The sequence below is a fragment of the Geothrix paludis genome (assembly GCF_022808815.1).
Taxonomy (GTDB): Bacteria; Acidobacteriota; Holophagae; order Holophagales; family Holophagaceae; genus Geothrix; species Geothrix paludis.
On the sequence record NZ_JAKZLC010000004.1, the window covers coordinates 337832 to 392910 of the forward strand.

A 55079-nucleotide genomic window follows, 5' to 3' on the forward strand; every position below is an offset into this window, starting at 1 on the left:
GCGACAGCTCCCCCTCGGACGACGGCACCACCACCACCGCCGGCAAGTCCCTCCACACCAGCTACTCCATCAACAGCAACCGGGCTTTCTACCTCAACGCCACCACCTACCTGGCCGGTGACGCCGGTCCCGAGGCCCCCATGCCCGTGGTGGGCATCACCTCCCCCGCCGGCAACGTGACGATCACGGCCGGCGGCTCCGTCAGCTTCCAGGGCAGCGCCACCATCTCGGACGGCAGCGCGCTGACCTACAGCTGGTCCTTCGGCGACGGGGGCACCGCCGCCGTGCTGGGGCCCGTCAGCCACACCTATGCGTCGGCGGGCACCTACACCGCCACCTTCACGGCCACCAGCAACCAGGGCAAGTCCGCCTCCGCCAGCCGCACCATCACGGTGACCCCGGCCTCCTACGCCATCACGGCCAGCGCCGGGACCGGCGGCACCATCAGCCCCACGGGCACCGTCACCGTGGCCTCCGGCGGCAGCCAGACCTTCACCATCAGCCCCTCCGCGGGCTACGTCATCAGCAGCGTCACGGTGGACGGCGTGAACCAGGGCGCCCTGGGTTCCTACACCTTCAGCAACGTCACGGCCGCCCACACCATCGCCGCCGCCTTCGCCGCCAGCGCCGGCAGCAGCCTGAAGGAGACCTTCGACACCGGCACCAAGACCGCCTATGCCGTGGGGAGCGTCACCCTCTCCACCGGCTCCTGGACCCTGGATGACGCCCTCCTGGGCAACACCACCTCGGACCCGAAGGTGGGCGCCCAGAGCGTGCGCACCCGCAACAGCGGCAAGGTGACGATGAACTTCAACTTCGCCACGGGCGCCAAGACCGTCTCCGTGAAACACGCCAAGTACGGCACCGACGCCAGCTCGACGTGGGGCCTCTGGTACTCCACCAACAGCGGCTCCACCTGGATCCAGGCCGGAAGCAGCGTGACCACCACCTCCACCACCCTGGCCACGGCCAGCTTCACCGTGAACGTCACGGGCGCCATCCGCTTCCAGATCCGCAAGACCGACGGATCCGCCAACCGGGTGAACTTCGACGACTTCCTGATCGTCGGCTACTGATCCACCCGCGTTCCAGGAACCCCGGGCCCCGGCCCGGGGTTTTTCGTTATGCTTCGCCCATGAAGAGCCATCGGAAGGTCCTCACCCTCCACTTGCCCGGCCGCACCGGCTTCGTGAACATCACGGCCGAAGTGGCCGCCGCGGTCCGGGAAAGCGGCGTGCGGGAGGGCCTCTGCCTGGTGAACTCCATGCACATCACCTCCAGCGTCTTCATCAACGACGAGGAGTCTGGCCTCAAGCAGGACTACCTCCGCTGGCTGGAGAAGCTGGCCCCCTTCAACGCCGGCAGCGACCCCGCGACCGGAGGCTACCTCCACAACCGCACGGGCGAGGACAACGGCGACGCCCACCACAAGCGGCAGATCATGGGCCGCGAGGTGGTGGTGGCCATCACCGGCGGCCAGCTCGACTTCGGCACCTGGGAGCAGATCTTCTACGGCGAGTTCGACGGCCGCCGGGACAAGCGCATCCTCATCAAGATCATCGGGGAGTGACCATGATCAGCCGCGACCTCGCCTCCCTCCCCAGGCGCGATGCCTACCGCATCCTCTCCAGCCTGGTGATCCCCCGCCCCATCGCCTGGATCACGACGGTGGACGAGGCGGGCCGGGTGAACCTGGCTCCCTTCAGCAGCTTCATGGGCATCTTTGGGCCGCCCATGCTGGCCTTCACCGTGAGCCGCCGCCGGGACGGCTCCCTGAAGGACACCCAGCGCAACCTGAAGGCGAACGGCCAGGCGGTGGTCCACCTGGCGGACCTGCCCCTGCTGGGGCCCCTCCACGCCAGCGGTGCCGAGGTGGAACCGGACATCAGCGAGGTGGCTCGCCTGGGTCTGGCCACGGAGACCTCCCTCCTGGTGGCCCCGCCCCGCCTGAGGGATGCCCCGGTCGCCCTGGAGTGCCGGCTGAACCGGGAGCTGGACCTGGGGCCCACCACCACCCTGGTTCTGCTGGACGTGGTGATGGCCCACGCCGCGGAGCGCATCTGGAATGCCGAGCACGACTGCGCCGACGCCAGCCTCTGGACGCCCGTCGTCCGGCTGGCCTCCGTGGTGGGGCCCAACTACGGCGCCCTGGGGGAGACCTTCAGCCTCGGCCCCTCCGAGCTGCCCTGATCAGGCCTCGTCCGGCTCCACGAACAGGTGCTGGATCTGGGGGAAGCGCTGGTGGAGGTCCCGCTCCAGGGCATTGATGGCCGCCACCAGGGCCGCCCCGCTGGGCTGGTCGTGGAACTTCACCTTCAGGGCCACCATGAGCCGGTCGCTGCCCACCACGACGGCCACGAGGCCCAGCACCTGGTCCACGGCGGGCGCTTCCTCCACGGCGCTGCGGAGGGCGGCGCGCAGGGCCAGGGGCGGCGCCTCGTTCATGAGCAGGCTCGCCACCTCGACGCCCACGAAGAGGGCCACGGCGATGAGGAGGAGCCCGATGGCCACGCTGCCGACGCCGTCCCACACGCCATTGCCCGTGGTCATCGTGAGCAGCACGGCCGCCAGGGCGATCACCAGGCCCACGAGGGCCGCGATGTCCTCCGCCATCACCACCACGAGCTCCGTGCGGCTGGACTGGCGCAGGTAGCGGACCATGGACCGACCGCGGCGTTCCGGTTCGGCCGCGCGGAGGGCGCCGCGCAGGGAGGCACCCTCCAGGAGGATGGCGAAGACCAGCAGGGCCACGGCCCAGCCCAGGTGGTGGGGCTGCTCGGGATGGCGGATCTTGTGGATCCCCTCCACCAGGGAATAGAGGCCGCCCACGCTGAAGAGCAGCAGGGCCACCAGGAAGCTGGCCACGAAGGCCGCCTGGCCATGGCCCAGGGGATGCTTCGGCCCCGCGGGCCGGGTGCCTTGGCGCAATCCGATGAAGAGCAGCACCTGGTTCGCGCAGTCGGCGGTCGAGTGGATGGCTTCGGTGAGGAGGCTGGAGCTGCCGGTCAGCAGGAACACGCCGAACTTGGAGACGGCGATGCCTCCGTTGGCCGCGAGGGCCAGGGCGATGGCGCGGGTGGATCCGGTGGACATGGATCCAGCATAGGGCCGGACCAGGAGGCACGGTTCAGAAGGCCCGGATATCCAGCTCCCGCAGGAGGTCGCCCAGGAGGTAGAGGGAGCCTGTCACCAGGCGGGGAGCTTCCGCGGGCCCCCGCAGCCTCTCCGCCGCTTCCCGCAGGTCGAGCATGGGGGCCTCGAGACCCCAGGCCTCCCGGAGGGCCTCGGCCTTCGCGTAGCGGGGCGCCTCCCCCTGGAGGAAGGTGACGGACAGGGGGCGCATGCGCTTCATCTCCCGGGCGACACCGGCCAGGTCCTTGTCGCCCATGGCGCCGAAGAAGAGGTGGGGGCGCACGCCGCAGGCCAGGGCATGGTCCGCCAGGACCCGGGCGCCATCCGGGTTGTGGGCGCCGTCCATCCACACGCCCTGGAGCCCCGGCGGGGCCCAGAGCCGGCCGGGCCAGCGGGTGGCCGCCACACCTTCCCAGAGCCGGTCCTCGGGCACGGGAAAACCCAGTCCGCGCAGCTGATGGATCGCCTCGAAGGCCGTGGCCAGGTTGTCCAGCTGGTGCAGGCCCGCCAGTCCCACCCGTTGGCCCGTCACGCGGGAGTGGTCCCAGCGGATGTCCGCCGGGCCCAGGCGCGTGGCCGGGCAGAGCACCGGCTCGCAGGGCAGCAGGGGGCGGATCCACGCCGGATCCAAGGTCGGCCCCAGCACCAGGGGCCGGCCGTCCCGGGCCGTGCAGAGCTTCTCCCGGGCGATGGCCTCTCGCGTGTCCCCCAGGTACTGCTGATGATCCAGGCTCACGCTGGTGAGGACCGTGAGGATGGGATTCGTGGCGTTGGTGGCGTCCCAGCGCCCACCCATACCCACCTCCAGGATCGCCACCTCCACGCCGGTCATGCGGAAGGCGGAGAGGGCCGCCGTGATCATCAATTCAAAGTAGGTGGCGTTCACGCCGGTGCGGGCCTCGGAATCGAAGGCCTCGCCCAGCAGCAGCTCCAGGGCCCCTTCGCCGATGGGCTCCCCATCCACCCAGATCCGCTCGGTGACGTCCACCAGGTGGGGCGAGGTGGTCCACCCCACCACGAAGCCCGCGGCCTTCAGCATGTGGGCGAGGAAGGCCCCGGTGCTGCCCTTGCCGTTGGTGCCGGCGATGAGGATGACGGGGAAGTTCGCGTCGGGGCGGCCCAGCCCGTCGAGCAGGGCGTGGATGTTCTCCAGGCCGCACTTGATCCCCATGTGGCCGCGCGCCTGGAGGCGCGGGATGAAGACGAGTTCGAGACCTTCGCGCATCAGTCCCTGGGCGAGGGCGTCATCCAGGCCAGGCATGCGGCGATGAAGTCCTTGAGGTGGTCGCGCGTGACGACCTTGTCCACCATGCCGTGGGTCTGGAGGAACTCCGAGCGCTGGAAGCCTTCCGGCAGGCTCTGCTTGATGGTCTGCTCGATGACGCGGGGCCCGGCGAACCCGATGAGGGCCTTGGGCTCGGCGATGTTCAGGTCGCCCAGCATGGCGTAGCTGGCGCTCACGCCGCCGGTGGTGGGATCCGTCAGGATGCTCAGGTAAGGCAGGCCCGCCTTGTCCAGCTTGGCCAGGGCCGCACTGACCTTGGCCATCTGCATCAGCGACAGGGTGCCCTCCTGCATGCGGGCCCCACCGCTGCAGCTGACGATGAGGTAGGGGCACTGCTTCGCCAGGGCCCGCTCGGCGCCCAGGCGCAGCTTCTCGCCCACCACGCTGCCCATGCTGGCGGCCAGGAAGTCGAAGTTCATGATGGCCGTCACCACGGGCTGGCCGGACAGGGTGCCCTCCACCACCACTACGGCATCCTCGGTCTCACCTGCCTGCTCCAACTTCTTCAGCTGGTCCTTGTAGCTCTTGGTGGAGACGAACCCGAGGGGATCGCCGCTCTTCAGGTCACTGAACAGCGTGGTCCAGCCTTCGTCCAGGAGGTTCTCGAGCCGCTCCGCCACGCCGATGCGGAAGTGGTAGCCGCACTTAGGACAGACGTTATGGGTGTTGACCAGCTCCTTGCGGTAGATCAGCTCCTTGCAGGCCTCGCACTTGATCCAGAGGCCTTCGGGCACCCGGACGGTCTTTTCTTCGACGGCGGTCTTCTGCTGACGCTTCTTCACGAACCAGGACATGACGACTCCTACCGGCCCTTGACCGGACCTTGCTTGAGGGCCTCGAAGAGCCGATCCAGCTCGGCTTCGCTGCCGTAGTGCATGACCAGGGTGCCCGTCTTGCCCTTGGCCTTGATCTCGATGCGGGTGCCCCAGGACTGGGTCAGCTCCTCCGCGGCGGCCTTGATGAACAGCTCCTGGGGATGCTTCTTCTTCCCCCCCTTGGCCTTGGCCTGCTTCTGGAGCTGCTGGATGCGGGCCTCCAGGGCGCGGACGCTGAGCTGCTGCGCCACCACCTCGTGGGCGAGTTGCTCCTGCATCCGGGGATCGGGCACGCCCAGCAGCACCTTGGCGTGCCCGGTGCTGAGGCGGCCGTGGGCCACATCCGCCTTCAGCTCGGCGGGCAGCCGCAGCAGGCGCAGGGTGTTGGCCACCTGGGGACGGGACTTGCCCACGCGGTCGGCCACCTGCTCCTGGGTGAGGCGCAGGTGCTCGCCCAGCTGCCAGTAGGCCGTGGCCTCCTCGATGGGGTTCAGCTCCTGGCGCTGGATGTTCTCCACCAGGGCGAACTCCAGGAGACGGTCGTCCGGGACCTCCTTGATGACCACCGGGGCCATGGCGAGCCCGGCCAGGCGCGCGGCCCGCCACCGGCGCTCGCCGGCGATGATCTCGAACTGCTCGCCCACCTTGCGCACGACGATGGGCTGGACCATGCCGTGCTGCTTGAGGCTCTCCGCCAACTCGGCCAGGGCCGCCTCGTCGAAGTGCGTGCGGGGCTGGGCCCGGTTGGGCACCAGCTTGCCCAGGGGCAGCTCCCGCTGGTTGGCATCCTCGGGGGCCATCTGGCTCATGAGCGAGGTCAGTCCGCGGCCCAGGGCCGGACGCTTCAGCTGGGTCATCAGGCTTCCCTCCTCGCGGGCATCTCCAGTCCCAACCACTCCTTGGCGAGGTTGAGGTAGGCCTGGGCACCCTTGGAGCGCAGGTCATAGAAGGCCACGGGCTTGCCGTGGCTGGGCGCCTCGGCGAGCCGGATGTTGCGGGGGATCACGGTTTCGAACACCTTGCCCGGGAAGGCATGGCGGACTTCGCTCGCCACGGCGGCACCCAGGTTGGTGCGCTCCTCGGCCATGGTGAGCAGGATGCCGCCCAGCTGCAGGTTGGGGTTCGGGCCCGCCTGGATGCGGCGAAGCGTCTCCGTCAGCTCCGCGAGCCCGTCCAGCGCGAAGAACTCGCAGGGCATGGGCACGATGACCTCGTCCGCGGCGCTGAGGGCATTGAGGGTGATCATGCCGAGGCTGGGGGGCGGATCGATCAGGATGTAGTCGAAGCGGTCCATGAGCGGGGCCAGGCCCTGCTTCAGCACCTGGAGCTGGGGCAGCTCGAAGAGCTCGAACTCCAGCTGCGCGAGGTCCTTGCCCGCGGGGATGACCTGCATCATCGGGACTTCGGTGCTCAGCACCAGGGCCTCGGCGGGCGCGCCCTTCATCAGCGCGTAGGCGCCGGCCCGATGGTCGGGCTTCGGGAAGCCGAGCCCCGTGGTGCTGTGGCCCTGGGGATCGAAATCCACCAGCAGCACCATCTTCTCCATCATGGCGAGGGACGCGGCGAGGTTGATGGCCGTGGTGGTCTTGCCCACCCCGCCCTTCTGGTTCGCGAGAGCCACCACCCGGGCGCGCATCAGGCGGCCCTCATCGTCGCGCAGGCGCTGGTCAAACCACGCATCTCGGCATCCCCTCGGGTGTGGAACACGCCAGTCTAGCAGGTCGGGTTCCACGGCCAAGAGAGCCCAGAAGAGCCTTGGGGGTTCAAGGGTGGAGCGAGGGATCGGGCTGCACGTGCCCCAGCCGCCGCACCGGGCCGGAAAGCCACAAGTCCCGCCAGCCACCACCTGCCTCGGGAAGGAAGGTCACGGTGACGTCCTCTCCGCTGGCCGTGCGCAGCCGCCAGGCGTGAGGTCCGCCGTCGCGCGCCAGCCAGACCGCGGCGACGGCGCACCCGGTCCCGCAGCAGAGGGTCTCCCCTTCGACGCCGCGTTCCCAGGAACGGATCCTCGCTTCGCCGGGGGCGATCACCTCGACCACGTTCACATTCGTGCCGCCGGGCAGCCCGGCATGGTGGCGCAGCGGTGGGGCGTAGTCGCGAAGGTCCAGGGCCGCGACCGAGGGCACCTCGAGCACCAGCTGGGGATTGCCGATCCAGCCGAAGCCCGCGGGATGGGGCGTCGGCATGGGGACCTCGCGAAGCGCGAAGCCCTCGCCCTCGGGCATGCGGATGCCGACACCCTCCTCGCGACCCTGCCGGAGGAGGATGCGCTCGCCGCTGGAGATGGCTTCGACCAGGGGCCCATCCGGGGCCCCAGGAACCGCCAGGGCCGCCCTGCTACCATTGGAACAAAAGGACTTGGATCCGTCGGTATCCCAGTGCTCCAGAACCCAGGGACCCGTTCCGGGCCTTTGCATCAAAAAAAGGCCATCTAAACCGAACCCCGCCCCCCGTGGACAAAGGATTTTGGTCCAATCCGAGCCGCTGTAACCTTTAGCCTCCTCTTCCCAGAGGTAGCCAAAGACGTTGCCGGCCGCGGAGGCGAGGAAGAGGTCCAACCTACTTCCCGCGGTTTCCGAAGGTGTAGACCGTCTCGCCGGGGCGCGCGTAGCCCTGGCGCCGCGCCAGGGCCTCCATCAGCTCGGGGTCCTTCGCGGCGAGACGCTGGACCTCCTCGAGCAGCTCGCGGTTGCGCTTGTTGAGCTCCAGCAGCCGGGTGCGGGTCGCCGCCAGCTCGGCCTCCTGCTTCCGCAGCTCAGGCAGCCCCCCCTGGGAGAAGAGCAGCGCCATGAGGGACAGGAAGGCCGAGGCCCCGAACACGCCCCACAGGGTGGAGGACTTCAGGAGCCAGTTGGCGTTCATGGAGCCTCCTAGATGGCGTCCCTAGAGGCGGGACCCGAAGGCCTCCCGGCCGGCATAGCGGGCCGCGGCCCCCAGCTCCCATTCGATCTGGAGCAGGCGGTTGTACTTGGCGATCCGGTCCGTGCGGCAGGGGGCGCCGGTCTTGATCTGGCCTGCCCCCGTGGCCACCGCCAGGTCGGCGATGAAGCTGTCTTCGGTCTCGCCGCTGCGATGGCTGATGACCGCCCGGTAGCCGGCCTTGTGGGCCATGTCCACGGCCCGGAGGGTCTCGGTGACGGTGCCGATCTGGTTCAGCTTGATCAGGATGGCGTTGGCCACACCCTCCTGGATGCCCTTGGCCAGGATGGCCGGGTTGGTCACGAAGAGGTCGTCGCCCACGAGCTGGGTCTTGGCGCCCATGGCCTCGGTCTGGAGCTTCCAGCCCTTCCAGTCGCCCTCGGCGAAGCCGTCTTCGACGGAGATGACGGGATGCCGGGACACCAGGCCCTGGTAATAGTCCACCAACTGGGCGGCAGTCTTCTTGGCGCCGTCCAGGGCGTAGGCCTTGCCGTCATGGAATTCGCTGGCCGCACAGTCCAGGCCCAGGAAGACATCCTTGCCGAGCTTGTAGCCGGCCTTCTTCACGGCTTCCCCGATGAGCTCCAGGGCCTCCTCGTTGGAACCGAGGTTCGGGGCGAACCCGCCCTCGTCCCCCACGCCGGTGGACAGCTTGCGGGCCTTCAGGACCCCCTTCAGGCTGTGGTAGACCTCGGCGCCCCAGCGGAGGGCCTCCCGGAAGGTCGGCGCCCCCACGGGCAGCACCATGAACTCCTGGATGTCCACGTTGTTGTCGGCGTGGGCACCCCCATTGAGGATGTTCATCATGGGCACGGGAAGCAGGCGGGCCGAGGCACCGCCGAGGTAGCGATAGAGGGGCAGGCGGGAGGCCTTGGCCGCGGCGTCCGCCATGGCCATGGAGACGCCCAGGATGGCGTTCGCGCCCAGACGGGCCTTGTTCTCGGTCCCATCCAGGTCACACATCAGCTCGTCGAGCTCGGCCTGCTGGAAGGGATCCATGCCCTGGAGGGCCTGGGCCAGTTCCACATTGATGGCGTCCACCGCCCCGAGCACACCCTTGCCCAGGTAGCGCTTCTTGTCGCCGTCGCGGCGCTCGAGCGCCTCCCGGCTGCCAGTGGAGGCACCGGAGGGGACGAGGGCCTGTCCCACCGTCCCGTCGGAGAGCTCCACCCGGGCGAGAACCGTGGGGTTCCCCCGGCTGTCGAGGACTTCGAGGGCAGAGACCCGTTCGATGGTAATCATGTCGTCACCCGGCTCAGAGAGGCGCGCTGGCGCGCCTCTCTGATGTTAGCCAGGTTGCGCAGATGGATTCGGTGGAATCCGTCTACTTCTTCGCGGCCTTCTTCGGCGCGGCCTTCTTCACGGTCTTCTTGGCGGCCGGCTTCTTGGCGGCGGCCTTCTTCGGCGCGGCCTTCTTCACGGCCTTCTTGACGACCTTCTTGGCAGCGGCCTTCTTCGGCGCGGCCTTCTTGGCAGCGGCCTTCTTCGGCGCGGCCTTCTTGGCAGCGGCCTTCTTCGGCGCGGCCTTCTTGGCAGCGGCCTTCTTCGGCGCGGCCTTCTTGGCGGCAGCCTTCTTCGGCGCGGCCTTCTTGGCGGCGGCCTTCTTCGGCGCGGCCTTCTTCACGGTCTTCTTGGCGGCCGGCTTCTTGGCGGCGGCCTTCTTCGGCGCGGCCTTCTTGGCGGCCGGCTTCTTGGCGGCGGCCTTCTTCTTCGGCGCAGCCTTCTTCGCAGCCGGCTTCTTGGCGGCGGGCTTCGCAGCCGCGGGGGCGGCGGGGGTGGCGACCATGTTGGTCAGTTCGGCCATGGGTGGCTCCTTTACGCCCTTTTGGGCGAGGTTGGAAGGGGTCGTGCGGGAAGATGGCTTGTCAGTGGCACCTTTCGTGCCAGATGGGGTCGCGTCTTTCCGCTGGGAGGATATGCGTTCCTTGGCTGCGGCAGCAGCCGCGGGGGGATGCGCCGCATCGGCGGCAGAGCCGGTCTTGCCTTTGGGCTTCGCGGCTTTTTTCGGGGGCTCCACGCCTGCCAGGATCTGCGCCAGGCGCTTGCCGGGATAATAGTCATCAAGGAGGGCATCGCCGATCAGCAGCCCATGGACGCCCAGGGCCTCCATCTGCTTGATCTGATCCAGCCGGTGGATGCCTCCCTCGACCAGCTTCAGGCAGCTCTTGGGGATCTTCTTGACCAGGGACACCGCCTGGTCCCAGGAAGGCTCCCAGGTATCGAGGTTGCGGCCCACGGCGCAGATGATGTCGGCCCCGGCCTCCACGGCCCGTTGGAGCTCGGCCTCGGAGGTCACCTCGACCACCACGTCGAGCCCCTTGCTGGTGGCGAACTTCAGCAGCGTCTCGAGCCGTTCCTGGCCCAGGAGGGCGGGCATGAGGAAGATCGCGTCCGCGCCGAGGATCTTGCTCTCCTCGACCTGGTACTCCTCGAAGATGAAGTCCCGGCGGATCAGGGGCAGCTTCACCTGGGCCCTGACCTCGGACAGGTGCTTGTCGTCGCCGTGATAGAGGAACTTGTCCGTGGCGACCGAGAGGACCCTGGCGCCGTTTTCGGCGAGACTCTTGGCGTGGGTGGAGGCCTTGTAAGAATCCCGGACCTGACCCCGGCCGGGATCCCCCCCGGCAACTTCACCCAAGATCGTGATTCCAGGCTGGCTGAGTTCTTCCTTCAGGGAGTGGTGGCCCTTGTAGGCATCTTTCACCGCCACAGGACCCCTCTGCTTTTTGATTTCTACGTCGAGGGCCTTGAAGATGGCGACTTTCTTTAGCATTTCCCACGCTCCAAATCTCAGATACCTCGCTGCTGGCCCTATGGGGAAGATGATCGGTCGTTTTTCCTCTGATTCAACATCAAACCAGTGATTCGGATGAGGTCAACAGAGAAATCAAAAAAATCTTCATTTTTTTTGACGCTACCTCCCCGCCCACCCCCCATTCGTTTCCGCCCTCCCGGACCCCCTCTCGGACGATCTCCGAGTCCGCTACGGGAGTCATCATGCACGCATCACACGCACCGCCGGCTGCGATGTGGATCCTCTGAAACCCGCGCCGTCAGCCGCGATCCATGCGCCGTCGCATCGCGCACTTTCGTCACCCGGCGATCCCAGAGAACCCTCTCCGGAGAGCTCCGGAACCCGGGGGGTTCGTGTCCCTCATCCGGGTCCGCGCCTGCTACGCTTCAACTCGCGCTTTCCGCCCCGGGCCCTGTGCAAGCGGCATTCGCGGTCCCGCCGGAAGCGACGAGAGGCCCCCATGACGATCCACGTGCTCGACCATCCGCTGGTGCATCACAAGCTCTCCCTCATTCGCGACCGGAAGACCCCCGGCATCCTCTTCCGTTCGCTCATCGAGGAAGTGGGGCTGATCCTCGCGACCGAATCGACCCGCGGCCTCCCCGTGGAGTCGATGGTGGTGGAGACCCCGCTCGAGCGCACGAGCACGCTGCGACTGAAGTCCCTGGATCCCGTGCTGGTGCCCGTCCTGCGCGCAGGCCTCGGCCTCCTCCCCTCCTTCCTCAAGCTGCTGCCGACGGCGAAGGTGGGGCACCTGGGACTCTACCGGGACCACGATTCCCTCGTGCCCGTTCCGTACTACCGGAACTTCCCCCCCCTGCTTGAGGACCGTCCCGTCTTCGTGCTGGACCCCATGCTCGCCACCGGGGGCAGCGCTTCCGAAGCCGTGCGGCAGCTCAAGGGCGCGGGCGCAGTGAACCTCTCCCTCGTCGCGCTGCTCGCGGCGCCTGAAGGCTTGGATCGCTTGATCGCGGACCACCCGGATCTCACCATCGTCGTCGCCGCCGTGGATCGCCAGCTCAACGAGAAGGGCTACATCCTTCCCGGCCTCGGCGACGCAGGGGACCGGCTGTTCGGAACCGCCTAGGCCCCTCGGACACGCACGGGCCCATCAGCCCTTTTCGCGTCCGAGCATGGAGCGCAGGCGCCCCATGAGCCCACCCTCGCTCCGGGCGGCGTCGGAGCCTTCCTGGTCGCCGCAATCGGAAGGCACCGCTACCGAAGGATCGAGTTCGAGGGCCCGGCGGAAACAGCCCTGCGCGTTGGCGCGGAATCCCTTCCGGTGGTAGAGCTCGCCCATGAGGGCCCAGGGTTCCGCCGCTCTGGGACGGATGCGCGAAGCCACCTGGAGCGCCTCGACCGCCCGGGTGGACCAGGCGGGATTGGTCAGCCTCAACCGGCCGAGCAGCAGCCAGGCTTCATAGGCGGCCGGGGAATCGCCGTCCAGCTTGATGGACTGCTCGAGGGCCCGGATGGCCTCGCTGGTGCGGTTCTGCATCACGTACGACTTGGCCTTCACCAGGAGGTGGTGGGCCCGATCCGTCGAGGGGAGCGACTCCTCATCCATCTTGGAAGGAAGCAAGGGGAGCACCGACGGCGTGGGTTCATTGAAGGCCCGCTCTACGGTCTCAGGCGGTGGCGGGGGCAGGGAGCGCGGCGTGTGGGCCCGGGGTGGAGGGAAGTCCTCCTCCTCGAGCAGCAGGATCGGCTCCGGCGGCGCTTCGGGTTCCAGGACTGGAATGGACTCGAACACGGGCTCGGGAGGTTCCGGGAATTCGGGCGCAGGGGCGGGTGGGGCGGATTCGCGGGGAAGCAGCGGCAGGTCCCCCCGGACCAGGTTCAGGCCGCCCAGGGCCCAGAGGGTGGCCACCAGCCGGGCCGACTCTCCCGGCGAAAGCCCCGAGAGGGAGCTGATGGTCTCGTAGCCGAGCGGCTCCGAACCCAGCAGCGACAAGGCATAGGCCAAGGTCGGCGTGAGGGACAGGTCGCTGAGGGACTCCAGGAGATCCGCCCTCGCCTCCCACCGCCAATCCGGTTCGCTCTGGAACATCTCCACCAGCTCGAGGTCAACCTTGGCGCTCTGGAAGGTGTCCCACACGAGCCGCCGATGATCCAGCCAGAACTGGAGATCCCCGCTCAGGTTGTCCTCGAGCACGCCGGGCATCCAGGCCATCTTCAGGATGGGGTGCTCCATGGCGTGGAGCAGGACCGATCCCAGCAGCTCGTGCAGGCGCTTGTCCCGCTCGGCGACCGTCATGAGCCCGCTCTGCACCACGCGATCGCCCATGCGGGAGCCTTCCCCGTCGGCCAGCAGCTCCTTGAGCGCGGCCATGTCCAGCACGCCGCGGCGGATGAGGAAGTTCCCGAACTGCTCCCCGACGGCGTCGCTCCGCAGGTAGACGAGGTCCCCTCCCCGCCAGTACAGCCGGCGCGTGCCGTCGTTCTGCTCGAGCACAAGCTCCCCTTCGGCCCGCTGCTGGTGCAGCGAGCCCATGAGGGCTGGCAGGAAGTAGCGGAGACGGACTTCGGGCACCGGAGGCTCCGGAGGGTGGATTCTAGTTTGCATGTTCCCTGCCTGGATGCCAGCCCAAACGGGACTTCCGGATGCCGAATTATCCCAAGTCCTTGGACCTGCGCGGGACAGGACCTATGCTGTCCCTCCATCCTCATCCCATCCGGGGGGACCTTCCCATGTTCGAGAAGCTCGGGAAATTCGAGATCAAGCGCGTTCTCGGCAACGGCGCCATGGGCGAGGTCTACCTCGGCGTCGACCCCTCCATCGGCCGCGAGGTGGCCATCAAGACCATCCTTCCCTCCGCGGCCCAGGGCGGCGAAGCCAAGGAGCGCTTCGCCCGCGAGGCCCGCGCCGCCGGCGTGCTGAACCACCCGAACCTCGTCACCATCTACGAGTTCGGCGAGGACCAGGGCGTGCTCTACATCGCCATGGAGTTCGTCAAGGGCCACGACCTGGACGAGCTGCTGCGGGACCAGTCGCTCACCCGCTCCGAGGCCCTGGAGGTGCTGGCCCAGGTCTGCGACGGCCTGGGCTTCGCCCACCGGCAGCACATCGTCCACCGCGACATCAAGCCCACCAACGTCCGCGTCCAGCGCGACGGGCGGCGCCTCCACGCCAAGGTCATGGACTTCGGCGTGGCCAAGATCAGCAACTCGGACATGACGGCCACGGGCATGGTCATGGGCACGGTGAGCTACATGGCGCCGGAGTACATCCGGACCGGCAAGCCCGATCCCCGCAGCGACCTCTTCGCCGTGGGCGTCATGCTCTACGAGTGCCTGAGCGGACGGAAGCCCTTCGCCGGAGACACCACGCCCACGGTCCTCTATAAGATCGTCAACGAGGCGCCCGAGCCCCTCGAGGTGGAGATGCTGCGGGGCATCAGCCCCGCCATCCGCTCGGTGCTGGACCGCTCCCTGGCGAAGGATCCGGACGCGCGGTTCCAGACGGCCGAAGATCTTGCCAAGGCCCTGCGCGCCGCGAAGGATCCCTCATGGACGGGCCAGCTGGAGGAGGCGACCGCCCTTCTCCAGGCCGCCGCCCCCACCGCGCCTGTGGTGCCGCCGGCACCCGCCCCGACGCTAACCCCGGCGCCCACCCTGACACCCGCTTCTTCGGCGCCCACGATGCAGGCCCCGGCCGCGCTGCGTCCGCCGGTGGCGGCCCCGCCCCCGACCCGCCCGACGGGAGGCAAGCCGGCCTTCTGGATCGGCCTCGCGGCCCTCGTTCTGGCGGGCGCCGGTGGTGCGGGCTGGTGGGCCCTCCATCGGAGCGCCGCTCCTGCGCCCGCGCTCTCCACGGAAACCCGGGAAGTGGCGCCTCCTCTGTCCGCCGAAGCGCCCACCTCCGCCGGCGCCGGTGCTTCGGCTCCCGCAGGTGCGAAACCCGAGCCTGCGTCTTCCCGCGCCTCCCAGATGGCGGAGCCGGCGCAACCGCTCGCCCAGGATCCCGCGCCCACCGAGTCGAATGCGGGCAAAGCCAGGACCGGCGAGCCCCGGGCCGCATCCCGATCCATCGACCAGCCCGAGCTCTATCAGCCTGAAAAGCTCGACAAGCTGCAGACCCACGAGCGCCTGAACCTCGGCAACGTGTCCATGAGCGAGGCCATCCAGCTGGCAGACAGCCAGCCCAACAAGGCCATCCACGGATTCCGGCAGGCCATCAAGGCCGATCCGACCAACGTGAACGCCCATGCCTGGCTGGCCACCGTGCTCTACGATCAGGGCCGCCATGCCGAGTTCGTCCAAGAGCTGCGCGAGGCGCGGCGCCAGGGAATCCTCGGCCAGATGGCCGCCCGGAACGTCCGCTTCCGGGCCGTCCTCAACCAGGCCCGCTTCAACCGGAAGCTCCCTTCGGATCTGGCGGACTGACCATGGCGAAACGCGCCGAAGAACGGGCCGCCCTGGAGGCCGCGCTGGGCTACCGGTTCGCGGATCCCGCCCTGCTCCAGGAGGCGCTGACCCACACCTCCGCCGCCCGGGGCCGGGACAACCAGCGGCTGGAGTTCCTGGGCGATGCCCTCCTGAATTTCTGCGTGGCGCTGCTGCTCCATCGGGAGCGGCCGGACTGGCAGGAAGGCCCCATGAGCAAGTTCCGGGGCGTGCTGGTGTGCACGGATTCGCTGCACCGGTGGGCGCTGGATCTGGGCCTGGATCGCGCCTTGAGCGCCGCGCACCCCCGGAAGGCCCCGCCCATGGGCCCCAAGCCCCTGGCCGATGCACTGGAGGCCCTGCTGGCGGCCGTCTACCTGGACGCCCTGGCTTCGGGAAGGGACGGGCAGGCCGCCGCCTTGGCCCTGGCGGAAGGCCGATTCCTGGAGCCCATCCGCCAGGCCCATCCGGATGCATGGTCCCGCCTGGACCCCAAGACTTCCCTCCAGGAGACTGCCGCCAGGCTAGGATTGCCCACCCCCGCATACACCCTGGTCTCCCAGTCCGGTCCCGGTCACGCCCCGCTCTTCACCGTGCGGGTGGCCGTGGGCGATCACAGCGCCGACGCCAAGGGGCCCTCCCGCAAGCGGGCCGAAAGCGACGCCGCCCGCCACCTCCTGGATCTGCTGACGGGATCCTCACAGGCGTAACCCTTGCGTTACACTCACATCTACCGGTCTACCGGGGTGTCCGCTTGAAGATCTACCCAACCTTGAACCTCCAGCATGGCCGCGTCATCCCCACCACGGGGCAGGGCGAGCCTTCGGCGGAGGCTCCGCTGGATCTCGCCGCTCGGCTGCTCGACGAGGGCGCCACGCGCATGGCGCTGGTGGACGTGGATGCCGCCATGGGTAAGGGCAACAACCGCGAGCTCATCGCCCAGATCCTCCAGCGCTGCCATGCCCGGGGGCGGAAGGTCTGCATCCAGGTGGCCGGCGGCATCCGCAGCTCGGACCAGGCCCAGTTCTTCATCGATCACGGCGCGGTTTGGCTGGTGGCGGGCACGATCCTCCACAAGTCCTCGCTCGTGTCGGAACAGCTCATGGCCCGCTTCCAGCCCTTCCTCACCGCGGCCATCGACGCCCGGGGCGGCAGGGTGCATCGCTCGGGCTGGGTGGACACGGCCAACCTCAGCGCCCTTGACCTCGCCCTGCGTGCCAAGGCCTATGGCTTCAAACGGCTGCTCTTCGTGGACATCCCCGAAGTGCCCGGCGCCGATCCCGACTTCGAGACCGCCACGGCGCTGGCCACCGCCACCGGCCTGCCGCTGGTCATGGGCGGCAGCATCACCTCCCTCCGGCATCTGGACGCCGCGCCCACGCACCTCGGCCTCAAGGGGGCCCTGGTCGACGCCCTCCTCTTCCGCGAAGATCCCGGACTCCTGGCTCTCCTCCAAGCCGCCTGCGCCTGACCGGAGGAATCGTGACGGAACCGAAAGGCGCGTTCCTCGCCAGCCTAACGGAACCGGAACGGATCCACTTCCGCCACCTGGCCCTGGTGCGCCCGCAGCTGCCGTCGGAAAGCCAGATCCTCATGCTGGAGGGCCTGGCCCGGTCCCTGGACTCGCCGCGCCTGCTGACCCTCATGGCCCGCACGCCCCACTGGCTGGCCCACTGGCCCATCCTCCTGGGGCTGGCGGAGAACGAGGCCACCCCGGAGGCCATCCGCCGCGACCTGGAGATGGTGGTCTCCCTCTTCGGCCAGATGCGGGAGATGGACCAGGCGCCCACCGCCGAGAAGGTGGACCGCTCCGAGGCGGTGAAGACGCTCTACGCCCAGCTGAATCCCGAGCTGAAGCCCGTGGCCAAGCTCCTGGCGAAGCAGATCGCCAAGTCCGTCTCCGCCACCGGCTCCACCCAGGAGCTGCCCCCCCTGCCCGGCGAGGATCCCGATTGGGAGACCCTCACGGCCCTGCCGGAAGCCCCCGCCACGCCCGCGCCGGCGCCGGTGGCGAACAAGGGGGATCGGCTCACCCGGGCCCAGCAGACCGCCCAGCCGGATGAACTGGTGGGCTTCCTCGTGGATCCGGACGCAGACCTCCGCCTAGCCGCCCTCCAGAATCCCCTCATCTCCGAGGAGCTCCTCCTCCGGGCCCTGGGCCAGAGCGCCGTGCCGGAGCTCTTCGAGGAGGTGTACGCCGAAGCCCGCTGGTATTTCCGCGAGCCCGTGCGGGAGGGCATCCAGGAGGCCCCCGGATGCCCCGCTGGGCTGTCGCGGCGACTGGCCCTCTCCCGCCTCCTCGTGACGACGCTGGAGCGGGGCGCCTCGAAGCCGGCCTCCCTGCGCCGCATCGTGAGCCTCTTCTCCCAGCTGGAGGAAGGCGAGTACCAGTTCGTCACCTACTGGGCCAAGCGGCAGTCCCCGCACCTGCTCCGGGTGGTGAAGTACTTCTACGACCGCCTCATCCGTCAGCGGTCGGGGCTGTCCACCGCCCTGCCCGAGCGCGGCGAGGACGGCCGCTGGGCCAGCCTCGAGGAGCGGGTGTTCCTCGCCACCCAGGCCACGCAGGAGGACCAGCTCATCCAGGTGCTCAAGGACCCGGATCCCCAGGTGTTCCGCCTGTCCCTGGACAACCCGGCCCTCACGCCGCGGATGCTGGCCTCCACCCTGCCCACCCTGGACCGGGACCGGGCCGAGCAGGTGGCCGCGCACGCCAAGTGGCAGGAAGATCCGCTGGTGGCGGAGACCCTGGTGCACCACCCCCACCTGACGGAAGCCACGGCCCTCCGCCTGCTCGCGAACCTGCCCGGCCTCAAGCCCGCCATCGAGATCCTGCGGGATCCGCGGCTCCAGCATCTGGAGGTCAAGCGCCGGGCCCTGGAGACCCTCCGCACCCTCTACCTGGCCATGGACGTCTCCGACCGGATCACCGCCCTCCGCACCTCCGGCGGCGAGCTGATGCGCCACCTGCCCCAGGAGGTGCTCCAGGACGAGGAGACCCTGCGGCGCATGGTGTCCGACCGCCAGCTGGATCCCGGGATCCTCCTCCGCCTCGCCCGGAACAAGCTGACCCCCCGCGCCGTGCTGGAGCAGATCGCCGGGCATCCGGTGCTCATGGCCCACGCCGCGATCATGTCCGAGCTGCTGCTGAACCCCAAGACGCCCCGGGAAGCCTCGGCCCGCATCTGGGGCCTGCTGTCCGAGGCCGAGCAGCAGCAGCTCCTCCGCAGCCCGCACCTGCCCGTGACCCTGCGGACCCTCGGGTAAACGGGGCCAGGACCGCCCCGTAACCCAGATCCAGGAGCCCCCCATGCGCCGCCCCGCCGCCATTCTGATCCCCGTCGCGGTGGCGCTGGTCTGTCTGCCTTTCGCCACCTCCTGCCGGCCCAAGCCCCGCGTTCCCGGCTGGGTGCAGTCCGCGCCGACCGACAGCGTGGCCTCCTTCTCCGGTGAAGCGGCCTGGATGCTCACCCACAAAGAGGTCCAATCCCTCATCTCCCGGGATCCCTCGGTGGAGCGCGCCCTCGACCTCTTCCTCCAGAAGGCCCGCATCAACCCCCGCACGGAGACGGGCCGAGTGACCTTCCATGTCATCGGTGTGCCGCAAGAGGGCGAGTCGAACATCCAGAAGGGTCTTGAGCACGTTCTCATCCAGCTGAACCAGTTCGCCGATCCGACCTCGCTGGTGGCAGCCCTCTCCGAATCCTTCCCCCAGGAGGGGAGCCTGCGCCTCCAGGGCCGGGACTGGCCGCTCCACGTGATCCTCGATCTGGAGGCCGGCGGGGCGAAGGCCCACATCCGGGCCGCCAGCGACGAGAAGGGCCAGGTCTGGATCGGCTCGCTGGAAGCCCTCCAGCGCATGGCGGCCAAGGACAGCCTGGCCACCCGGCCGGACGCGGCCCTCGCCGCCGAGTGGATCAACCCCCGGGCGCCCTTCCAGGGCTACCTCCAGCCCGAGGCCCTGCTGGGCGGGCTGCGCCGCAACCTGGAGGGAACCCTCGTGAAGGACCTGCCCCAGGGGGTCCATGCCCTCTTCTGGAGCATCACGCCGCCCGCCGCGAAGGATCCTGCCGGGAAGGAGCAGGCCATCCGCTTCGAGCTGGCCCTGGCGGGCACGCCCGAAGGGATCAACCAGGTCACGCCGTGGCTCCAGCGGCTGGTGGCCGCCGCCAATGCCGTGCAGGCGGCCCCCGGCGCCGCCCCGCAGCTGCTGCAGGAGCAGCGCCGCGTGGGGCTGCGTTGCGCGCTGACGCCCGAGCAGCTCAAGCTGGTGATGGAGAAGCTGGGGCAGCCGGATTTCTCCTTCACCCTTCCCGCCCGAGCCCCCAAGGCATGAGCGCGGCCCTCCCCCAGCCGCCGGCTGACGCCCCCCTTCCGCCGGAGACGGAATCCCCCGAGTTCTGGATGGCCCAGCTCAAGGCCGGCCGGGAGGAGGCCCTGGCCCACCTCATGGCCCGCTTCGAGCGCCCCCTCTGCGCTTTCCTCCACCGGCGCCTCCAGGGCGAGGCCGGGGTGGTCCAGGAGCTGGTCCAGGAGGTTTTTCTCAAGTGTCTCCAGCATTGTCAGCGATTCGAGGAGGGCCGCCCGGTGGCTGCCTGGCTTTTTACGCTGGCGGCTAATGCGGCGACCGACCACCTCCGTAGACGGGGGAGAGAGGTACCCCCTCCCGAGACCTTTGACGCACCGGATCCCCAGCAGGCTTCACCCTGGGAATCCGTGGACCAAAGCCGGCGCATCCAGGCCCTTCGCGGGGCTCTGGAGGGCCTCACCCCCCGCCAGCGGGCCATGGTGCTCGCCTACTACGTCCACGAGCACCCGGTGAAACGCATCGCCCAGGATCTGGGCTGCGCCGAAGGCACCGTGAAAGCCACCCTGTTCCAAAGCCTCCAGAAGCTCCGCAAGACCCTTGGACCCCAGCCATGACCCCCGCCCCCGACCCCAACCGCCTTGATCCCCAGGAAGAGGCCCGCCGCTTCGAGCTGCTCGAGCGGCCCGAGCTCTGGCCTGACGATCCGGCGCAGCAGGCCGAGCTGGCCGAGCTGCTGGAACTCCACCTGGCCCTGGAAAGCCACGGGCCGGGCCTCGCCGAAAGCCTGGCCCCGCCTCCCCGCCTCCGCTGGACCGGATCCTGGACCCTGGCCGCCGCCGCCGTCCTGCTGGTGGCCCTGATCCCGGCCACCTACACCGTGCTGCACACCCAGAACCTCCGCGCCCAGGCCCAGGACACGGCCCGGCTGGAGCAGCTGGCCCGCAAGCGCACCCAGGACCGCGCCTGGATCGCCTTCTTCCGGCAGAGCACCACCCTGCTCCAGGATTTCGAGCAGGACCCGACCCTGTGCAAGAAGGGGGAGGAGGATCGGCGCCAGGAGCGGGAGATGGCCCTGACCCTGCTGGAGGCCAGCCACCAGCTCGCCGCCCAGGGCGCGCCCATCCAGGAGGCCGAGGCCATCCGCGCCAACCTGCACGCCTGGCTCTCTGAGGTCGCCTTCGAGGACGACTGCCTCAGCACCGAGCGAGCCCGTGAGCTCCGGCAGTGGGCCGCGGCCCACGATCTGGAGGGCGCGTCCGAGCGCATGGAACGGCGCCTGAGGGGAGACGGCGCATGACCTTCTCCCTCCTCGTGGCCGTGCCGGCGCTGATCGCGCCCACCGCCCCGGAGCCCGCCCTCCCCCTCGTCCTGGCGGGCCCGGAGAACCCCGCGGACGCCCTGTTCCGGCAGGGCCGCGACCTCCGCTACGCCCAGCGCTGGTACGAGGCGGCCCAGGCCTACCGCTCGCTCATCCGCGAGTTCCCCCGCTCCTCCCGGGTGCCGGACGCCCGCTACTGGCTGGCCTCCAGCCTGGAGCAGGACCAGCGGTGGGACGAGGCCGCCGAGGCCTACACCGAGTTCCTTGCGAAACATCCCGACCAGCGGATGCTGGGCAAGGAAGCCCGGCTGAACCGTGTCCGCTGCTGGGGCATCCGCCAGTGGAACAGCCCCGCGGCCCAGGCCGGCCTGGCCGGCGCCCTGTCCGACGACCGAGAGGAGGTCCGCATCGCCGCGGCCCTCCAGCTGGCCAAGCGGCGGGACGCCCGCGCCGTGCCCGTTCTCCAGGCCGGCCTCCGGGTGGACGCCTCCTCCGAGGCCTGCCGCCTCGCCCTGCTGGCCATGGGGGTCCAGCCCCAGGCCGCGGGCCCCGCCCAGGGCCGGTTCCTGGTGATCCGCGTGAAGGAGCGGGCCAAGCCCGAGGCCCTGACCGTGCGCTTGACCGTGGGCCTCGCCCGGGCCGTGGGCGGCTACCTCTCGGACGAACAGCTGCGCCAGGCCAAGAAGAAGGGGGTGGACCTGGAGCGACTCATGGACCAGGCTCTGAACGCCCCCAAGGGCACGGAACTCTTCAGCCTGGATGACGGCAAGAGCACGGTGACCGTGACCGTCGAGTAGCCGCCCGTGACGGTGGCATGAGCCAGAGCGGCTAAGCTGGTCGCTGACCATGTCGCGACTCCTGCGCTTCTTCAATGACCATCTGCGGGTCCACGCCCCCCTCATCGCGGGGGCCTCCCTGCTCCTGCTCCTGGCGGGCCTCTGCCAGGGGGCCCTCATCGCCTCCATCAAGTTCGTGTTCGACGATGGCAAGGCGCACGCCCTGAGCGGGGCCCAGACAGGCCTCTTCGGCCAGCTCGAGCACCTCCGGACCTGGGTGCTGACCCGCATGCCCGAGGCCTCCGCCCTGCGCACGGGCCTGCTGGTGCCCCTGGTGCTGGTGCTGCTCTTCGCCCTGAAGGGCCTCTTCACCTACGCCGGCACCCTGCTCATGGTCCGCAGCGGCATCCGCGCCACCCAGGCCTTCCGCGAGCGCCTCTTCGCGCACCTGCTGACCCAGGAGCCCGCCTTCTTCCAGAAGCACCCCGTGGGCGAGCTCATCACCCGCAGCATCAGCGACGTGGGCGCCGTGCAGGGCATCGCCAGCAACCAGCTGGCGGAGGCCGTGCGCGAGACCTGCGTGGCCCTCACCATGCTCGCCACGGTCCTCTACATGGACTGGAAGCTGAGCCTCACCCTGTTCCTGGCCGGCCCCCTGGTGGTGCTGCCCGTGAAGAAGCTCAGCCAGCGCATCCGCCGGGTGAACCACCGGAACCAGGAGGCCTCCAGCCGGCTTCTGCAGCGCCTGAAGGAGGTCTTCAGCAACATCCGCGTGGTCCAGGGCTTCGCCCGCGAGTCCTACGAGGTGAGCCGCTTCCAGCTCCAGAACCAGGAGCTCTACCGGCTGGGCATGAAGAGCGCCCGGGCCTCGGCCCTCTCCACGCCCATCATGGAGCTGGTGGGGGGCTTCCTCCTGGCGGGCCTCGCCGCCTACGCCGCCGGGCGCTTCAAGTCCGGCACCCTCACCACCGAGAACTTCCTCACGTACATCCTGGCCATTTACGCGCTCTACGACCCCCTTCGCCGGCTCACCAAGCTCAACAACGAGATCCAGGTGGCCTCCGCCAGCCTGGACCGGGTCTATGCCATGCTCGACCGGAATCCGGAGCTGCCCGTGAATCCGGACCCGGTGCCCGTGCCCGCACGCCCGGCCCTCCTGCGCTTCGAAGGCGTGGAATTCGCCTACGACGAGAAGCACACCGTCCTGCGCGGCATCGACCTCGAGGTGCGCGCCGGCGAGACCGTGGCCCTGGTGGGCGGCAGCGGCGGCGGCAAGACCACCCTGGTGAACCTGGTGCCCCGCTTCTTCGATCCCACCGGCGGGCGGATCACTCTCGACGGCCTCGATCTCCGCGACTTCGACCCCCGGGAGCTCCGCAAGCTCATCGGCATCGTCACCCAGGAGACCCTGCTCTTCATGGACACGGTGCACGACAACATCGCCTACGGCAAGCAGGCCAGCCGCGAATCCGTCATCGCCGCCGCGAAGAAGGCCCATGCCCACGACTTCATCCAGGGGCTGACCCGGGGCTACGACACACCCCTGGCGGAGACGGGCTCCAGCCTCAGCGGCGGGCAGCGCCAGCGCCTCGCCATCGCCCGGGCCCTGCTGCAGGACCCGCCCATCCTCATCCTCGACGAGGCCACCAGCGCCCTCGACACCGAGAGCGAGCGCGCCGTGCAGGCCGCCTTGGAAACCCTCATGCAGGACCGCACCACGCTGGTGATCGCCCACCGCCTCAGCACCATCCAGCGGGCCACCCGCATCTGCGCCATGAAGCAGGGCCGCATCGTGGAGCAGGGCACCCACGACGAGCTGCTGGCGCGCCAGGGCGAGTACGCGCGGCTGCACCGGCTGCAGTTCGCGGAAGCGTGATGCCCCTCTGATGCTCCGCTCCGCCTTCCATTTCGACCTGCCCCAGGAACTCATCGCGCAACACCCCGCGCCGGACCGCGACGGCGCGCGGCTCCTCGTGGTGGACGCGCAGACCAGGGCCTGGTCCCACCGCACCATCCGCGACCTGCCAGACCTGGTGCCCGCCGGAAGCCTTTGTGTCCCGAACGACGTGCGCGTCCGCCACGCACGCCTCTTCCTGCGCCGCGCAGGCGGCGGCGCAGGCGAGGCGCTCCTGCTGCGGAGCCTGGGGCAGGGGCGGTTCGAGGCCTTGGTGAAGCCGGGCGCCCGTCTCAAACCCGGAGCTTCCGCCGCGGTGGTGGATCCCGTCACCCACGTGGAGCTGGCCCGCCTGGACATCCTGGACACCCTGCCCGAGGGGCTGCGGGCCGTGCGGGTGCACTCGGAGCATGGCCTGGACTGGGACGAGATCGACCGCATCGGCCGCCTGCCCCTGCCGCCCTACATCGAGCACCTGGCGGAGGCCGAGGACGAGACCCGCTACCAGACGGTCTTCGCGGCCCGGGAGGGCGAGGCCGTGGCGGCCCCCACGGCGGGCCTGCACTTCACGCCGGAGCTCATCGGCGCCCTGGAGGCCCGGGGCTGCGGCTGGCATCCCGTGCGGCTCCACGTGGGCCTGGGCACCTTCCGGCCCATGACCGCCGAGCGCCTGGAAGACCACGCCATGCACGAGGAGCGCTTCGAGATCCCCGAGGCCACGGCCCAGATCCTGGAAGCGGCCTTCCGCGATCGCGCGCGGCCCGTGCTCTGCGTGGGCACCACTTCCCTGCGCACGCTCGAAGGCGCCTGGGACGGCGCGCGGCTCGCGCGGGAGGGCGCCACGCGCCTCTTCATCACGCCGGGCTACCGCCTCCGCACCGCGGACCACCTGCTCACCAACTTCCACCTGCCGGAAAGCACCCTGTTCGTCCTGGTGTCCGCCCTCCTGGGCCTCGACCTGGCCCAGGCCGCCTATGCGGAGGCCGTGCGCGAGCGGTACCGGTTCTTCAGCTACGGCGACGCCATGCTGATCCTGAACGCCGGGCCCTCCCGTTAGCAGTTCTCCGCTCGAGACGGCGACGAGAAGCGCCGGCTCCGCCGACGCTTCTCGTGGGGGTCCGGGGGAACGCAGAGGCCGCCTGCGGCCGGGCGGTCCCCCCGGAGAGCTATAGATAGTCGATGAACTGGTGGATCACCGGGATGCGGTGCCGCTTGCCCTTGGTGGCCTGCAGGATGCTCGTCACGGACATGCCCAGGCACCAGAGTAGCCAGAGGGGCAGGAAGAAGCGGATGGACACGGCGCCGAAGATGGGGAATAGGCCCAGGATGAGCATGGCCAGGGTCAGGGCGCACTCGGCGAAGGCCAGGATGACGCCCTGGCGCGCGTGCCAGAGCAGCTCCGGGTCCTCGCGGTTCCGCATGTAGGGCAGGAACGCCCATGGCCCCGCGTAGCACAGGATCAGGTCTCGCAGGCGCTCCCCCACGTAGAGGGGGGTCGGGGCATCCAGGGGCACGGCAACCTCCGGGTCGAGGATAGCGCAAGGCCGCGCCGTGCGTCCCCTGGACGGGCTTCCGGTCAGTGGCCCCGCAGGACCACCAGGAGGGCCATGAACAGCACGATCACCGCGTAGATCTGCTTCAGCTTCGCCCCCCGCATGCGCGTGGCCACCCGCGCCCCGGCCAGCGCGCCGGTCGCGAAGCCCACGGCCACCCCGGCGATCACCATCCAGGGCAGCCCGCCCTGGGCCTGGGCATAGACATAGACGCCAGGCAGACCGATGGGGGGCAGCAGCATCATGAGGCTGGTGAGCTGGGCCTCGTGCTGGGTCAAGCGGAAGCGAGAAGCCAGCAGGGGAATCACCACCACGGCGCCTCCCAGCCCCGTGAGGCCCGAGACCACCCCCGCCAGCAGGCCGATGGGCAGGCCCGCGGACCAGAGACCCGAGGACAGGTCCAGGGGTTCCACGGTCCGGTCCACGGCCGGGGGCTCGTGCCGGAAGTAGGTCTTGAAGGCCAGGAGCACCAGGAAGGCCGCGTAGCCCCAGCGCAGGGGCCCCGAAGGAATGAGGTTCGCCACCCGCGCGCCGCCGTAGATGCCGAAGAGGAAAGCCAGCACCAGCACACCCACCAGGCGCAGGCTGGTGTGGATGCCCCGGCTGCGGTACTGCAGCACGGCGGGCAGGCCCGTGGGCAGGAGCATCGCCGCCAGGGTGGCGCCCTGGGCGCGGTGCTGGTCCAGGTGCAGGAACAGGCCCAGCAGGGGCACCATCACCACGCCCCCGCCCACCCCGAAGAGGCCCGACAGCACGCCGCCGGCCAGGCCCGTGCCCAGGCCGGGTATGAAATGGTTCGGATCCGCGATCACGGCGCCTCCAGGGGATGGGCTTCGAAGAAAGCCCAGATGAGGTGGCTGGCGGAGAGATCCGGGGCGGGCCGATCCGCGCCCGGCGCGTAGGGCCTTCCACCCGGCCAGGCGTGGCCCATGCCGGCCACCGTCCAGAGGCCCACCTCGCATCCGCCGCCCGACCAGAGATCGAGGTGATGGGGGTCCATGGCCTCGCGGGCGGGCCCCTCATCACATCCCATGAGGGCCGCCCAGCGGGCCGCGGCATCCTGGGCGGCCAGGACGGGCACCCGCCGCCCCTGCGGCCCCACGCCGCCCAGGTAGGGGATGTGGCCATCCTCCGTCCCATGGAAGGCCAGGGTGGGCACGGAGCGGGCCGGGGAAGGGCCCCAGATCGGCGCCCCGGCCACGGGCGCGATGGCCGCCACCCAGGGCGCCTCCAGGGCCAGGCGATAGGCCATGCGGGCCCCGTTGGAGAAGCCCACGACGAAGATCCGGCGGGGATCCACGATCCCGCGGTGGCCCAGGCGGTCGACCACGGCCCCGAGGAACCCGACGTCGTCCACTTCCGCGTGGCCGGGACACCCCAGCCCCGGCCCCACGTTCCAGGCGGCTCCGAGCCCGGGATCCTCCGTGCCCGCCTCGCCCAGAGCCTGGGGGTAGGCCACGCGGAACCCCCGCTCGTCGGCCAGGCGACCCAGGCCCGAAAAGGCGGCCATGAGCCGCCCCGTGCCGCCGGTCCCGTGGAGGGCCAGCACCAGCGGGAGTTCCTGATCCGAGGCCGCCGGAGGATCATGGACCAGGACCCGCCGGGCCTCGCCCTGCCATTCCAGCTTCAGGTAGTGGCTCTGGCCGTGCCGCACCGGTCCCCCATCCCCGGATTCTGGCCTCCGCCGTGTTCCAATGGAAGGCAGGAGGCGCCGGTGCAGGTCCAGCTCAACCAGGATGTGATTCTCGACAGCCGGCGGGCGATCTGGCTCCCCCGGCAGAAGACGCTGGTGCTGGCGGACCTCTTCTTCGGCCTGGGCGCCGCCCGCCGCCGCCGCCCGGACCCCCTACCCCCGCCCCAGCAGACCGAGATCTGGGAGCGGCTGTTCAGCCTCATCGACGACTACGCCCCCGCCCAGATCGCCCTGCTGGGCGACCTCAAACCCAGCCAGGGCACGGTGGAGGGCGACGAGGCCGAGGAGCTCCGGACCATCTTCCGCAAGCTCCAGGCCGGCGGACGCCAGGTGGTGCAGGTGGTGGGCCACCCGGACCGCAGCTGCGGCCCGGCCCTGGAAGGCACCGGCATCGAACCCGTGGAGCAGCACCGGGTCGGCCCATTCACGCTCATGCATCGCCGCCGCATCTTCGTCTATCCCCGCCACGACTCGCCCCAGGGCTTCTGGATCAACGGCGGCGTGCACCCCCTCTTCGCCGTGCCCGGCATCGGGCCCGCCGGGGATCCGGACTGGATGCGGCTTCCCGCCTTCCTCTACACGGGCTTCGCCCTGGTGATGCCGCCCTTTGTGAGCTACGCCCAGGGCTTCGAGGTCATCCAGGCCGAGCGCCTGCCCCGCCAGGCACGGGCCTGGAAGCTGCTGGCGGATCGCCTGAGCCCCCTGGAGCTCACGGACCTCCCCCCGGCTCCCGAGGCCCTGCGCACGCTCACCCGTCCGCCCCGCAAGGGCGCGCCGAAGAACGGCGAATAGGCCGCGCCCGGAACCAGACCTTCCATCAAAAGCGGAACGCGAAGGGCGTCTTCGCGCCCTTCGCGTTCCGCTTGTTTATTTCTTCTTCGCCTTGGGCATTGGCGTGCCGCCGCGCACGGCCCGGCCGTCATCCAGGACCAGGTCCCAGCCCAGGCGATCGCCCTTCTTCAGGCCGATGCGCTTGAAGGTGCCCGCGGCGAACTCGATGAAGTGGCGCGCCGGCACGCTTCCCCCGTAGGTGGGGCAGTCATCGCCGCGCATGGGGCTGCACGGGGGCACGTGCTCCGCCGTCTCCACGACCTTGCCCTCCGCGTCCACCCAGGCCACGTCCAGGGCGATGAGGCAGTTCTTCATCCAGATGGCGTGGTAGCCCTCCTCGCCATAGACGAAGAACATGCAGCGGTCCTTGGCCAGGCTCTGCCGGTACATCAGGCCCTTCGCCTTCTCCTGGTCCGTGGCGGCCACCTCGGCCATGAAGGCCGTCTGCTTGAAGGCCACGGTGCCTCCGCCCGCCCACAGGGGCAGGGAGAGCAGGATGGCGAAGATCGTGCGCATGTCGACTCCTGGGATTCCATTATCCGTAGAAGTGCCTGGAGGGGACGGAAGGCTTCCAAAATCCATGATACCTCGCAAGATGTGGCAACATGGAGCTTCCCGCCGGCTCGGAGGATCATGCGCGCTCCCACCTGTTCCGCCCTCCTCCTCGGTGCCCTGGCCATGGCCGCCCCGGGTCCGGAGACCGGGCTCCAGGCCCTGCGGGTCGGCGCGGCCATCCAGCTGGATGGCCACCTCGACGACCCCGCATGGAAACGGGCGCCCTTCGCCTCGGGGTTCACCGAGGAGTGGCCCCAGCGCGGGCGGCCGGCCCGCCAGCGCACGGAAGTGCGGGTGCTCTACGACGCCCGGTACCTCTACGTGGGAGCCCGGATGCTCCACAACCGCCGCCTGGAGGGCGGCCGGGCCCACGTGGTGCGCCGCGTCCACCGCCGCGACCAGGACAGCCCCAGCGACTGGTTCGGGGTGGCCATCGACTCCAGCCACGACCGGCGCACGGCGCTCCTGTTCGAGGTGAACGCGGCCGGCGTGCAGAAGGATCAGATCATCTACAACGACAGCACCTTCGATCCGAGCTGGGACGGCGTGTGGGAGAGCGCCGTGTCGGTGGATGCCGACGGCTGGACCGCGGAGCTGAAGATCCCGCTGTCCCTCCTCCGGTTCAAGGAGAGCTCCGAACCCCAGACCTGGGGCATCAACTTCAGCCGCACGGACCAGGGCGTGGTGCGGGAATCCAGCCGCTGGATGGTCGTGCCGCGGGGGGACAGCGGCTTCGTCAGCCGCTTCCCCGACCTGAGCGGCCTGGAGGGACTGGCCCCCCAGCCGCGCCGGGAGTACGTGCCCTACCTGGGGACCGCCCGGAAGTTCGAGACTGCCCGGGGCTATGACGACCGGGGCTGGGACACCCGGGCCGGCCTCGACGCCCACTGGAGCCTGAACTCCCACGCCCAGGTGGACCTCTCGATCCGCCCGGATTTCGGGCAGGTCGAGGTGGACCAGGCCGTGCTGAACCTCGGTACCGTGGAGACCTTCTTCCCGGAGAAGCGCCCCTTCTTCCTGGAGGGCATGGACCTCTTCCGGGTAGCCGGCCCCGACCTCTTCTACAGCCGGCGCATTGGACACGGTCTGTCCGATCCGGATCTCGCCCCCGGCGAGACCCTGCAGGATCGCCCGAACGCCACGGACATCACCGCCGCCGCGAAGTACACCGCCACGTACGATTCGGACACCAAGGTGGGCCTCCTGGGCGCCAGCGTGGAGCCCGCCCGGGCCACGGTGGCCGACGCGGCCGGAACCCGGTCCCGGCGCGAGATCTCGCCACTCACCAACTTCGGCGTGGTGCGGATCCAGCAGCTCCTGGACGACCGGGGGAGCTACGTGGGCACCTTCGCCTCGGAGATGGACCAGGCGGGCGCGGCGGGCCGGTCCGCCCATGTCCAGGCGCTGGACGGGGTCTACCGCACCGAGGACCGGGGCGGGACGCTGGAGACCACCCTCAGTCGCAGCCAGACCGGCCCCGTCGGCGCCCAGGACCAGGGCTGGCGGGCTCGGCTCCGGGCCCACCAGGAGTGGCGCAGCGGCTGGAGCGCCGAGTTCCAGGCCATCGACGCGGGGCGCGACTACAACCCCAACGATGTCGGCTACCTGGGCCGCGCCGACGAGCAGCGCCTGTATGGCGAGGTCTCGCGCCGCTGGGACCGGACCTGGGGCGCCTTCCGCAACTGGGCCTGGGGGCTGGGCCACACCTACGCCCGCGACCAGGCCGGCCAGACCTTCATCCGCAACCTCAACACCTGGGGCCGGACCGACTTCACCAGCTTCTGGGCCCTCTGGGGCGGCGGTGGCGTGGACTTTCCCGCCGAGGACGACCGGGAGCTGCGCACCTACTCTGACCCGCAGAAGAAGTACCTGGCCCGCTCCGCCGTGCCCTACGCGAACCTGGGCTTCGACACACCCGGCAACCGCCCCTGGTACCTCCGCCTCAACACCAGCCGGGCCTGGGAAGAGGGGGGGCCCTCCACGGACACGACCCTTTTCCAGACCCTCCGGCCCGCCCCCAACCTCGAGATCCAGGTCACGACCTCCGTCACCCGGGACGAGGGGGAGCTGAAGTGGCTGGAGACCCCGGCGGCCACGCCCATCGTGGGCCTGCGCCGCCTCAGCCAGCTCAACCAGACCGTGCGGGTGGCCTACGCCTTCAACCCCACCCTCACGCTCCAGCTCTTCAGCCAGTGGCTGGCCGCGAATTGGAACTACCGGGACCTGAAGCACTACGTCGACGACGAGACCCTCGAGCCCGGCCTTCCGGAGGACCAGCCCGCGGGCACCACGCCCCAGACGGCCTTCAGCTACCGGACCTGGAATCTGAACCTCATCACGCGCTGGGAGTTCCGTCCTGGCTCCACCTTCTTCCTCGTCTACACCCACGGCGCCAGCACGGACGCCCTCATCAACGACCGCGCCAGCCTGGCCCCCCGGCCGGATCTCGCCCTCCTGCGGCACCTGCCCTCGGACGACGTGGTGCAGGCCAAGGTGACCTGGCTATTCCGCTAGGGGCGTCCACAAGGGGTGCGGGTCAGGCCTCCAGGAGCCAGGCGGCCACGCGGTCCGTGTCCCCCTCGGTGTGGAAGCCGTGGAAGGCCACGCGGAGATAGCCCTCCCGCACGGAGGCGAAGATCCCCCGGCGTGCCCCCGCCTTCAGCAGGGCGTCCATCCCGCCGGGCCCCCGGCCGCCGTGGTGGAAGGCCAGGAAGGATCCCACCCGCCCGGCCTCCCGCAAGGCGCCGAGGCGGTCGTGCTCGGCGGCCCAGCGCGAGCCCCGGAGCGCCTCCAGGAGCCGGGCCTGGAGGGCCTCGCCGTGGGCGGCGATGGCCGGGACGCCCGCCCGGTTGATCAGGCGCAGGGATTCGAGCAGGGCGGAGAGGTGGAGCAGGTTGGGTCCCCCGGGCTCCAGCGCCCGTCCGTCCGGCAGCCAGGCCCGGTGGAGGTCCGTGGATGGCCGCGAGAAATCCGTCGCTTCCTCCACGGAGAGCCAGGAACCCGAGGGGGCCAGCGACCGGCGGAAAGCCTCGTCCGTCCACAGGAACCCCATGCCCTGGGGCGACAGCAGGCCCTTGTGCCCGCTGGTGGCGAAGGCGGCGAGGCCCTCCAGGTCCACGGGCACCGTGCCCGCGGCCTGGACGCCGTCCACCACGAGGTGGATGCCCCGGGCGCGGCAGGCCGTGACGAGGCGCGGGAGGTCCAGCTTCAGGCCGTCCTGGAACCGCACCCAGGAGAGGGCCAGGATCCGCGTGCGAGGCCCCAGCGCCTCCACCAGCCGGGCCTCGGGGTCCGCCTCCGCGGTGGGCGGCAGGCTCGCCCAGGCGGCGGCTCCGGCGAGATGCCCCTCCCACAGGGGCACCTCCCGGAACGCCACGCCGCGGGCCTGGAGGGCCAGCCAGGGCCAGGCGTTGGCCGGGAACTCCCCCAGGGGCGCCACCACCTCGTCGCCGGACCGCCAGGGGAAGCCCTGGGCCACGGCCACCAGGCCCGAGGAGGTGCTGTGGGTGAGGGTGATGTCCTCGGGTCGGCCGCCCAGCAGCGCCGCGGCCTCCGCCCGGGTGGCGGCCGGGATCCCCTGGAAGTCCTCCTCCCAGCGCACCTCCCAGGGTCGCAGCTCCTTGCGCATGAAGGCCTGCACGGCGTCCAGCGCCGCCCGGGGGACCGGCCCCTCGCCGCAGTGCATGATCCAGAGGCGCTCCGGGTCCAGGTGGAACAGGGCGGGATCGAGGGGCGGCGCGCTCATCCCTGTCGGTCCGCGAGCAGGGCCTTGAGGCCCACCGGGAAGAGGGGCTCCACCACCTGGCGCACCGCGGCGGCGTACTGCTGGATCTCCCACTGGGCGTGGCTGTCCATCCGCAGGCGGATGAAGTGGGCCACGGCCTGGAGGCTCACGGTCCAGTAGACCTCGGAGTAGAGGCCCACGGGCAGCACGCAGCGGGCCTGCTCGCGGCAGACGCCCAGGGCGAGCAGCTCCTTGTAGTGGGCCACGGCCCCCCGGCAGCTCTCCAGGTAGCACTCCATGGCCCGGGCCCGGTTCGCCGCGTCGATCTCGCCTTCGCTGCCCTGCTTGTTGACCTTCGCCTGCTTCCGGAAGGTCGCGGGCACGAAGAACTCGTCCTCGGGGAACTCCACGTAGCGGCCGCTGATCTCGTTGAACTCCGAGCCGATGCGGTGCTTCATCCACTGGCGGAACACGAAGATGGGCGCCTTCACGTGCAGGGTCATGGCCGTGTGGCGGAAGGGCGAGGTGTGCTCGTGCTCGGCCAGGTAGCCGATCAGCTTGGCGTCCCCCGCCTCGAAGGCCTCCTTCCGCTTGCCGAAGGACACCCGGGCCGCGTTCACCACGGACAGGTCCGACCCCATGTGGTCGATGAGGCGGACGAACCCCTTGTCCAGCACCTTGATCTCGATATGTGTCATGGAAGACTCCGCGCTTCCAGCTTCGCGCCGGCCCTGGGAGAATGGAAGGTCCGCAGGAGCCCTCATGCAGTTTTTCATCGACACCGCCAACATCGACGAGATCAAGCGCATCAACGCCCTGGGCGTGCTGGACGGGGTGACCACCAACCCCAGCCTCATCGCCAAGGAGACGGGCAAGCCCTTCGAAGCCATCATCGCGGAGATCTGCGACATCGTGGACGGCCCCATCAGCGCCGAGGTCATCGGCCTGGAGGCCCCCGCCATGATCCAGGAGGGCCTGAAGCTGGCCAAGATCCACGAGAACGTGGTGGTGAAGCTGCCGCTGATCGCCGAGGGCCTCAAGGCCTGCAAGGCCCTGACTTCCGAAGGCATCAACACCAACGTGACCCTCTGCTTCAGCGCCACCCAGGCCCTCATGGCCGCCAAGGCCGGCGCCACCTACGTGAGCCCCTTCGTGGGCCGCCTGGACGACATCAACCTCGACGGCATGGAGCTGATCCGCGAGATCGTGGCCATCTTTGAGAACTACGAGTTCGACACCCAGTGCCTGGCCGCCTCGATCCGCCAGCCCCGGCATGTCACCGACGCGGCCCTGGCCGGCGCCCACGTGGCCACCATCCCCACCAAGGTCTTCGACCAGATGCTGAAGCACCCCCTCACCGACAAGGGCGTGGAAGGCTTCCTGGCGGATTGGAAAAAGAGCGGCCGATAGCCCCCCCGATTCGTTCGTCAAGCGGAGCGTTAAGTCGTTCCGCCAATTCGTGACCGAATCGTAAAGAGGCCTCGATACCATGGCCCCTGGCCCCACTCGGGCCGGAGGTCCTGTATGGATGCCATCACGTCTGTCCTGCGCCGCTGCGAAATCTTCTCGGGCCTGTCCGACCCGGACCTGGGCCTGATCGCCAAGGCCGCCCGTCGGCGGGAAGTGCCCGCGGACACCCGCCTCTTCACCCAGGGTGACCCCCGCAAGGGCGCCACGGTCATCGCCGAGGGCCGCGTCGAGATCACCCGCGACAACGGCGACGGGCCCGAGCCCGTGGTGATCCTGGGCCCCGGCGACGTGGCCGGCGAGCAGTCCTTCCTGGCCCCCAGCCCCCACTCGGCCACGGCCACCACCCTCACCCCCGCCGTGCTTCTGGACCTGGACCGCGAGACCGTCCTCCAGAGCCTCGGCCAGGACGGCGCCGCCGCCATCGCCGTGCTCAGCAAGGTCGCCAATGTGCTCCACCGGCGGATCCTGTACTCGGCCACCCCGCGCACCGGGCGCGAGCAGGCCTACGCCAGCGGCCAGACGCGGCGGGAATCGGACCTCATCGGCCCCCTGGACGTGCCCGAGGACGCCCTCTTCGGCGTCCAGACTCTGCGCGCCGTCCACAACTTCCCCATCACGGGCACGCCCACCAGCCACTTCCCGGCCATGATCCGCGCCCTGGCCATGGTCAAGCAGGCGGCGGCCCGCGCCAACGCCCAGTTGGGCCTGCTGGACCTCTCCATCGCGGCGGCCATCGACCGGGCCTCCCAGGAGATCATCGACGGCCACTGGCACGGCCACTTCCCGACCGACATGGTCCAGGGCGGCGCGGGCACCTCCACCAACATGAACGCCAACGAGGTCATCGCCAACCGGGCCCTGGAGCTGCTGGGCCACAAGCGCGGCGAATACGCCCACTGCCACCCCAACGACCACGTGAACCTGGGCCAGAGCACCAATGACGTCTACCCCACGGCCCTGCGCCTCAGCACCATCTTCATGCTGCGGAACCTCCTGGACGCCATGGAGCGCCTGAAGGCCGCCCTGCACGACAAGGGCCGGGAGTTCGCCGACGTCATCAAGATGGGCCGCACCCAGCTCCAGGACGCCGTGCCCATGACCCTGGGCCAGGAGTTCGAGGCCTTCGCCGTCACCACCGGCGAGGACATCCTGCGCCTCCAGGAATGCGCCCGGCTCTTCCTCGAGGTGAACATGGGCGGGACGGCCATCGGCACAGGCATCTGCGCCGATCCGAGCTATCCGGAGGCCGTGGTGGAGGAGCTGCGGAAGATCACGGGCCTGGAGGTCGTCCTGGCGGAGAACCTCGTGGAGGCCACCCCGGACACCGGCGCCTTCGTCATGTTCTCCGGGGCTGTCAAGCGCGCCGCCGTGAAGCTCAGCAAGATGTGCAACGACCTGCGCCTGCTCAGCAGCGGCCCCCGCTGCGGCTTCGGCGAGATCAACCTGCCCCCCATGCAGCCCGGCAGCAGCATCATGCCCGGCAAGGTGAACCCCGTGATCCCCGAGGTGGTGAACCAGGTGGCCTACTCGGTCATCGGCAACGACCTCACCATCACCCTGGCGGCCGAGGCCGGCCAGCTGCAGCTCAACGTGATGGAGCCCGTGCTGGCCTACAGCCTGGCCACCAGCCTGCGCACCCTGACGGCCGCCGTGAACGTCCTCACCACCAAGTGCATCGTGGGCGTCACCGCCAACCGGGACCGCTGCCGCGACCTGGTGGAGCACAGCATCGGCATCGTCACCGCCATCATGCCGGCCATCGGCTACAAGCGGGCCACCGAGGTGGCCAAGGAGGCCCTGGAGACCGGCGTGGCCGTGCGCGAGATCATCCTCCGCAAGGCCTACCTGAGCCCTGCCGAGCTGGACGAGGCCTTCAGCCTCGAGGCCATGACCCGGCCCCGGCCCATCCGCTAGGAGCTTCCATCCCCCTGGCATGACCCCTTCCGGGGGCCCCGCAGGCTCAGGCTCGGCCTGCGGGGCCCCCTCGTGGTCGGTTAAACTGGCAGCCGATCCCCACGCGATCCGTTGCCCGCTGCCCACTGCCCGTTGCCCGAACCTGGAGCCGCCATGTCCCTCGAGAAGAAGATCGAGATCCTGAAAGCCAAGCACGCCCAGGCCCTGGCCGGCGGCGGCGAGGCGCGGGTCCAGAAGCAGCACGAGGGCGGCAAGCTCACGGCCCGGGAGCGCGTCGCCGCCTTCCTGGACGAGGGTTCCTTCGAGGAGATGGACGCCCTCATGGTCCACCGGGCCTGGGGCGTGGAGAAGATCCCCGGCGACGGCGTGGTGACCGGCTTCGGCCGCGTGGACGGCCGCCCGGTGGCGGTCTTCGCCCAGGACTTCACGGTCTTCGGCGGCTCCCTCAGCGAGGCCTACGCCAAAAAGATCTGCAAGATCATGGACCTGGCCATGAAGGTGGGCTGCCCCGTCATCGGCCTCAACGACAGCGGCGGAGCCCGCATCCAGGAGGGCGTGGTGAGCCTGGGCGGCTACGCCGACATCTTCCTGCGCAACACGCTGGCCTCGGGCGTCATCCCCCAGATCAGCCTCATCATGGGCCCCTGCGCGGGGGGCGCGGTCTACAGCCCCGCCATCACGGACTTCATCACCATGGTGAAGGGCACGAGCTACATGTTCGTGACCGGCCCGGACGTCATCAAGGCCGTCACCCACGAGGAGGTCACCAAGGAGGACCTGGGTGGCGCCAGCGCGCACGCGGCCAAGTCCGGCGTGGCCCACTTCGTCACCGCCAGCGACCTGGCGGCCCTGGCCCACACCCGGGAGCTGCTCTCCTTCCTGCCCAGCAACAACCTGGGCGAGGCCCCCCGCCGCGCCCCCAAGCGCGAGATGCCCCTGGAGAACCCGGACCTGGACAAGGTGGTGCCGGATGATCCCAGTAAGCCCTACGACATTCGCGACATCATCCGCGGCGTGGTGGACGACGCCCACTTCTTCGAGGTGCACGAAGCCTTCGCGCCCAACCTCGTCGTGGGCTTCGCCCGCATCGACGGCCGCAGCGTGGGCATCGTGGCCAACCAGCCGGCCTTCTACGCCGGGGTGCTCGACATCGCCTCGAGCGAGAAGGGCGCCCGCTTCGTGCGCTTCTGCGACGCCTTCAACATCCCGCTCATCACCTTCGAGGACGTGCCGGGCTTCCTGCCGGGCGTCACCCAGGAGCACGGCGGCATCATCCGCCACGGCGCCAAGCTGCTCTTCGCCTTCTGCGAGGCCACGGTGCCCAAGATCACCGTCATCACCCGCAAGGCCTACGGCGGTGCCTACTGCGTGATGGCCAGCAAGCACATCCGCACGGACTTCAACTTCGCCTACCCCACGGCGGAGATCGCGGTCATGGGCGCCGAGGGCGCCATGAACGTGCTGCACGGCAAGTCCATCGCCATCGCGCCAGATCCCGCGGCCCGGAAGGCCGAGCTCGTAGCGGAGTACAACGAGAAGTTCGCCAACCCCTACATCGCCGCCGAACACGGCTTCGTGGACGAGGTCATCCTGCCCCGCGAAACCCGCCAGAAGCTGGTGAAGGCCCTGGCCTTCCTCGACACCAAGCGCGACACCATGCCCCCCAAGAAGCACGGGAACATCCCGCTCTAGGAGCCGCCATGCGCCCCATCCTCCTGGCCCTGGCCACCCTCGCCCTCGCGGCCCAGGACGAGCGGGCCTTCCTTGAATCCATGGCCCGGCTCGAGAAGCAGGACCCGGCCGGGAAGAAGGACCTGGAAGCGGGCAGCCCCTTGCGCGCCACCGCGCTGGCCATGGACCCCGCCAAGGAGCCCGAGAAGGCCCGCTACGCCGCGGCGTCCTGGCTTTGGGCCACCAGCCTGATCCGGGGCCTCAACCACGGGGTGGATGGGACCTATCTGAAGGCCGCGCGGGGGCAAGTCGAACTCCAGAAAGCCTGGACGCTGCTGGAGACCGTGGGCGGTGACCTGACGCGCCCCCGGAACGCCATGCGGCTGGAGGTGGCCTGGCGCCTGCTCGACCCGGACCGGATGAAGGCCGCCTACGCGGCCGTGGCGGCCCAGCCCGCCCTGAACCCCCGCGAGCTCATCCACTGCTTCTTCGTATCGGCCCACCTGGGAGAGTGGGACGCGATGAAGCGCCATGCCCAGGCGGTCCTGGCCCAGGGCGGGAAGCTGGAAAGCCTGCATGCCTCCGCGGAGGACACGCCGGCGATGTTCGACTACGAGTCGCTGCTCAAGGCCGTCGAGACCGGCCGCCCGGAGCGGGGAACCGAGCCCTTGGCGGTCCGGAGCTTCCGGATCACGAAGGCGCGGGTCAAGATCCGGCACATCTCGGGCCACGACAAGACCCTCCTGAAGGAATCGGAATCCTGGCCCAGGGACTGGGTGGCCAAGCCCGACCCGGCGGCGCCCCTCCTCCAGGTGGGCGCCGCCGCCCACTGGGTGGAAGGCCCGGCCCTGCCCCCGGTGTCCGGGTTCATGCAGAAGGACCGCGTCTATCTCGTCGGATACAAGATCGCCCAGGGGGACGCCCCGGAGGCCGGCCGGCAAGACCAGGCCTGGGACATGCGGCCGGACAGCAGCGCTCCGGGCCGCTGGCGTGGGCTCAACACGCTCACGATCTGGCGCGCGGGCGTGGACCCCAAGGCGGGCCCGGCCCTCCAGGTCACCTTCGATGCGGAGTGGGACCTGCGGCCCCTGGAAACCCTCCCCTAGACTCTGGACCCGATTCGGCGCGGGATCCGCCCGCGCCCGGCCTCGATCCCCAGGAGCCCCATGCGCAGTGTGTTCTTTGACAGCCGCGGCGCAGTCCGCAACGGCTGGAAGGTGTTTGGATTCGTGGCCCTCTTCGGCCTCGCCGCCTCCGGCGCGGCCCCCCTCGCCCGGTTCTGGCCCGCCGCCTGGGGGACCCTGTTCCCGGGGCGATGGCTCGATGTCGCCCTCCTGCTCGCCGTCACCTGGCTCTGCCTCCGCGCCGAGCGGGCCCCCCTCGCCGAGGTTGGCCTCCGCCCCGACAGGCGCTTCCTGCGGGAGATCCTCGTGGGCACGGCAGGGGGCTGCCTCCTGATGCTGACGACCGCGGGGCTCATCCGCGGGCTGGGCGGCTTCCACTGGGTCCGCACGCCCGGAACGGGACCGGCCAGCCTGGCGGCGGGCGCCTGGCTCTTCCTGGCGGTGGCCTGTTTCGAGGAGATCCTCTTCCGCGGCTACGCCTTCCAGCGCGCCGTCCGGGGTCTGGGCTTCAGCCTCACCCAGGCCCTCTTCGCCGTGGCCTTCGCCCTCGTGCACTGGGGGAACCCGGGCATGACCGGCGCCACGAAGGCCTGGGCCACCCTGAACATCGCACTGGCGGCCCTGCTCCTGGGCCTGTGCTGGAAGCGCACGGGCAGGCTGGCGCTGCCCATCGGCGTGCACCTGGGCTGGAACTGGACCCAGGGCAACCTCCTGGGCTTCGGCGTGAGCGGCACCGAGGCGCCGGGCTGGTGGACGCCGGTCTTCCATGGCCGGCCGGAGTGGCTGACGGGCGGCGCCTTCGGCCTGGAGGCCAGCGCGGTCTGCGCCTTGGTCTGCGGCGCGGCCGTGCTGGGGTTGTGGCGGTGGAAGGGCTGGCCTAGTGGCGGTGCTTCCACTGCTTCGGCGTCTTGATCCCGGCCCCCATCACCAGGCGCATCTCACTGGTGGGCACGAAGCCCATGCGCTGGTAGAGGCCCTCCGCCTCGACGCTGGCGTGCAGCTCCATGATCTCCAGCCCGCATTCGCGGGCCAGGTCCATAGCCGCGTCCGTGAGGCGGGCGGCCAGGCCCTGGCGGCGGTGCGACGGCTCGGTGTAGATGTTGAAGAGGTAGCCCCGGACGGAGAGCGGCGTCACGGGTGTGGGGAGGGACTCCTTCATCAGCAGGAGCACCCCGGCCACGGGCCGGCCGTCCTCCTCCATCAAAAAGCCCCGGCACTGCCCCGACACCATCCAGTTCCTGAGCAGGACGCGGAACGTCTCCGCCATGCGCCGCAGTCCGTCCTCGGAGGCCTTCTCCATGTCGCGGAACAAGGCCACGCGATGGGCCACGTGAATGTCCAGGTCGGCGGTGGTGGAGGGACGGAGGGAAGGGCTCATGCGGTCAGTGTAGGCGTTATCCTGGGCCATGCACTACGCGGCCCTGGCCTCGGGTTCCAAGGGGAACTGCCATGCCCTCTCGGAGGGAGGGCGGACGCTGCTCATCGACGCGGGCATCTCCCTGCTCCAGATCCGCCGGCGCATGGAGGCCCTGGAACTGGACTCAGGCTCCGTGCGCGCCCTGGCGCTCACCCACGAGCACTCGGACCACATCGCCGCGGTGGGCGTGATCCTGCGGCGCACGGACTGGGCCATCCTCGCCACCGCCGCCACCCGCGAGGCCGTCGAGCGGATCCAGGGCATCGAGATCCCCGCCTCCCGCTGGATCGAGGTGGAGGCCGGCCGGCCCCGCGACTGGGAGGGCTGGCGCCTGCTGCCCTTCGCCCTGCCCCACGACGCTGAGGATCCCGTGGCCTACCGGATCGAGGCGGGGGCGTCCGCCGCGGCCGTGGTGACCGACCTCGGCCATCCCACGGCCCTCGTGGCGGACCACCTCCAGGATCTGGACCTGCTGGTGCTGGAGGCCAACCATGATGTGGACATGCTGCGCGAAGGGGACTATCCGCCCCAGCTCAAGGCACGCATCCTCAGCCGCGTGGGACACCTGAGCAACGCCGCCATGGCCGAGCTGCTGGGCCGGGTCCTGACGCCCCGCCTCAAGCAGGTCGTGCTGGCGCACCTGAGCGAATCCAACAACGATCCCGACCTGGCCCGCTTCGCCGCGGAGGAGGTCCTCCGGGGCACCGAGGTGGCCCTCCACCTGGCCCACCAGCGAGACCCCCTCACCCTGCCCCCGGCCGTGGCCTGAGGCCCCAAGGAGACCGATGCTTCGACGCGCCCTGGCCCACCTCCTCCTGGTCCTGCCCGCCCTGGCCACGTCCCTGGGCGCCCAGGGGGCTCCCCCTTCCCTGCGCGAAGCCGTGGAGCGCTTCGACGCCGCGCAGGCCCAGGTGCAGACCCTGCAGTGCCCCTTCACCCTGACCCTGCGCCGGGCCCTGCTGAAGACCCCCTCGGTGACGAAGGGAACCCTCTACCTGCAGGGCTCCGACTTCGTCCACTTCGCCTTCCAGCCGCCGGAGGACCTGATCCTCCATCTCACGCCCAAGGCCCTGATCTCCTACAGCCCCGAGGCCCGCGCCGGCGAGCTGATGAAGATCGGCCTCATCAAGAACGCCAACCGCAAGTTCCTGGGCCTGGGCCAGAGGCTCAGCTACCTGTCGGAGTACTTCCAGATCCAGCTCGGGGAATCCAAGGATCTCCCCGGCGCCTGGCTGCTGGCCATGACGCCCCGCACCCTGTCCATGCGCAAGCGGATGCAGGCTCTGAACCTCTGGGTGGACAAGGAGACCTGGCTGCCCCGGCAGGTCCAGTGGGTCGAGCGCAGCGGGGATTCCTGGCTGGTGGAGCTGGGCCCGCTCCGGATCAACCAGGCCCTGCCGGCCGCGGTGACCGGTTTCAAGCTTCCCGAGGGCATTCCCCTGAAGAGCGACTTCAGCTTCTTCGCCACCCGCAAGAAGTAGCGGTAGACTGCACAGGAGATCAGACGGGGGCCCGATGATTGTGGTTTGCTCGGCCTGCCAGGCCCGCTTCCAGTACGACGACAGCCGGTTCGGCCAAGCCCGGACCAAGCGCTTCAAGTGCCCGAAGTGTGCCCACGTCTTCGAGGTGGCGAACCCGACGGCGCCGGCGGCTCCCGCCCCGCAGCCGATGCCGGCGCCAATCCCCGCACCCATCCCCGCACCCATCCCCGCGCCGCCGACCCGGCCCCTGGTCATGACCGCCCCCCTCCCCGAGCAGGATCCCGCCATGGAGGCGACGCTGGCCTCCGCCCGGTCCACCGCCCGCCGGGACCGCGACTCCCTCCTGGCCGCCGCCGGCATCCAGCCCGGTGGTCTGCCCGCGGGGCTCAAGTTCAGCTTGGCCTTCCTCACGGGTCCCCAGGCCTCCACCGTGCAGGTGCTGGAGCGGCCCCTCATCGTCATCGGACGGGAGGAGGGCGACGTCATCACCCAGGATCCCGAGACCTCCCGCCGCCACGCGTTGCTGGAGATCCGGGCGGACGGGTCGGTGTGGATCACCGACCAGGACTCCACCAACGGCACCCAGGTCAACGGCGAACGCATCACAGGTCCGGTCCAGCTCGTCAGCCAGCAGGAATTCACCTGCGGGAACAGCACCTTCATGCTGCTGGTGCGCAACACCTCCGAGTACCCGCTGCACTGAATTCCGCCATTCCCACGACCTGAACCGAGCCAAGCCATGACGCCAGATCCCTACGCGCCCTATCTCCGCCAGGCGGACCAGCTGTTCGCCCAGGGCGAGATCGTCAAGGCCGGACAGATCTGGCAGGCGATCCTCAAGCAGCAGCCCGCCCACGCCGAAGCCCGGGAGCGCCTCCTGGCCCTGCGCGACCGCCTGCTGGCCCAGCGGCAGGAGGAGGAGCGCGCCGCGGCCGCCCCGGCCCTGCCCGTCCCCCTGGCTCCCCGTCCCGAGCCTGCCCCGGCTCCGCCTTCCGCACCTCCGGCCCCCGTCGCGGTGCCCGCCACACCCCTTCCCGCGCCCTCCCCTTCGACTGTTGCCTCGCCTCTTCCCTCGTCTGTGCCCGTGGCTCCCACCCCAGCCTCCTCCGCTCCCCTTCCACCCCCACCGGCCTCGACCCAGGTGGAGCCCGAACGCCTGGTCATCGAGGGCTGCACGCTCTACGACATGGGTCAGGTGGCCGACGCCCTCCAGAAGTGGGAACAGGCCCTGGCCATCGATCCCACCCAAAGCCTGGCCCTGGGCTACGCCAATGGCGCCCGCCGCGAGCTCGGGCTCCCGCCCCTGCAGGGAACGGCTCTCGCCGCCCCCGTCGAGGAGCTGGCCCCCCGGGTCGACGAGGATGTGGACAAGCTGCTTCGCGAGGCGGTCCAGCTCTACGACATGGGGCTGACGGAAGAGGCCATCTCCAAGTGGGAGCACGTGCTCGCCCTGGAGCCCCACCGGGAGGAGATCCGGGGGTACCTCCGCCAGGCGCGGATGGAAGTGACCCAGGCCGCGGCTCCGCCGACGCCTGTCCAGCCACCGGCGCCCGCGCCAACCCCCGCCACCATCCCCGCCCAGGCTCCGGCCCCCGAGGCGGAGGCCCTGGCCCTCAAGCTCCGGCAGGCCGAGCACCTGCTGACGCTCCAGCGCCCCGATGAGGCCGCCTTCACCTATCAGCAGGCCCTCCGGCTGGCGCCGGGGAACCCCGAGGCCCTGGCAGGGCTCGAGCGCTGCCAGCGGCCCCGGCCCCAGGCCGGTTCCTCCAGCTCCGGCATCAGCCTGGACCTCCCGGACCGCATCGCCATGGTGGAGGAGGAGCCCACCCTCATCGTCACCGATCCCGGCCGCGTGGAGCCTCCCGCGTCCATGACCCGGAGCGCCCCGGCCCCGCGGGAGGGCCTCAGCCTCCCCGCCCGCCTCCAGGAGGCCTCGTCCAAGCTTCCCTGGCTCCGGGAGCCCAAGGTCTGGGCCATCGCCGGGGGGAGCACCCTGACGCTGGCGGTGGCCCTCTACGCGATCCACTCCTACCGCAGGGACCAGGAGCTGAAGGAAGCCGTCAAGGCCGCCCGCCAGGCGGCCATCGCTCCCGTCGCCCAGCAGGCCCTGTCGCCCGACCTCACCGAAACGCCCGCGGCGATTCTCCGCGAGGGCGAGTCGGCCCTGGAGGCGGATCCCCTCCTGGCCTACTTCCGGGCCCAGTACATCCTGGCCCAGAATCCCGGCGATGCCGCCGCCGCCCAGCTGCTGGAGAAGGCCAAGGCCGCCCTGCCCGGCGGGGCCGCCGGCGCGAGCCTCCCCGAGTTCCAGAAGCACCTCCAGGCCGGCGATCTCGACGCCGCGGCCAAGGTCATGGACGCGCTCCTGCGGGCCCAGCCCGATGATGCCGCCCTCCGCGCCAAGGCGGCCCGCCTGCACCTGGCCTTCTGCTCGGCCCACGCCGGCCAGGCCAAGTGGGATGAGGCCGCGGACGACCTGCGCCAGGGCCGGGCCCTGTTCCCCAGCGACAAGTCCTGGCAGGCACGCCTGCTCCTGCTCGAGCGGGTGAAGACCCTCCCCAAGTCGCAGCAGGCGGCCTGGCTTCCCCTGCTGGGGTAGGCTTCCCCGCCGGCATATCACGGCAAGAACCGGGTCGCCCCGGGCTGCCGCCGCGCCGGATGCTGGGCCCACGGGAGCACCTGGTGCCTCCCGCCTGGGAGGTGCGCCATGCACAAGGTCGTCCGTCCGAAGATGCTGTACTTCGGGACCCCGGTGGTCCTCATCAGTACGCTGAACCCCGATGGCTCGCCCAACCTGGCGCCCATGTCCTCGGCCTGGTGGCTGGGGGACACCTGCCAGCTGGGAATGAGCAACCGGTCGCGGACGGTGGAGAACCTCGCCCGCGAGGAGGAGTGCGTCCTCAACCTGCCCTCCCCGGCCCTGGTGGCCGCCGTGGATCGCCTGGCGCTCCTCACGGGGAGCGACCCGGTGCCTCCCTACAAGGCCGCCATGGGCTACCGGCATGAGCCCCGGAAGTTCGAGGCCGCGGGCCTCACCCCGGTTCCCGCGGACCTGGTGAAGCCGCCGAGGGCCCTGGAGTGCCCGGTCCATCTGGAGGCCCGAGTCCGCGGGATCCGCCCGATCGGCGGCGAGGATAGCCATCTGGTCAGCATCGAGGCCCAGGTGGTGCGCGTTCACATCGATGAAAGCCTGATGATGCCGCGGGAAGGGGACTATATCGATCCCCAGCTCTGGCAGCCCCTCATCATGAGCTTCTGCGACTTCTTCAGCCTGACCGGGGCGCCCCTCCTGCCCTCCCGGCTGGCCCGGGCCTGGCGTCCGCCGGTGGCCTCTTGAGGCCTCGGCTCAGGAGGGACCCAGGAAGCATTCAGGCCGTCCTCGCCCGCTCAAAGGCGAGGATGGCCTGCTTGCGCGGGGCGCCCCAGTGGTACTGGCCCAGGGCCCCGGTGGCCTGGATCACGCGGTGGCAGGGGATGAGCCAGGCGATGGGATTCTGGCCCACGGCCGTGCCCACGGCCCGCACCGCGTCCGGGGCGCCGGACAGGGTGGCCAGATCTCGGTACGACACGGCCTGGCCCGGAGGGACCCGCAGCAGGGCCTCCCAGGTCCGGAGCTGGAAGGGCGTGCCTTTGAGGACGAGACTGAGGGGCTGGCCCACGCCGCCCCGCATGCGAGCCTCGAAGGCTTCCGCATAGGGGCGGATGAGGGCGTCCCCCCGTTCCAGACGCGCCCCAGGCCAGCGTCCCCGGAGCTCGGCCAGGGCGCCGTCCAGCCCCTCCTCCTGGATGAAGGTCAGGCCGCAGAGGCCCCGGTCCAGGGCCGCGAAGAGGGCCGGACCGAAGGGCGTCTCCGCTACCCCCCAGTGGATCGTGAGGCCTCCGGCCTGGGCCTTGTACTCCCCGGGGGTCATCCGCTCCAGGCGGAGGAAGAGGTCATGCAGGCGGCCCGGCCCCGAGAGACCCACCGCGTGGCTCACGTCGAGCAGGCTCCGGGACTCGGCGAGCATGCGCTTGGCCTCCGCCAGGGTCAGGACCTGGAGGAAGCGCTTGGGGCTCACCCCCGCCCACCGCTGGAAGAGCCGCTGGAAGTGGAAGGGGCTCAGGCCCACCTCCTCCGCCACGCGCTCCAGGCTGGGCTGTTCCTCCGCGTGATCGGCGAGGAAGCGGATGGCCCGCTCCACCCGGCTGTAGTCGCTGTTGGCCATGGGGACCTCCCCTGCCAAGGTGGGTCCGGGAGCGCTCCGCTCCCACCCGGATGTTGCGGCGATCAGCCCGCCACCCAGACCTCGGGCGGCACCGGGTGGCTGAGGAAGTGGGTCATGCCCTCGTTCAGGCCGTAGGCGCCCGCCGTGCCGAAGGCGAGCAGATCCCCCGCCGCCAATTCCGGCAGGCGCACCTCGCCCAGGCGGTCCAGGCTGGTGCAGAGGGGACCGGCCAGGGTGTAGGGCACGGTTCCCCCGGCCTTCACCGCGTCCTTCCCCACCACCTTCACCGGGAAGGGCTGGCCCGTCAGCAGGGGCCGGATGAGGTGGTTGATGCCCCCCTCCAGGATGGCGAAGCGGGTGCCGCGGCTCTCCTTGAGGCGCACCACCCGGGCCAGGTAGACGCCGCAGGGGCCCGCCAGGAAGCGCCCGGGCTCCAGGATCAGCTCGCCCTTGAACCAGGCATGCCGCGCCAGCAGATCGGACACTCCCTGCCCAAAAACCGCCAGGTCCAGGGGCGCCTCCTCCGGCGCGTAGGACACGCCCAGGCCGCCCCCCAGGTCAATCTGCTCGAAGGCGAGGCCGTGGGCCTCGTGCAGGCGTTTCGCCAGATCCAGCACCGCGCCGTGGATGGCCTTCAGCTTGGCGGCATCCCGCTGGTTGCTGGCGGCGAAGACGTGCAAGCCCTTGATGCGCACGTGTGCTAGCCTCGCGGCCTTCTCGAGCAGGGCCGGCACGTCCTCCTCATCCACGCCGAAGGCCGAGGGCCCGCTGCCGCCGATGATGCGGTTGCCCTCGTCGATGTCGAAGGCCGGATGCACCCGCAGGTTCACCGCCGTCTCCCGGGTGGCCAGGGCATCGATGCGAGCCAGGTCCTCGAAGCCCTCGGCCTGCACCCGCACGCCCATCTCCAGGGCTTTTCGAAGTTCCGCCACCCGCTTGCCCGGCCCCGCGAAGAAGGTGCGGCCCGCCGGCAGACCCAGCGCCTCCACCCGCTCCAGCTCCCCGATGGAGGCGCAGTCGAAGCTCGCGCCCAGGGATGCGAAGCACTTCAGCAGGTCCGCGTGCGGGTTGGCCTTCACGGCGTAGGCGATGCGGACGCGGTCGGGAATCGCGGCCCGAAGCGCGCGGAACCCCGCCTTCGCCACCACGCCGGAATAGGCAAAGCAGGGCGTGCCGTGAGCCTCGACAAGGGACCGGCATTGGGCGTCATCAAAGGCGAAAAGCATAAGAACCTCTAGCCGTGGATCAGTTCTTCCAGAACGGCGCCAGCCGCTTCACGCCTTCGCGCAGTTGCTCGGGTGTGGCGGCGAAGCTGAGGCGGGCGTGGCCGCGGCCGCCTTCGCCGAAGGCGAGGCCCGGGATGAGCACCACCTTGGCCTCGTCGCGCAGCTTCAGGCAGAAGGCCACGGGATCGGCGTGGGCAACTTCGGGCAGGGCCATGAAGTGGTAGAAGGTGCCGTCGGGCGGGGCCGGCGTCTGGCCCAGCTCTTCGCGCAGGGCCGCGGCCAGAGCCTCCCAGCGCTCGCCCACGGCGGCGCGGGCCTCAGCCAGCACGGTGTCCGAGTGCTCGATCAGGGCCAGCGCGGCCCATTGCGCCGGCGTGGCCGTGCCGGTCACCGCGTAGCCATGCACCGTGCGGGCGGGAAGGAGCCAGACGGGATCGCCCACGGCCCAGCCCACGCGCAGGCCCGGGGCGCCCCAGCCCTTGCTCACGGAGCTAGTCACCACGCCGCGGTCCGTCACGTCCCGCAGGCTGGGGCAGCGGGTGCCGAAGTGCAGATCGCGGTAGACCTCGTCCGAGATGAGCAGCACGCCGCGGGCGATGCAGGCGTCGGCCACGCGCTTCAGGGCCTCCAGGCTCCCGCCGCCCCCCGTGGGGTTCGAGGGCAGGTTGAGGATCACGGCGGACACGTCCGGCGTGGCATCCAGCACGCGGATCAGGGCCTCCGCATCCAGACGGAAGCGGTCCTTCGAGAGCGCGTAGGGCACGACCTCGGCGCCCGCCATGAGGGCGAGGGCCGGGTAGGCCACGAAGCCCGGATCCGGCACCAGCACCTTCGTGCCCGGATCCACCCAGGCCTGGAAGAGCGAGAACAGCGCCCCCTGGGAGCCGGTGGTGATGAGCACCTCGTCCACGTGGGCACCGTGGAAGGCGGCCACGGCCTTGCGCAGGTCCAGCAACCCAACATGCGGCACGTAGGGGCAGGGCCCGGGGTTGCGCAGCAGCGCCTTCCGCCCCACCTCCGGCAGGTCCCAGGTGGGCTCGCCCAGGCCCAGGGGGATGGCTCCGGGCGGCGTGCCGTCCGTGATGGCGCGGATGGGCGAGGGCTTCAGTAAAGACAGGCGAGAGGCGGGCTTCATCAAGACCTCAAAAGCAACAGATCACCACCAAGGCACCAAGACACCAAGCAAAGACAAAAGGCTTTTGCAGTTCTTGGCGCCCTGGTGTCCTGGCCGTTTGCATGTTGTTCGCCACCCACTACCGCAGGGCCTGTTCCAGCGCCGTGGCGGCGTCGGTCCGGTCGTCGCGGTACTTGACGATGCAGGGCGCGGAGAGCTGGAGGCCCTGGGCCCGGGCGAAGTCCCCGGAGGCCGGCCGGGAGCCCGGCACCACCACGGCCCCTTCCGGCACCTCGCGAAGCAGCTCGCGGCCGTGGACCAGGTCGTAGATGACCGTGCTGCCCGTGATGACCACGCCCGAGGCCAGCACGGCGCGCCTGCGCACGACGATGCCCTCGAAGAGGCCCACGAGGCCGCCCACGAAGGCGTCATCCTCCACCACCACGGGCCGGGCCCCGGCGGGCTCGAGCACCCCGCCGATCTGGGCGGCGGCGCTGAGGTGCACCCGCTTGCCGATCTGGGCGCAGCTGCCCACCAGGGCGTGGCTGTCCACCATGGTGCCCTCGTCCACGAAGGCGCCCACGTTCACGTAGGCCGGCGGCATGATCACCACGCCCTTGGCGATGTGGGCGCCGCGCCGCACGGAGGAGCCGCCGGGCACCAGGCGCACGCCGTCCTCCAATCCGAAGTGGCGGGCCGGATAGGCGGTCTTGTCGAACATGGGGAAGCCGGGGCCCGGCATCTCCACGATGTTGGTGCGCCGGAAGCCGCAGAGGATGGCCTGCTTCACCCAGGGATTGGCCTGCCAGCTGCCGTCCGGCTGCTGTTCGGCGGCCCGCACGATCCCGCTCTCCAGGGCGGAGAGAAGCACCTGATGCATGGCCGGGGCTTCGGGATCGGCGGCCAGGTCCTCGGGAGGACGGCTGAAGAAGCGGTGGATGGTACCGAGGTCGACGACCATCAGATCACTCCGGGGAAGGTGCCCTCGGTGGAGAGGCAGAGGGCCTCGGCCAGGCGGGTGCGCGTGGCGGCGACGGCGGGAACCAGGGGCAGGCGCAGGCCTTCCCCGCAGAGGCCCAGCATGCGGAGGGCGGCCTTCAGCGGGATGGGGTTGCTCTCGAGGAAGAGGGCGTCCATGAGGGGCAGCAGCTGCTGGTGGAGGCGGAGCGCCTCATTTCGATCCCCCCGGCGGGCGGCGGCGACCAGGGCGGCGGTCTCCCGGGGCAGCGCGTTCCCAAGCACCGAGATCAGACCCGAGGCCCCCACGGCGATGGAGGCCACGGCCAGGTTGTCGTCGCCCGACAGCAGGACCTTCCCCTTGGGCAGCTGGCGGACGATTTCCGCGATCTGCGCCAGGTTGCCGCTGCTCTCCTTCACGGCCACCACCTGGGGGTTCTCCCAGAGGCGCGCCAGGACCGGCGGGGTCACGTTCAGCCCGGTGCGGCCCGGCACGTTGTAGGCGATGATCGGCAGCCCCGGCGCGGCCTCGGCCACGGTGGCGAAGTGGGCCACGAGGCCGTCCGGCGTGGGCTTGTTGTAATAGGGCGTCACCACCAGGGCCCCCTGGGCGCCAAGGGCCTGGGCCCGCTTCGTCATCGCCGCGGCCTGGCGCGTGGCGTTGTGGCCCGTGCCCACCACCACCGGACGGCCGCCGGCCTCCTCAAGGCAGGCCGAGATGATGGCGTCGCGCTCCGCGTCGAGGATGGTGGCGGCCTCGCCGGTGGAACCCAGGGGCACGAGGAAGTCCGCCCCGCCGGCCGCCACGTGGCGCACCAGCTTGCGATAGGCGGGCAGGTCCACCTCGCCCGAGGCCGTGAACGGCGTGGCCAGGGCGACGGCCAGGCCGGAGAGATCGAGGGTCATGGTCTGTCTCCAAACACAAAGAGGGGATCAAGCAGATCGGCGGCAAGGTCATCCATGCCGAAGACACCCTTGCGGCCGTGGAGCCACTGGGCGGCCGCCAGGGCGCCCTGGGCGAACGGGGCGCGGGACCGGGCCCGGTGCGTGAGCTCCAGCACTTCCGCCGGGGCGTCCAGGCCCACGGTGTGCGTGCCGAACTCGGCGCCGGCCCGGACCACCCCCAGGCTCAGCTGGTGCGGCGCCGGGGTGCCGAGGGTCCACTCGGTCTTGCGGGGGCAGCCCGCCATCAGGGCCGCCGCCAGGGTCTTGGCGGTGCCCGAGGGCGCATCGGCCTTGAGCCGGTGGTGATGCTCCACCAGGTAGGGATCGCGGGCGGGATCCAGGGCGGCGAAGCGGCCCAGCACGGTGGCCATCCGGGCCATCAGGGCCACGGCCAGGGAGAAGTTCGAGGCGGTCAGCACGCCGATGCGGCCGGCGACCCGGATCTCGAGATCGGGCATGGACCAGCCGGTGGTGCCGATCACCAGGTCCGTGCCTGTCTCCAGGGCCCAGGCCAGGTGCGCCTCCGCGGCCTCGGCCACGCTGGCGTCGATGGCCACCTCGACCCTGGACGACGGGGTCTCGCCTCGGCCGACGTGCCAGGCCAGGGCCTCCCCGGCCTCGGCGGCGATGGCCGAGCCCAGGCGGCCCTTCCCGAAGAGGCCGAGACGGAGGGTCACGGCGCCCCTCCCACCAGCACCTTGTGGAGGCGGCGCAGGGCCTCGTCGCCCTGCTCCCGGCGCACCACGAGGCTCAGGTTGATCTCGTTGGCGCCCATGCTGATCATCTCCACGTTGATGTCGCCCAGGGCCGAGAGCAGGCGCGCGCCCAGGCCCGGCGTGGACTTGAGCCGCTCGCCCACGGCGGCGATGATGGCCCGGTCCTCGTTCACCTCCACCGTGGCGAAGGCGGAGAGGTCCTTGATCAGGGCCTTCAGGGGCATGTCCGCCTCCACCGTGAGGGAGACGCTCACCTCGGCGGTGGCCACCAGGTCGACGCTCACGCCGCGCCGCCCGAACACCTCGAAGAGGCGGGCCAGGAAGCCGCTCTGGGCCAGCATGCGGGAGCTGCTCACCGTGAGGACCGTCACGGGCCCGCGGCTGGCCAGCGCCGTGATGGGCCGGCCCGTGCGGACCTCGGCGGAGATGGTGGTGAAGCGGCCCTCCGGCTTCTGCGTGTGGCGCACCGTGACGGGGATGCGGGCCTCCACGGCCGGCTGGATGGTGGCCGGATGCAGCACCTTGGCGCCGAAGGCCGCCAGCTCCGCCGCTTCCGCGAAGCTCAGCTCGGGGATGGGTAGGGCCTCGGGAACGATGCGGGGATCACAGGTGAGCACGCCTTCCACGTCGGTCCAGATCTGAACCTCGGCCGCCCCCAGGGCCGCGCCGAAGAGCGCGGCGGAGAAGTCGCTGCCGCCGCGGCCGAGGGTGGTGGTGAGGCCGTCCTCCGTGGCGCCGATGTAGCCCTGGGTGATGACGGAGCGGCCCGGCATGACCAGCGGCTTCAGGTGCTGCGCCGCCAGGGCCTTGATGGCCTCCGGCTGCGGGGCCGCCTCGCCGAAGACCGCGTCCGTGCGCAGCACGGTGCGGGCGTCCACCCAGGCGCCGCCCAGGAAGGCCGCGAAGATCCGAGTGGACAGCCGCTCGCCCAGGGAGGCAATGGCGTCCATGCTGCGGGGACTCAGCTCGCGCAGCATGGCCACGCCCCGGAGCAGCAGCTCCAGCTCCCCGAAGAGCTCCGTCAGGGCCGCGTCCAGATCCTCCGGCACCGCGCCGGCGAAGAGATCCTCCGCCGCCTTCCGGTGGGCGGCCATGAGCTTGCGCTGGCGCTCCATGGCCCCGCCCAGGTCGCCGGCCTCGGCCGCCTTGGCGGCATCGAAGAGGCCGTTGGTGGTCTTGCCCATGGCGGACAGCACCACCAGGGGCGCCTGCGGAAGCGCCGTCTTCACCAGGCCCGCCACCTGCCGCATGCAGGCCGCGTCGGCCACACTGCTGCCGCCGAACTTGAGGACGATCATCGGAGGTACCCCTTCGCGTGGGCGAGTTCCGCATTGAGGATGCTGCCGCCGGCGGCGCCTCTTTCCGTGTTGTGCCCTAGCAGCGCGAACTTCACGCCGAGGATGGGGCAGGGCCGCAGGCGGCCCACGTGGACGCTCATGCCCTCATCCTTCTCCACGTCGCGGCGCACCTGGGGGCGATCCTCCAGGGTGTGGACATGGATGGGCACCGGCGGCGCGGAGAAGAGCTTGAGCTGCTGGGGCTCGGGCCGCCAAGCCAGCCAGGCGTCGCGCACCGCCTCCAGGGACGGGTTGCCCTTCAGCTTCACGCTCACGGCCTCCGTGTGGCCTTCGATGACGGGCACGCGGTGGCAGAGGGCGCTCACCAGCATGGGCGCCAGCTCCACCTCCTTGCCCGTGAAGCGGCCCAGCATCTTCGGGGTCTCCTCCTCTACCTTGGGTTCCTCGTTGCGGATGAAGGGGATGACGTTGCCCAGGATGTCCAGGCTGGCCACGCCGGGATAGCCCGCGCCGCTGATGGCCTGCATGGAGGTCATCATCACGGCCTCGATGCCGAAGGCCCGCTGCAGGGGCGCGAGCGCCATCACCAGCACCGTGGCGGTGCAGTTGGCGTTGGTGACGATCCCGCCGCTCCAGCCGTGGTGGTGGCGCTGCACGTCCAGAAGGCCCAGGTGGTCCGCGTTCACCTCGGGCACCAGCAGGGGGACCTCCGGCGACATGCGGAAGGCCGCGGCGTTGGAGAACACCATGGCCCCGGCCCGGGCGAACTCGGGCTCCAGCTCCTTGGCCGGGCCCGTGTCCAGGGCGCTGAAGACCACGGGCGAGAGGGCGAACTCCGGCGTGCCCTCGGCCATGACCTGGTCGCCCAGGCCGCCGTAGGGTTCGCCATCCAGGCGCCAGGCGCAGGCGTCGCGGTAGCGCTTGCCGGCGCTGCGCTCGCTGGCAGCCAGATGCTCCACGCGGAAGAGGGGATGGTTGGCCAGCCGGCGCACGAAGCGCTGGCCGACGACGCCAGTGGCGCCCAGGACGGTGACGGGGATTTTGGCGGTCATGGTTCAGTCTCCCAGGAAGTGCAAGGCCAATCGGTGATTGAGCGCCACGCCCGCCTCGAGGTCGACGAGGCTGAGGTGTTCCTCCAGCGTGTGCGCCACGCGGATGCTGCCGGGCCCCGCCAGCACCACGGTGCGGTCCGGCACCAGGGCCCGCAGGGTGGGGGCGTCGGAGCCGAAGGGCATGGGGGCCCGCTCGAAGCCGGGAATCTCGGGATAGCGGTCCGGCGGCTCGTCCAGCGTGAGGGTCAGGGAGCCCTCGGGCGGCGCCAGGCGCCGGGCCTCGTCCACGAAGGTGCTCCCGGGCAGGGTGCGGATCATGAGCCGGGCTTCCCCCGCCGCGGGCACGGAATTGAGGGCCTCGCCCGCGCGGAGGATGCCCAGGTTCCAGACCTCCGGGCCCAGCGCCGGGTCCACGGGGCGCGGCTGGTCGCGCAGACGCTGGAGCCAGTCCAGCAGGGGCCAGGCGGCGTCGTGGCCCAGCTCGGGGCTGCCGCTGTGGGCGGCGCGACCCGCGCAGCGGAGGTGCAGGTGCTGGGCCCCGCGCTGGCCCGTAGCCAGCTTCAGGTCCGTGGGCTCGCCGTTGACGAGGACCCGCAGGTCCCGCAGCCGGTCCGCCAGGCCCAGGGCCGCGGTGGCTCCGGCGCTGTCCGTCTCCTCGCCCACCACCCCCAGCCAGGCCAGGCCTTCGCGGCCCTCGGCCAGGAGCGTCTTCACGGCGCCGAGCTGGGCCGCGACCTGGCCCTTGGCGTCGCAGGCCCCCCGGCCATGGAAGACCTCGCCCTCCAGGCGGAGCGGCAGGTGGGGCGGCACCGTGTCCAGGTGCGTGGAGAAGAGGACCTTCGGCCGGCCCCAGGTGGCCAGCACGTTGGTGCGGCCCTCGGCCACGGGCTGCTCCACCACCGTGGCGCCGAGCTCCCGGAGAAGCTCCCGCAGCTCCGGCAGGCCCGCGTCCTCCTGGCCCGAGGTCGTCTCGCGCGCACAGAGCCGCTGGAGGCTGCCGGTGAGCCAGCTTCGGAGATCAGCGGGGGTGGCGTTCATGGAAACCTCGGCGGGCCGACGGTGCCATCAGGAACGCGGGGGGAAGGATCCCACCGCCGCGCCTCAGGCCCTCCGCGCCGGGTGACCGGCACGACAGCCGCCGGGCTTTCGCCTCGACGTCCAGGGGCCGCGCCGATGATTCGCGAACCCTTCGGCGATCCTCCCCTTTCCCACCGGGTCATCGGGTTCATCGCCCTCGCCGCCAGTACTGATGGGGACCGCTCCTCCATCGGAACCTCCACCTTCCCATGCCGGGGGCCCCTTCCGCAACCCGCTAACGGATGTCGGCCAGCAGGCCCTCGCCCCGGGGCCAGGGGCCGTGGCCCGAGGCCAGGTTCAGGTGCCCGCAGGGTCCCAGGTCCACCAGCCGGGCCCCCCAATCCGAGGCCAGGGTGTGGGCCCGGGCCGGCGCCAGGAAGGGATCATCCGACGAGGCGGCCAGGATGGCCGGGAAGGGCAGCCGCTGTCGGGGGATCGGCGCGAAGCCTCGCAGGACCGGCATCGCGTCCGGACGCTCCACATCCGAGGGCGCCGCCAGGAGGGCTCCTCGGATCTCGCGGTCATGGTCCTTCGCCCAGTGGACGATCGCCAGGCAGCCCAGCGAGTGGCCCACGAGGATGGGCGGTTCCGTGCAACCGGCGATGGCCTCGTCCAGGGCCTCCACCCAGTCCACCTTGTGGGGGAACTCCCAGTTGGGCATCTCCACCCGCTTCGCGTCCCTCAGGCTGCCCTCCCACAGGCTCTGCCAGTGGCCGGGGCCCGAGTTCTGATAGCCGGGGACGATCAGGATGGCGGCCATGGATCACCGTGGGATGGCTCCATGGAACGCCCACCGGCGCCGGAGTTCAAGTCCTCCTTGGGGCCCGCGCGGGCACCAGGGCATCCGCCAGCTGGCGCACGTAGCCGCTGAGGTCCGTCACTTCCTTCACCGCCTTGGGCGTGGCCCGCAGCAGCTGGAAATAGCCCGCATAGGCGGCGTAGGCCAGCAGGGCCCGCTGGCGCGCCTCCGTTTCCGTCAGGCCCAGGGCCAGGAAGGCCTCGGCGCCGAAGGTCAGGCGGCGCTCCGTGGCGCGGCGGAGGAAGGGCGCCACGCGGGGGTCCTCGCCGGAAAGCGCCAGGGCCGCGAAGAAGAGGCCGTTCTCCACGTCCTCGAAGGCTGCGAAGAGCAGCACCCGCAGGCGCCGTCGGGGGTCGGCGATGCCCCCATAGCGGGTCACCACATCGGCGCTCTGGTCCTGCTCCCAGTCCGCCAGAGCCGCCTTGATGAGGGCGTCCCGGCTGTCGAAGTGCCAGTAGAAGCTTCCCTTCGTGACCCCCAGCGCCTGGGCCAGCGGCTCCACCGCCACGGCCGACACGCCCTCCCGGATGATGAGGGCCTGAGCCGCCTTCACCCAGACCTCAGGGGACAGGGGCTCGGCGGGGCGGCGGGGCTTCTTGCGGGGAGCGGGCATGGCGGCCTTGACAGGT

At 70.5% G+C, this 55079-nt stretch carries 54 protein-coding genes and 1 riboswitch (1 of these 55 cut by a window edge); of the genes, 26 read left to right on the plus strand and 28 right to left on the minus strand.

Going from position 1 to position 55079, the window contains the following annotated elements; genetic code table 11:
- The 3 genes in view from MLE64_RS15840 to MLE64_RS12005 are tightly spaced (at most 59 nt apart) and all read left to right on the plus strand, a layout consistent with a single transcriptional unit that may run on beyond the window.
- On the plus strand, positions 1–1076 hold the 3' portion of the coding sequence (locus MLE64_RS15840) for a PKD domain-containing protein (protein WP_279343071.1). Its footprint begins 778 nt before the window's first position; only the last 1076 of its 1854 coding nucleotides appear in the window; its start codon lies off the left edge, out of view; its stop codon occupies positions 1074–1076.
- Positions 1077–1135: 59 nt separating this feature from the next.
- On the plus strand, positions 1136–1570 hold the full coding sequence (locus tag MLE64_RS12000; protein WP_243317950.1) for a secondary thiamine-phosphate synthase enzyme YjbQ: 435 nt from the start codon (positions 1136–1138) through the stop codon (positions 1568–1570).
- 2 nt (positions 1571–1572) lie between these two features.
- Positions 1573–2190 (plus strand): flavin reductase family protein, encoded by a 618-nt coding sequence (locus MLE64_RS12005; RefSeq protein WP_243317951.1) that lies wholly within the window; start codon positions 1573–1575, stop codon positions 2188–2190.
- Here the strand turns inward: MLE64_RS12005 and MLE64_RS12010 are convergent, their stop codons facing one another.
- The 9 genes from MLE64_RS12010 to MLE64_RS12050 all read right to left on the minus strand — a co-directional run bounded on the left by MLE64_RS12010 (position 2191) and on the right by MLE64_RS12050 (position 10924).
- Positions 2191–3093 carry a cation diffusion facilitator family transporter gene (locus MLE64_RS12010; protein WP_243317952.1) on the minus strand — a complete coding sequence of 301 codons (903 nt, stop codon included), beginning with the start codon at positions 3091–3093 and terminating at the stop codon, positions 2191–2193.
- 34 nt (positions 3094–3127) lie between these two features.
- Positions 3128–4393 (minus strand): bifunctional folylpolyglutamate synthase/dihydrofolate synthase, encoded by a 1266-nt coding sequence (locus MLE64_RS12015; protein WP_243317953.1) that lies wholly within the window; start codon positions 4391–4393, stop codon positions 3128–3130.
- The gene (gene accD / locus MLE64_RS12020) at positions 4357–5211 is read right to left on the minus strand and encodes an acetyl-CoA carboxylase, carboxyltransferase subunit beta (RefSeq protein WP_243317954.1); all 855 of its coding nucleotides are present in this window, start codon (positions 5209–5211) and stop codon (positions 4357–4359) included. The genes MLE64_RS12015 and accD overlap by 37 nt, the downstream gene beginning before the upstream one ends.
- Before the next feature lie 8 nt (positions 5212–5219).
- Complete coding sequence (locus tag MLE64_RS12025) at positions 5220–6089, minus strand: ParB/RepB/Spo0J family partition protein (RefSeq protein ID WP_243317955.1); 870 nt, start codon at positions 6087–6089, stop codon at positions 5220–5222.
- Positions 6089–6868 (minus strand): ParA family protein, encoded by a 780-nt coding sequence (locus MLE64_RS12030; RefSeq protein WP_243317956.1) that lies wholly within the window; start codon positions 6866–6868, stop codon positions 6089–6091. Before MLE64_RS12030 ends, MLE64_RS12025 begins: the two co-directional genes overlap by 1 nt.
- Before the next feature lie 127 nt (positions 6869–6995).
- Positions 6996–7649: a diaminopimelate epimerase gene (locus tag MLE64_RS12035; RefSeq protein WP_243317957.1), complete on the minus strand. Its 654-nt coding sequence runs from the start codon at positions 7647–7649 to the stop codon at positions 6996–6998.
- A 142-nt stretch (positions 7650–7791) separates the two neighbouring features.
- A complete protein-coding gene (locus MLE64_RS12040; RefSeq protein WP_243317958.1) occupies positions 7792–8094 on the minus strand; it encodes an FtsB family cell division protein in 303 nt (100 codons plus the stop codon).
- A 21-nt stretch (positions 8095–8115) separates the two neighbouring features.
- Positions 8116–9393, minus strand: coding sequence for a phosphopyruvate hydratase (gene eno, locus MLE64_RS12045; RefSeq protein WP_243317959.1), 1278 nt, complete (start codon positions 9391–9393; stop codon positions 8116–8118).
- An 82-nt stretch (positions 9394–9475) separates the two neighbouring features.
- Positions 9476–10924 (minus strand): indole-3-glycerol phosphate synthase TrpC, encoded by a 1449-nt coding sequence (locus tag MLE64_RS12050; protein WP_243317960.1) that lies wholly within the window; start codon positions 10922–10924, stop codon positions 9476–9478.
- Positions 10925–11405: 481 nt separating this feature from the next.
- Between MLE64_RS12050 and upp the strand changes: the two genes are divergently transcribed.
- Positions 11406–12032 carry a uracil phosphoribosyltransferase gene (gene upp, locus MLE64_RS12055; RefSeq protein WP_243317961.1) on the plus strand — a complete coding sequence of 209 codons (627 nt, stop codon included), beginning with the start codon at positions 11406–11408 and terminating at the stop codon, positions 12030–12032.
- A gap of 24 nt (positions 12033–12056) precedes the next feature.
- On the opposite strand, the gene MLE64_RS15970 is transcribed toward upp, so the two are convergent.
- Positions 12057–13478, minus strand: a complete 1422-nt coding sequence (locus MLE64_RS15970) for a tetratricopeptide repeat protein (RefSeq protein ID WP_243317962.1) — start codon at positions 13476–13478, stop codon at positions 12057–12059.
- 158 nt (positions 13479–13636) lie between these two features.
- Here MLE64_RS15970 and MLE64_RS12065 point away from each other — a divergent pair, with 158 nt between their 5' ends.
- The 10 genes from MLE64_RS12065 to queA are packed head-to-tail and all read left to right on the plus strand — an operon-like array spanning position 13637 to position 24685.
- Entirely contained in the window at positions 13637–15331 is a 1695-nt protein-coding gene (locus tag MLE64_RS12065; protein ID WP_243317963.1) for a serine/threonine-protein kinase, read from the plus strand.
- Positions 15332–15333: 2 nt separating this feature from the next.
- Positions 15334–16041, plus strand: a complete 708-nt coding sequence (locus tag MLE64_RS12070; protein ID WP_243317964.1) for a ribonuclease III family protein — start codon at positions 15334–15336, stop codon at positions 16039–16041.
- 44 nt (positions 16042–16085) lie between these two features.
- The gene (locus MLE64_RS12075) at positions 16086–16802 is read left to right on the plus strand and encodes a HisA/HisF-related TIM barrel protein (RefSeq protein WP_243317965.1); all 717 of its coding nucleotides are present in this window, start codon (positions 16086–16088) and stop codon (positions 16800–16802) included.
- A gap of 11 nt (positions 16803–16813) precedes the next feature.
- Positions 16814–18598: a hypothetical protein gene (locus MLE64_RS12080; protein WP_243317966.1), complete on the plus strand. Its 1785-nt coding sequence runs from the start codon at positions 16814–16816 to the stop codon at positions 18596–18598.
- A gap of 43 nt (positions 18599–18641) precedes the next feature.
- Entirely contained in the window at positions 18642–19667 is a 1026-nt protein-coding gene (locus MLE64_RS12085; protein WP_243317967.1) for a hypothetical protein, read from the plus strand.
- Positions 19664–20254: an RNA polymerase sigma factor gene (locus tag MLE64_RS12090; RefSeq protein WP_243317968.1), complete on the plus strand. Its 591-nt coding sequence runs from the start codon at positions 19664–19666 to the stop codon at positions 20252–20254. The genes MLE64_RS12085 and MLE64_RS12090 overlap by 4 nt, the downstream gene beginning before the upstream one ends.
- Positions 20251–20937: a hypothetical protein gene (locus MLE64_RS12095; RefSeq protein ID WP_243317969.1), complete on the plus strand. Its 687-nt coding sequence runs from the start codon at positions 20251–20253 to the stop codon at positions 20935–20937. The genes MLE64_RS12090 and MLE64_RS12095 overlap by 4 nt, the downstream gene beginning before the upstream one ends.
- Positions 20934–21755: a tetratricopeptide repeat protein gene (locus tag MLE64_RS12100; RefSeq protein ID WP_243317970.1), complete on the plus strand. Its 822-nt coding sequence runs from the start codon at positions 20934–20936 to the stop codon at positions 21753–21755. Before MLE64_RS12095 ends, MLE64_RS12100 begins: the two co-directional genes overlap by 4 nt.
- A 49-nt stretch (positions 21756–21804) precedes the next feature.
- Positions 21805–23610 (plus strand): ABC transporter ATP-binding protein, encoded by a 1806-nt coding sequence (locus tag MLE64_RS12105; RefSeq protein WP_243317971.1) that lies wholly within the window; start codon positions 21805–21807, stop codon positions 23608–23610.
- A gap of 10 nt (positions 23611–23620) precedes the next feature.
- Positions 23621–24685 carry a tRNA preQ1(34) S-adenosylmethionine ribosyltransferase-isomerase QueA gene (gene queA / locus MLE64_RS12110; protein ID WP_243317972.1) on the plus strand — a complete coding sequence of 355 codons (1065 nt, stop codon included), beginning with the start codon at positions 23621–23623 and terminating at the stop codon, positions 24683–24685.
- Between the two features lie 109 nt (positions 24686–24794).
- Here queA and MLE64_RS12115 read toward each other — a convergent pair whose 3' ends face one another.
- The 3 genes from MLE64_RS12115 to MLE64_RS12125 all read right to left on the minus strand — a co-directional run bounded on the left by MLE64_RS12115 (position 24795) and on the right by MLE64_RS12125 (position 26835).
- Positions 24795–25142 (minus strand): hypothetical protein, encoded by a 348-nt coding sequence (locus MLE64_RS12115; protein WP_243287394.1) that lies wholly within the window; start codon positions 25140–25142, stop codon positions 24795–24797.
- 62 nt (positions 25143–25204) lie between these two features.
- On the minus strand, positions 25205–25993 hold the full coding sequence (locus MLE64_RS12120) for a sulfite exporter TauE/SafE family protein (protein ID WP_243295203.1): 789 nt from the start codon (positions 25991–25993) through the stop codon (positions 25205–25207).
- A complete protein-coding gene (locus MLE64_RS12125) occupies positions 25990–26835 on the minus strand; it encodes a CE1 family esterase (protein WP_243317973.1) in 846 nt (281 codons plus the stop codon). Before MLE64_RS12125 ends, MLE64_RS12120 begins: the two co-directional genes overlap by 4 nt.
- Positions 26836–26895: 60 nt before the next feature.
- On the opposite strand from MLE64_RS12125, the gene MLE64_RS12130 reads away from it, so the two are divergent.
- Positions 26896–27666, plus strand: a complete 771-nt coding sequence (locus tag MLE64_RS12130; protein WP_243317974.1) for a metallophosphoesterase family protein — start codon at positions 26896–26898, stop codon at positions 27664–27666.
- Positions 27667–27741: 75 nt separating this feature from the next.
- On the opposite strand, the gene MLE64_RS12135 is transcribed toward MLE64_RS12130, so the two are convergent.
- A complete protein-coding gene (locus MLE64_RS12135) occupies positions 27742–28221 on the minus strand; it encodes a DUF192 domain-containing protein (protein WP_243317975.1) in 480 nt (159 codons plus the stop codon).
- A 117-nt stretch (positions 28222–28338) separates the two neighbouring features.
- Between MLE64_RS12135 and MLE64_RS12140 the strand changes: the two genes are divergently transcribed.
- Positions 28339–30774 (plus strand): DUF5916 domain-containing protein, encoded by a 2436-nt coding sequence (locus MLE64_RS12140; protein WP_243317976.1) that lies wholly within the window; start codon positions 28339–28341, stop codon positions 30772–30774.
- Between the two features lie 22 nt (positions 30775–30796).
- On the opposite strand, the gene MLE64_RS12145 is transcribed toward MLE64_RS12140, so the two are convergent.
- Positions 30797–32005, minus strand: coding sequence for an aminotransferase class V-fold PLP-dependent enzyme (locus MLE64_RS12145; RefSeq protein ID WP_243317977.1), 1209 nt, complete (start codon positions 32003–32005; stop codon positions 30797–30799).
- Positions 32002–32682, minus strand: coding sequence for an FAD-dependent thymidylate synthase (gene thyX, locus MLE64_RS12150; protein WP_243317978.1), 681 nt, complete (start codon positions 32680–32682; stop codon positions 32002–32004). Before thyX ends, MLE64_RS12145 begins: the two co-directional genes overlap by 4 nt.
- 64 nt (positions 32683–32746) lie before the next feature.
- Between thyX and fsa the strand changes: the two genes are divergently transcribed.
- The 5 genes from fsa (at position 32747) to MLE64_RS12175 (ending at position 39075) form a co-directional block, all read left to right on the plus strand.
- Positions 32747–33394 carry a fructose-6-phosphate aldolase gene (fsa, locus tag MLE64_RS12155; protein ID WP_243295210.1) on the plus strand — a complete coding sequence of 216 codons (648 nt, stop codon included), beginning with the start codon at positions 32747–32749 and terminating at the stop codon, positions 33392–33394.
- A 114-nt stretch (positions 33395–33508) separates the two neighbouring features.
- Positions 33509–35368, plus strand: a complete 1860-nt coding sequence (locus MLE64_RS12160) for an aspartate ammonia-lyase (RefSeq protein WP_243317979.1) — start codon at positions 33509–33511, stop codon at positions 35366–35368.
- Positions 35369–35521: 153 nt separating this feature from the next.
- Positions 35522–37060, plus strand: a complete 1539-nt coding sequence (locus MLE64_RS12165; protein ID WP_243295213.1) for an acyl-CoA carboxylase subunit beta — start codon at positions 35522–35524, stop codon at positions 37058–37060.
- A gap of 8 nt (positions 37061–37068) precedes the next feature.
- Entirely contained in the window at positions 37069–38145 is a 1077-nt protein-coding gene (locus MLE64_RS12170; RefSeq protein WP_243317980.1) for a hypothetical protein, read from the plus strand.
- Positions 38146–38205: 60 nt separating this feature from the next.
- Complete coding sequence (locus tag MLE64_RS12175; RefSeq protein WP_243317981.1) at positions 38206–39075, plus strand: CPBP family intramembrane glutamic endopeptidase; 870 nt, start codon at positions 38206–38208, stop codon at positions 39073–39075.
- Here MLE64_RS12175 and MLE64_RS12180 read toward each other — a convergent pair.
- Positions 39041–39541: a GNAT family N-acetyltransferase gene (locus MLE64_RS12180; RefSeq protein WP_243317982.1), complete on the minus strand. Its 501-nt coding sequence runs from the start codon at positions 39539–39541 to the stop codon at positions 39041–39043. The two genes, MLE64_RS12175 and MLE64_RS12180, sit on opposite strands and share 35 nt — an antisense overlap.
- 28 nt (positions 39542–39569) lie before the next feature.
- Here MLE64_RS12180 and MLE64_RS12185 point away from each other — a divergent pair, with 28 nt between their 5' ends.
- The 5 genes from MLE64_RS12185 (at position 39570) to MLE64_RS12205 (ending at position 44398) form a co-directional block, all read left to right on the plus strand.
- Positions 39570–40349, plus strand: a complete 780-nt coding sequence (locus tag MLE64_RS12185; protein ID WP_243317983.1) for an MBL fold metallo-hydrolase — start codon at positions 39570–39572, stop codon at positions 40347–40349.
- Positions 40350–40365: 16 nt separating this feature from the next.
- Positions 40366–41061, plus strand: a complete 696-nt coding sequence (locus tag MLE64_RS12190) for a LolA family protein (RefSeq protein ID WP_243317984.1) — start codon at positions 40366–40368, stop codon at positions 41059–41061.
- A gap of 34 nt (positions 41062–41095) precedes the next feature.
- Positions 41096–41764 (plus strand): FHA domain-containing protein, encoded by a 669-nt coding sequence (locus tag MLE64_RS12195; RefSeq protein ID WP_243317985.1) that lies wholly within the window; start codon positions 41096–41098, stop codon positions 41762–41764.
- A gap of 36 nt (positions 41765–41800) precedes the next feature.
- On the plus strand, positions 41801–43660 hold the full coding sequence (locus tag MLE64_RS12200) for a hypothetical protein (protein WP_243317986.1): 1860 nt from the start codon (positions 41801–41803) through the stop codon (positions 43658–43660).
- Positions 43661–43768: 108 nt separating this feature from the next.
- Positions 43769–44398 carry a flavin reductase family protein gene (locus MLE64_RS12205; RefSeq protein ID WP_243317987.1) on the plus strand — a complete coding sequence of 210 codons (630 nt, stop codon included), beginning with the start codon at positions 43769–43771 and terminating at the stop codon, positions 44396–44398.
- A gap of 31 nt (positions 44399–44429) precedes the next feature.
- Here the strand turns inward: MLE64_RS12205 and MLE64_RS12210 are convergent, their stop codons facing one another.
- The 11 genes from MLE64_RS12210 to MLE64_RS12260 all read right to left on the minus strand — a co-directional run bounded on the left by MLE64_RS12210 (position 44430) and on the right by MLE64_RS12260 (position 55063).
- Positions 44430–45266 carry a bifunctional transcriptional activator/DNA repair enzyme AdaA gene (locus MLE64_RS12210; RefSeq protein ID WP_243317988.1) on the minus strand — a complete coding sequence of 279 codons (837 nt, stop codon included), beginning with the start codon at positions 45264–45266 and terminating at the stop codon, positions 44430–44432.
- 62 nt (positions 45267–45328) lie between these two features.
- On the minus strand, positions 45329–46492 hold the full coding sequence (locus tag MLE64_RS12215) for a diaminopimelate decarboxylase family protein (RefSeq protein WP_243317989.1): 1164 nt from the start codon (positions 46490–46492) through the stop codon (positions 45329–45331).
- 19 nt (positions 46493–46511) lie between these two features.
- Positions 46512–47627: a pyridoxal phosphate-dependent aminotransferase gene (locus MLE64_RS12220; RefSeq protein ID WP_243317990.1), complete on the minus strand. Its 1116-nt coding sequence runs from the start codon at positions 47625–47627 to the stop codon at positions 46512–46514.
- Positions 47628–47745: 118 nt separating this feature from the next.
- Positions 47746–48567 (minus strand): 2,3,4,5-tetrahydropyridine-2,6-dicarboxylate N-succinyltransferase, encoded by an 822-nt coding sequence (locus tag MLE64_RS12225; protein WP_243317991.1) that lies wholly within the window; start codon positions 48565–48567, stop codon positions 47746–47748.
- Positions 48567–49469 (minus strand): 4-hydroxy-tetrahydrodipicolinate synthase, encoded by a 903-nt coding sequence (gene dapA, locus MLE64_RS12230; RefSeq protein ID WP_243317992.1) that lies wholly within the window; start codon positions 49467–49469, stop codon positions 48567–48569. The genes MLE64_RS12225 and dapA overlap by 1 nt, the downstream gene beginning before the upstream one ends.
- Complete coding sequence (locus MLE64_RS12235; RefSeq protein WP_243317993.1) at positions 49466–50185, minus strand: 4-hydroxy-tetrahydrodipicolinate reductase; 720 nt, start codon at positions 50183–50185, stop codon at positions 49466–49468. The genes dapA and MLE64_RS12235 overlap by 4 nt, the downstream gene beginning before the upstream one ends.
- On the minus strand, positions 50182–51522 hold the full coding sequence (gene lysC, locus MLE64_RS12240; RefSeq protein ID WP_243317994.1) for a lysine-sensitive aspartokinase 3: 1341 nt from the start codon (positions 51520–51522) through the stop codon (positions 50182–50184). The genes MLE64_RS12235 and lysC overlap by 4 nt, the downstream gene beginning before the upstream one ends.
- Positions 51519–52574, minus strand: a complete 1056-nt coding sequence (asd, locus tag MLE64_RS12245) for an aspartate-semialdehyde dehydrogenase (protein ID WP_243317995.1) — start codon at positions 52572–52574, stop codon at positions 51519–51521. Before asd ends, lysC begins: the two co-directional genes overlap by 4 nt.
- Positions 52575–52577: 3 nt before the next feature.
- Positions 52578–53612, minus strand: coding sequence for a M20/M25/M40 family metallo-hydrolase (locus MLE64_RS12250; protein ID WP_243317996.1), 1035 nt, complete (start codon positions 53610–53612; stop codon positions 52578–52580).
- Positions 53613–53669: 57 nt separating this feature from the next.
- A riboswitch (Lysine riboswitch) is annotated at positions 53670–53849 on the minus strand.
- Positions 53850–53886: 37 nt separating this feature from the next.
- A complete protein-coding gene (locus MLE64_RS12255; RefSeq protein ID WP_243295231.1) occupies positions 53887–54411 on the minus strand; it encodes an RBBP9/YdeN family alpha/beta hydrolase in 525 nt (174 codons plus the stop codon).
- Positions 54412–54457: 46 nt separating this feature from the next.
- Positions 54458–55063, minus strand: a complete 606-nt coding sequence (locus tag MLE64_RS12260) for a TetR/AcrR family transcriptional regulator (protein ID WP_243317997.1) — start codon at positions 55061–55063, stop codon at positions 54458–54460.
- Between the last annotated feature and the right edge of the window lie 16 nt (positions 55064–55079).

Bases quoted from the DNA above. Each gene is read 5' to 3' on its own strand.
- MLE64_RS12000 (WP_243317950.1), top strand. From the start codon at position 1,136: ATGAAGAGCCATCGGAAGGTCCTCACCCTCCACTTGCCCGGCCGCACC.
- MLE64_RS12005 (WP_243317951.1), top strand. From the start codon at position 1,573: ATGATCAGCCGCGACCTCGCCTCCCTCCCCAGGCGCGATGCCTACCGC.
- MLE64_RS12010 (WP_243317952.1), bottom strand. From the start codon at position 3,093: ATGTCCACCGGATCCACCCGCGCCATCGCCCTGGCCCTCGCGGCCAAC.
- MLE64_RS12015 (WP_243317953.1), bottom strand. From the start codon at position 4,393: ATGCCTGGCCTGGATGACGCCCTCGCCCAGGGACTGATGCGCGAAGGT.
- accD (WP_243317954.1), bottom strand. From the start codon at position 5,211: ATGTCCTGGTTCGTGAAGAAGCGTCAGCAGAAGACCGCCGTCGAAGAA.
- MLE64_RS12025 (WP_243317955.1), bottom strand. From the start codon at position 6,089: ATGACCCAGCTGAAGCGTCCGGCCCTGGGCCGCGGACTGACCTCGCTC.
- MLE64_RS12030 (WP_243317956.1), bottom strand. From the start codon at position 6,868: ATGCGCGCCCGGGTGGTGGCTCTCGCGAACCAGAAGGGCGGGGTGGGC.
- MLE64_RS12035 (WP_243317957.1), bottom strand. From the start codon at position 7,649: ATGCAAAGGCCCGGAACGGGTCCCTGGGTTCTGGAGCACTGGGATACC.
- MLE64_RS12040 (WP_243317958.1), bottom strand. From the start codon at position 8,094: ATGAACGCCAACTGGCTCCTGAAGTCCTCCACCCTGTGGGGCGTGTTC.
- eno (WP_243317959.1), bottom strand. From the start codon at position 9,393: ATGATTACCATCGAACGGGTCTCTGCCCTCGAAGTCCTCGACAGCCGG.
- MLE64_RS12050 (WP_243317960.1), bottom strand. From the start codon at position 10,924: ATGCTAAAGAAAGTCGCCATCTTCAAGGCCCTCGACGTAGAAATCAAA.
- upp (WP_243317961.1), top strand. From the start codon at position 11,406: ATGACGATCCACGTGCTCGACCATCCGCTGGTGCATCACAAGCTCTCC.
- MLE64_RS12065 (WP_243317963.1), top strand. From the start codon at position 13,637: ATGTTCGAGAAGCTCGGGAAATTCGAGATCAAGCGCGTTCTCGGCAAC.
- MLE64_RS12070 (WP_243317964.1), top strand. From the start codon at position 15,334: ATGGCGAAACGCGCCGAAGAACGGGCCGCCCTGGAGGCCGCGCTGGGC.
- MLE64_RS12085 (WP_243317967.1), top strand. From the start codon at position 18,642: ATGCGCCGCCCCGCCGCCATTCTGATCCCCGTCGCGGTGGCGCTGGTC.
- MLE64_RS12090 (WP_243317968.1), top strand. From the start codon at position 19,664: ATGAGCGCGGCCCTCCCCCAGCCGCCGGCTGACGCCCCCCTTCCGCCG.
- MLE64_RS12095 (WP_243317969.1), top strand. From the start codon at position 20,251: ATGACCCCCGCCCCCGACCCCAACCGCCTTGATCCCCAGGAAGAGGCC.
- MLE64_RS12100 (WP_243317970.1), top strand. From the start codon at position 20,934: ATGACCTTCTCCCTCCTCGTGGCCGTGCCGGCGCTGATCGCGCCCACC.
- MLE64_RS12105 (WP_243317971.1), top strand. From the start codon at position 21,805: ATGTCGCGACTCCTGCGCTTCTTCAATGACCATCTGCGGGTCCACGCC.
- queA (WP_243317972.1), top strand. From the start codon at position 23,621: ATGCTCCGCTCCGCCTTCCATTTCGACCTGCCCCAGGAACTCATCGCG.
- MLE64_RS12135 (WP_243317975.1), bottom strand. From the start codon at position 28,221: ATGCGCACGATCTTCGCCATCCTGCTCTCCCTGCCCCTGTGGGCGGGC.
- MLE64_RS12140 (WP_243317976.1), top strand. From the start codon at position 28,339: ATGCGCGCTCCCACCTGTTCCGCCCTCCTCCTCGGTGCCCTGGCCATG.
- MLE64_RS12145 (WP_243317977.1), bottom strand. From the start codon at position 32,005: ATGAGCGCGCCGCCCCTCGATCCCGCCCTGTTCCACCTGGACCCGGAG.
- thyX (WP_243317978.1), bottom strand. From the start codon at position 32,682: ATGACACATATCGAGATCAAGGTGCTGGACAAGGGGTTCGTCCGCCTC.
- fsa (WP_243295210.1), top strand. From the start codon at position 32,747: ATGCAGTTTTTCATCGACACCGCCAACATCGACGAGATCAAGCGCATC.
- MLE64_RS12160 (WP_243317979.1), top strand. From the start codon at position 33,509: ATGGATGCCATCACGTCTGTCCTGCGCCGCTGCGAAATCTTCTCGGGC.
- MLE64_RS12165 (WP_243295213.1), top strand. From the start codon at position 35,522: ATGTCCCTCGAGAAGAAGATCGAGATCCTGAAAGCCAAGCACGCCCAG.
- MLE64_RS12170 (WP_243317980.1), top strand. From the start codon at position 37,069: ATGCGCCCCATCCTCCTGGCCCTGGCCACCCTCGCCCTCGCGGCCCAG.
- MLE64_RS12175 (WP_243317981.1), top strand. From the start codon at position 38,206: ATGCGCAGTGTGTTCTTTGACAGCCGCGGCGCAGTCCGCAACGGCTGG.
- MLE64_RS12180 (WP_243317982.1), bottom strand. From the start codon at position 39,541: ATGAGCCCTTCCCTCCGTCCCTCCACCACCGCCGACCTGGACATTCAC.
- MLE64_RS12185 (WP_243317983.1), top strand. From the start codon at position 39,570: ATGCACTACGCGGCCCTGGCCTCGGGTTCCAAGGGGAACTGCCATGCC.
- MLE64_RS12190 (WP_243317984.1), top strand. From the start codon at position 40,366: ATGCTTCGACGCGCCCTGGCCCACCTCCTCCTGGTCCTGCCCGCCCTG.
- MLE64_RS12195 (WP_243317985.1), top strand. From the start codon at position 41,096: ATGATTGTGGTTTGCTCGGCCTGCCAGGCCCGCTTCCAGTACGACGAC.
- MLE64_RS12200 (WP_243317986.1), top strand. From the start codon at position 41,801: ATGACGCCAGATCCCTACGCGCCCTATCTCCGCCAGGCGGACCAGCTG.
- MLE64_RS12205 (WP_243317987.1), top strand. From the start codon at position 43,769: ATGCACAAGGTCGTCCGTCCGAAGATGCTGTACTTCGGGACCCCGGTG.
- MLE64_RS12210 (WP_243317988.1), bottom strand. From the start codon at position 45,266: ATGGCCAACAGCGACTACAGCCGGGTGGAGCGGGCCATCCGCTTCCTC.
- MLE64_RS12215 (WP_243317989.1), bottom strand. From the start codon at position 46,492: ATGCTTTTCGCCTTTGATGACGCCCAATGCCGGTCCCTTGTCGAGGCT.
- MLE64_RS12220 (WP_243317990.1), bottom strand. From the start codon at position 47,627: ATGAAGCCCGCCTCTCGCCTGTCTTTACTGAAGCCCTCGCCCATCCGC.
- MLE64_RS12225 (WP_243317991.1), bottom strand. From the start codon at position 48,567: ATGGTCGTCGACCTCGGTACCATCCACCGCTTCTTCAGCCGTCCTCCC.
- dapA (WP_243317992.1), bottom strand. From the start codon at position 49,469: ATGACCCTCGATCTCTCCGGCCTGGCCGTCGCCCTGGCCACGCCGTTC.
- lysC (WP_243317994.1), bottom strand. From the start codon at position 51,522: ATGATCGTCCTCAAGTTCGGCGGCAGCAGTGTGGCCGACGCGGCCTGC.
- asd (WP_243317995.1), bottom strand. From the start codon at position 52,574: ATGACCGCCAAAATCCCCGTCACCGTCCTGGGCGCCACTGGCGTCGTC.
- MLE64_RS12250 (WP_243317996.1), bottom strand. From the start codon at position 53,612: ATGAACGCCACCCCCGCTGATCTCCGAAGCTGGCTCACCGGCAGCCTC.
- MLE64_RS12255 (WP_243295231.1), bottom strand. From the start codon at position 54,411: ATGGCCGCCATCCTGATCGTCCCCGGCTATCAGAACTCGGGCCCCGGC.
- MLE64_RS12260 (WP_243317997.1), bottom strand. From the start codon at position 55,063: ATGCCCGCTCCCCGCAAGAAGCCCCGCCGCCCCGCCGAGCCCCTGTCC.